Source organism: Streptomyces sp. NPDC012835, from assembly GCF_042900885.1.
GTDB lineage: Bacteria > Actinomycetota > Actinomycetes > Streptomycetales > Streptomycetaceae > Streptomyces.
Genome location: NZ_JBIBBW010000007.1, coordinates 254,118 through 310,971, shown reverse-complemented (window position 1 = coordinate 310,971; position 56,854 = coordinate 254,118). Strand labels below are relative to the sequence as shown.

Genomic DNA, 56,854 nt, shown 5'->3' with positions numbered 1-56,854 from the left:
GTGGCCGCCGCGCTGCTCCCCATCGTCCCGACCCCGCTGCCGGTACGGGACCGGCCGGACGTGCCGGCCTTCATCTCCCAGGGCATGTACCGGTCGTACGTGGCGAAGGGCGAGTCCGTCGTCCCCGTACCGCTGCCCGAGCCGGGCAGCGCGGAGGTGCTGCACTGGCAGTCCGCGAGCGGCTTCGGATTCTCCGTGCCCCGGGGGTACTTCAACGGCCCGTGGGGCGAGGAGCGGATGGGGATCTACGGCGCCCCGGCCCGCTACACCTCCAACCTGTTGCGTGATGTGCGTTACAGCGGGCAGGTCCCGGAGATCGGGGCCCAGTGGCGCGCGCAGGCGCGCTACGACCTCGACTTCTGGCGGGCGGGCGTGGTGATGCTGGCGCCGCAGCCCAACGACGGGGAGCTGTACGAGACGCTGGAAAAGCTGCTGGAGCGGCCGGGGAAGTGGATCGGCGGAGTCTGGATCTGGGATCTGGGCCGGGATCAGGGCCCCGCCGGTACCCCCGCCCGCACACCGGCCGCCGGGGCCACGGGCGGGCCCGGCACGTGACCCGTCGGCGGCGGGGCGCGGCACCCGGCGGTCATGGCTCCGGCCGGTATCGGCCGGTATCGGCCCGTGCCGGGAGACGGCGGACGACCGGGCCTCTTCGCCGAACGTGTCCGCCGCATTACGCTGTCCCGACCATCGCGCGCACGCGTACGAACCCGTTGGAGAGCGAGCCTCCCTTGGCCTGTGACCTGTGGTTGGTCCCCCTCGTCGATGTGCTGTGCCACAGCCCCGACAATCCCTTCGCGGAAGAGATCGCCGTCTACGACAAGGCGCTCGGCGCCGCCGGGCTGCCGTCCGTTCCCGTCTTCGCCTATATGCCCGGCCTGTCGGGGGACGTCGCCCCGGTCGCCGGCTTCGACTACGACGCGCTGCACTTCCTGCGGCGCGCGTATCTGCTCCAGCTCTGCGGGCTGGCGGTGACGCCGGTCGGCGAACTGGGCGGTGACTACGAGCAGTTGCTGGAGATGTTCGAGTCGACGGCCCAGGAGTCGCATCTGGTCTGGCACTACGACCACGCGGGCGCCTATGTCCCCGTGGACTTCGACGGGCCCCTCTCGAACGAGGAACTCCTCGCGGGCGGCGGCCCCTTGGGCTCCACCCAGGGGCTGCTGCGCGAGCTGGAGATCGTCGCCCCGGCGATCGGGATCGACCCTGCCAACCCCCCGGCCGCCCCGGCTCCGCCGCAGGGACCCACGTCCCTGGAGGAACCGGCGACCTCGGTCCCGTACGACGACAGCCCCTTCGCCCGCGAGCGGCACGTCTGGCTGGGCCTGCACGCGGCGGCGACCCGGAGTCTGGCCCAGGGCTCGATGATCATCTTCAGCTGAGGCCGGCCCCTCGGGTACGGGGGGCCGGTACGGAGTGCCGGGGGCACGGGGGCCGGTACGCAGTGCCGGGGATACGGGGTGCCGGGTACGGGGTGCCGGGTACGGGGTGCCGGGGGTACGGGAGCGAGGAATGCCGCGCCCGTACCGCCCGTAACCCCGTACCGCCCGTCACTCCGTACCGCCCGTAACCCCGTAACCCCGTACCCCCGGGTCCCCGGTACCGCCAGCGCCCTACCGCGTCTCCGGCGGTCGCTGCCGGGGCATGTTCGGCCGGGCGCCCGGCGGGAGCGGGAAGCGGCCCGTGGGCTGCACGTGCCCCTCGCTCCGGGTCCCGGCCAGCGGCAGCGACTGCATCATCAGCGGCGCCGGGCCCGAGCGGAATTCGACCATCCAGTCGGCCGTCTCCACCCGCGTCAGCTCCGTCACGTCCTCGGTGAACCGCCTGAGCACCGTCAGGCACCGTTCAGCGGCCTCGCTCGCCGTGCCCTCCGTCGGGCCGAGCACCTCCCGTACGCACTCCGAGGCCCAGTCGAACTGGAGCGTCTGCAAGCGCCGCTGCACCGCCTGCGCCGTCGCCACCGCCCGCATCCAGCCGGACGACAGCCCGCAGTACCGGTCGCACGCCACGCAGGCCGCGCCCAGGATCAGCGACAGATACCCCCAGCCGGCGGCCCCCGCCAGCGCGCCCGTCAGGTCCAGCAGCGGCAGCGCGGCGCCCACCGTCGCGGCGACGGCCGTCGTGGCCCGTAAGGTGCGGGCGAGGCGGCGTTTGCGTAACCGGTCGGTCAGGTACCAGTCGACGGTGCGCAGCGCCCCCGTCTCGACCCAGCGGTACAGCTCGTCCAGCCGCTCCGCCGGTTCGCCCCAGTCGCCGAGCGGGAAGGGGCCCACGGTCAGGTCGCCGTACACGGCGCCGCCCTCCGTCTCGACGGCCTCCCCGGCGCCCTCCGGGCCCTCCGCGCCCCCGGCGCTCTCGCCGGGCCCCTCCCCGTACCTGGCACCGGACGAGGGGCCCTCCTCCCGGGCAGGGCCTCCGGGCTGCATCTCCGGCTGGCTCACCTGGGCACTCCTCTACGGTCTGGGTGTAATGGCGCGGGAACGGTGCGTGTCGGGCGACCGGTGCGAGACGTGTCGGACGACGGGTGCGGTACGAGTCGGGAAGCCGTGCGGGACGAGTGGTGCATGACGAGTGGTGCATGACGAGTGGTACATACGGCCGCCTGCACGTCCTCAACCACTTCCTACCGCCAAATGGTGGGCGGTGTGATCGAAATCTCGGCATTTCACCCCAGCTGAGGGCCGTGATCAGGTGGAGGAGCCGAGAACCCTCACCCGAAAGAGTTCGTCCCGGTGGGGTAGGGCGCGCCGCGCGGGGACCACGTAGGCTCGGCTTACAGGTAAATCGTCGTCTGAACGCTCAGGAGCGATCGTGATTCCCGGTGGTGGCCAGCCCAATATGCAGGATCTGCTCCAGCAGGCCCAGAAGATGCAGCAGGACCTGGCGCGAGCCCAGGAGGAGCTGGCCGCGACCGAGGTCGAGGGCCAGGCGGGCGGTGGCCTCGTGAAGGCCACGGTCAACGGCTCGGGCGAGCTGCGCGGCCTGGTGATCGACCCGAAGGCGGTGGACCCCGACGACACGGAGACCCTCGCGGATCTGGTGCTCGCCGCCGTCCACGCGGCCAATGACAACGCGCAGCAGCTTCAGCAGGAGAAGCTCGGCCCGCTGGCCCAGGGACTGGGCGGCATGCCGGGTCTGCCCTTCTGAGGAAGGCGGACACCAACTAGCGTACGCAGGAAGCCGACTTCACCGCGTCGGCGCGGCGACAGCGCCGCGGCAGCGGCAGCAGGCAGGCAGTAGTACAGGCAGTAGCAGCGGTAACGGGCAGTAGCGGCAGCAGCAGCATCAGGAAGGCAATCCGTTGTACGAAGGCGTGGTCCAGGACCTCATCGACGAACTGGGCAGGCTGCCCGGCGTCGGTCCCAAGAGCGCGCAGCGGATCGCCTTCCACATCCTCCAGGCCGAGCCGACCGACGTCCGCCGCCTCGCGCACTCCCTCCTTGAGGTCAAGGACAAGGTCCGGTTCTGCGCCGTGTGCGGCAATGTCGCGCAGGAGGAGCGCTGCGGGATCTGCCGCGACGCGCGCCGCGACGTGTCGGTGATCTGTGTGGTGGAGGAACCGAAGGACGTCGTCGCCATCGAGCGGACCCGCGAGTTCCGCGGGAAGTACCACGTGCTCGGCGGCGCGATCAGCCCCATCGAGGGCGTCGGCCCGGACGATCTGCGCATCCGTGAGCTGCTCGCCCGTCTCGCCGACGGTACGGTCACCGAGCTGATCCTGGCGACCGACCCCAACCTGGAGGGCGAGGCCACGGCAACCTACCTCGCCCGCATGATCAAGCCGATGGGGCTGCGGGTCACCCGACTCGCCAGCGGCCTGCCCGTCGGTGGCGACCTGGAATATGCCGATGAGGTCACGCTCGGGCGGGCCTTCGAGGGGAGACGACTTCTCGATGTCTGACGCAACGCTGCACGCCGTCAACCAGGATCCGGACGACTTCGCCGTCCAGATCGCCGACCAGATCGAAAGCTTCATCGTCGCCGTCACGGAAGTGGCGAAGGGCGACGAGCCGGACAGCGCGGTCCCGTTCCTGCTGCTGGAGTTCTCCCAGCTCATGCTGGCCGGTGGCCGGCTGGGCGCGCACGAGGACATCCTTCCCGACGAGCGGTACGAGCCCGATCTCGGCCCCGAGCCCGACGTGGACGACCTGCGCGAGCGCTTCGCCGTGATCCTTGAGCCGATCGACGTCTACTCCGAGGTCTTCGACCCGTACGAGCCCCGCAAGGCCCCCGTCCCCTCCCGTATCTCCGACGACATCGCGGGCGTCGTCACGGACCTGCGCCACGGCATGGCCCACTACCGGGCGGGCCGTACGACCGAGGCGCTGTGGTGGTGGCAGTTCTCCTACTTCTCCAGCTGGGGCTCCACCGCCTCCGCCACCCTCCGCGCCCTCCAGTCCCTGGTGGCCCACGTCCGCCTCGACCAGCCGCTCCCGGCGCTCGACGGCCTGGACACGGACCAGGACCTGACGGAGGACGCCGAGGCCATCCTCGCGGAGGAGGCGGGCGCGGTCATGGCCGAGGAGATCGCGGGCCCGCTGGGGCTGCGGACGGTACGGACGGCGCGTTAGCGCCACCGCTCCCGGCCACCCGTGTCCGCGTACGCGGACACGGGTTCATCGCTCACGGTCCACCTCGAACCACACGAACTTCCCGAACGGTCGCTCCCCCGCACCCCACCGCGACGCGAGCGCCTCCACCAACAGCAGCCCCCGCCCGCCCTGGTCGTCATCGGCGGGATGCCGCACGCGCGGACGCCGGCGGTTCGCGTCATGGCATTCGACGCGTACGCGCTCCTCGTCGAACACGATCCGCAACAGGAACGCCCCGCCCACGGGCACACCGTGCCGCAGGGCGTTGGTCGCCAACTCCGAGACGCAGAGGAGGAGGTTGTCCAGGTCACAGCGGTCGAGCCGGGCGTCGCGCAGGACACCCCGGGTGAAGGAACGGGCGGACGGTACGGAAGCGGCGGTGCGGGCGAACCGCATGACGACGGTGGTGGGCATGGCGGAGGTCACCACTCACCCCCAGGGGGGCGGATTCCTGTGTTCATGGTCACAGCGTGGAACGGGGTCGCTACGCTCGGAAGCGACCGAAGTGGTACTTGCGGGATGTAGCAGGGGTGTGAGCTGCCTTGTTCGACAGCGTGAACGCACAGACGCCGGTTGCATGGCGATACGCGGGCGACCAGATCAAACGGTGGCGTATCCGGGCCGGTTTGAGCCGCGAGGAGTTGGCGGCAGTGGCCAACTACTCGCCCGACACGCTCAAATCGATGGAGCAAGGTGTACGGATGCCGACGCCGAGACTGCTGGAGGCGGCGGACGACGCGTGCCGGGCGGAAGGGCTGTTGCTCGCCGGAAAGCAGTACCTGCGTAAGGAGCGGTTTCCGCTTCGGGCGCAGGAATTCCTGGATGCCGAGGCCGAGGCAGTGAGTTTGTGGTGGTACGAAGTGGCCTTGGTGCCAGGGCTCTTGCAGACGAAGGAGTATGCCCAGGCGCTTTTCAATGACTACTGTCCGTCAGTTTCCGACGACGTGGTGGAGGAGCGTCTCCGGGGACGTCTGGAGAGGCAGGCGATCCTTACCCGGACGCCACCGGTGAGCTTCAGCTTTGTTCTCTACGAGGCCGTTCTGCGCTCTCCGGTCGGTGGGTCGGATGTGCAGCGAGACCAGCTGGTTCACCTTGTGGAGTTGGCGCAGCTGCGCAATGTCTCGTTGCAGGTGCTGCCGTTTCAGCGCTTCGTGTCCGCTGCACTTGACGGCCCCATGATGTTGTTGGCGAACGCGGCGCACGAACGCTACGGATATGTCACAGGGCAGTCGCTCAGTGAGTTCATGCCTCTGCAAGAGCAAGTAGGCAAACTGACGGAGCGCTATGGCAGGCTTCGCATGGAGGCGCTCGGCGCCGAGGAGTCCAAAAACTTCATCACGCGAATGGTGGATCAGCTGTGAACAGTACGGGTCAGTGGCTCAAGTCCAGTTACAGCGACAGCGAAGGCGACGCCTGCATCGAGGTGGCGATGCGCCCCGCCACCACCCACGTCCGCGACTCCAAGCTCACCGCCGGTCCCCAACTCGCCGTCCCCGCCCCGGCGTGGTCCGCCTTCATCGCGTACGCGAGGTCGGACGCCGGGGCGACGCGCGCCGAGTAGCCGTATCTCGTGATCGCCCGTCAGCCGTGGGCGGTGTCGATCACGCAGAAGCGGTTGCCCTCGGTGTCGGCGAGTACGACGAAGTCGGGGTCGTCCGGATAGAGATCCCAGTCGACGCGTTCGGCGCCCAGGGAGATCAGCCGTGCGACTTCGGCCTCCTGATCGGCCGCGTCGCCCGCGTAGAGGTCGAGGTGGACTCTCGGGTGTTCCCGCACGGGCGTTGTGCTGAGGCCGAGGGCCAGGGCCGGGCCGGTGCCGTTGGCCGGGACCAGCACCACCCAGTCGTCCTGCACTTCGCCGTCGCGGGGGACGTAATCCAGCGCCCGGCCCCAGAACTCGGCGGCCCGCCGTACGTCGGCGGCCCCCATCACGGTCGTACCGATGCTCAGCATCCGGCGAGGCTCGCGGTTCGTCGCTTCAGGGCGTCGGCCTCCGCGTAGATGGTGTCGTCCGCGAAACCGGTCATGGGGCCACCCGTCTGTTGTGGGGCTGAGCCCCGGGTTCCGGGCTCCGGGCTTCGAGCCCCGGGTTCCGAGCCCTTTCCAAGGAAAGGGTGGTTGAGGGAAACCCTCCCTCCCCTCCGGTTCCGGAGACCTGCCCTGAGCTGACGATATGACAATCCGTGACTGACTTGCCACATAACGCGGTCAACGCTTAGCGTTCGCATCACTTGCCGCATAAAGCGGCCCCGGCGGTGCGCCAACACCAACTCCGGGGCCTGACCAAAGAATCGAAGAGCACTCGATCATGGCTTCCACGAATTTTAGTCCTCTCCCTGCTGTCTCCGCCCACCCCCACGCCAAACCGGGGTACGGAAAACGCTCGGCCCCCGACCAAGCCCCGCGCGGCAGCGCGGACTTCGTACATCTGCGCCCCAGGGAAGCGGCGATCGCCGCGTACATCGACCGGCTGCCCGAGGGCGCCGCGATCGGGTACAAGCCGCTCGCCGCGAACCTCGCCGACTACGGGCAGCAGGCGTGCGGCAAGGCGCTGAGGTTTCTCTCGGACGCCGGTCATCTGCGCCGGGTCAAGGAACATCTGGTGCTGGAGGACAACAGCTACCGGTGGGTCACGCGCACGTACTTCTCCCGTACGGCGCGGGACGACGACTGGTGGAAGGCGTACGTGGGCGGGCTGCGCGGGATCGATCTGACCGAGCTGGAGCGGCGGTCGAGGGCGGAAACGCGACCGGACGCGGACGGGACCGGGACCGGGAACGGGACCGAGAACGGGACCGGGATCGGGATCGAAGACGGGCGCCCGAACCCCCAGCGGACCAGCACAGCCCCCGAGCCGCTCACGGCCCCCGTGGCCTCCACCGCGCCCGCCTGCACCGCGCCCGCCACCCCTGAGCCCGCCACCCCTGAGCCCTCCACCGCCTACCGCGTCCTCGCCCGGCTCGGCCGTACCGAGCCCCGGATGACCCTGTCCGCCGCAGACTGCTCCGCCCTCGAAGCGCTCGCCGCCGAGTGGTTGGCGCGGGGCGCGACGCCGGACCACATCACCCGATCCCTGACCACCGGGCTGCCGCAGCCCATGCACAGCCCCGGCGCGATCGCCCGGGTCCGACTGGAGAACCACATGCCGCCCCTGCCCAGCAGCGCGAGCCAGCCCGCATACATCAGCCGCGCCGTACTGACCTGCATCTCCTGCGACAACGACGAGACGACGACGCTCCTGCTGCGGGGCGTGTGCGTCGACTGCCGGGAGGAGATGGAGGCGTACGACGCGGCGGAGGAGGCGGGGGAGATCATCGACGCCGTCCCCGACACCTTCCGCGCCGTCCCCGCCAAGGCGGAGGTGGCCCGCCGCGCCGACCAGCTGCGCGCCCTGGCCGGCCTGAAGTCCCGCCCGATCCCGGAACCGGTGCACAGCGAAGCCGTACGGGCCCACGCGACGGCGACGACGGCGACGACAGCGACGACAGCGACGACGGCGCCCGTCACGCCCGTACGGCTTCCACGAGGGACGGAGGCCGAATGAGCGCGCAAGAGACGCTGGTCAGGGCACCATGGAGGGAAGGAGGCGACACCATGACCCCCAGTCGGTCACGTTGGAGACGGCGGCACCGGGCCGTCTCCAACGGAGACCACCGCGGACGCCGGGCCGGCGAACCCGCCCTGCGCCGCGACTTGAACGGGGTGGTTACCGCCAAGGGCAGCGTGGCAGTCCCGGAAAGGGATCCTCAGATGTCCACACGAAGTTGGCGGGGACGTTGCCCCACCCCTGTACGGCCGGGAGCTGAACAATCTCGTCGCCCTGTGTGTAGTACCAGACGTTGTTGCCACCAGGGTGCGGGTCTCCCAGCGTCCAGCATACGAACCAGCTGGTCGTGGACTTGAGACGGCCGGTCAGCGGGGCGGAGGAGGTCGCACGACCGTAGAGATCGGCGGGGACGTTCTCGCAGTAGAGATCTTTGGTGAAGGCATTCCCGAGAGTGTCCGTGTGCGGGGTGTTCTCGCGGATGTGGCAGGTTCGCGCCGCCGGCGTCGCCGTCGCCGCGACCGCGCCGGAAGCGGTGGGAACGCACATCGCGGCCGCGAGTGTCAGGACCAGGAGCGCGGCGGGGCCTTGGCGCGGGCGCTTTTTCACCGGTCTCCTCGCACGTTGTCCGGGGTGCAGGCGGGCAGTCCCGGGAACGGGTCCGTCGTGGTGGTGAGCCGGTAGGCGGGGACGTAGCCCCAGCCCTTGCGCAGCGGCCAGTTGAGGATCTTGTCGCCCTGTGTGTAGTACCAGATGCGATTGCCCCCGGTATGAAGCTCGCCCGTCTCCCAGCAGACGAACCAGCTCAGCGTGCTGGTGAGCTTGGCATTGACGGTGGCGTAGTTCTCCGACTTGACGTATACGTCGGCGGTGACGTTCTCGCAGTAAAGGTCTTTGGTGAATGTCTTGTTGACGTGATCGGTGTGCGATACGCCGGTTCTGATCTGACAGATGCCTTGGGCGTCCTGTCCGCCGACGGCCACCGCCGACGGTGCTGTGACCGTCATCGCCGTGACGACGCTGACGAGTAACGAGAGCGCTGTACGGACTGCGACGCTCCATCCGATCGGTTTCATGGTGTCAGCCCTTCTTCCTCATCCGGCTTTCTCATCTGGTTTATGCCCACGAGCACTTCGGCAGCCCGGGAACGGGGTGGGAGTCCGACTTCAGCATGCTGGCGGGCAGATAGCCCCATGCCGCGGTGGACGGCCGGGAGACGACTTCGTCGCCCTGCGTGTAGTACCAGAAATTGTTGCTTTCGGAAGCACCGTCTCCGGTCTTCCAACACACGAACCAGCTTCGGGTGGAGTTAATCCTCCCGACTACCGGGCTGTTCACGAAGGATTGCAGCCTGACGTCGCCGGTGGAGTTGTCGCAGACCACGTCGTGGTCGAACCACATGCCGGTCCAGTCGACGTGCTCGGACCCTTCGCGTGTCTGGCAGGCGGCTGCGGCTCGGGGCGCGCCACGCCCCGTCCAGTCGGTCTTCGCCGGGTCCGGGGCATCTGACTCCGCACGTCGCGGCGTGGTCGATGTGTTCCCCGGTGGCGTATCGCACCGGACTCCGTGGTCCGGTCCGACCTGGCCGACCGGGCAGGAAGCGGACGTACGCGCGGTGGTTTCGGTGCCCGCGCTCGCCGTGGCGGCGGAGGCGGCCGTACCCGCCAGGACCGCGACAGCGGCCGGAATGGTGATCAGGCGTCGATTCCATGACGTCGGCATGGGGCGTCCTTTCGGTCTCCGTCGACCGGTTGGGGTGAATCAGTACCCGCCCGTCCTCGTCCGAACCTTCTCCGTCATTCTCAGGAGATCAGCCCGTGACGCATCGGAGCTGAATCGGTGTGCAAAGGGGAAGCCGCTTCACGATAGGGCCGGAGCAGGCCGACTTCGTGATAGCGCGGGCCACGCTCGGCGCGGTAGAGGCGCGTGAGCTGCCGGGCGATCAAGGAGGGGCTGATGTGGTGAGAGGCCAGTACGTGCCGCGCGAGCCGGTCCAGCTCCGCGCCTCCGTCATGGGTCCCCATCCCTTTGTGATGCGGTGCGAACAGAAGTCCAAAATAGAATCCCTGTACGGCTTGTTGAGTGAAGAGAAACTCAGATCCCGAAAACGGGGGGGCAGGGCGCTGAAGACGAGTACGGAATATAGCGCAGCGCGGAACGCGATGAAAGCCGCTTCGAGCAGGCGCCGCTCGGCCTTTCGGCGGGCAATGAGCCCCACCGTGTTCTTCCGCCTCGTGAAGAACACTTGTCACAGCAGATCGAAGATCGCTGTGCGCCGGCCGGCATTCGAGGCCAGGTCGGGCAGGTTCGGTTGCGCGTGATGTCAGTGCGGTGGTTGATACTCGCTCACATGACCAAGGTCCGTGTGCAGAACTTCCACGTCTCCCTCGACGGCTACAGCGCGGGCGAGACGATCACGATCGACAGACCCATCGGGGGCGCCGAGCGGCTGCTCGCGCGCTTCGACGGGCGGGTCATCCACGGTGTGGACGCCGTGGACGACCCGATCACCATCGATCGCGCGCTCACGAGCCTCTGGGGTCAGGGCATCGGGGCCGAGATCATGGGCCGGGGCAAATTCGGTCCGCAGACCGGCGCGTGGGCCGACGACGACTGGCGCGGCTGGTGGGGCGACGAGCCTCCCTTCCGTACGCCCGTGGTGGTGCTCACCCACCACCGGCGTGACCCCATCCACTTCGACAACGGGACGAGCTTCCACTTCCTCGACGCCACACCCGAGGACGCACTCGCATACGCCCGGGACCTCGCGGACGGCCGGGACGTCCGCATCGGCGGCGGCCCCTCCACCGTCCGGCAGTTCCTGGCGGCCGACCTCATCGACTTCATGCACCTGGTCACCGTGCCCATCACCCTCGGCGCCGGGGTCTCGATGTGGGGCGGGCCGGCCGGAGTCCAGGACCGCTTCACCATCGAGTCGGCGACCTCGGCAAGCGGCCTCACGCACCACTTCTGGAATCGGATCACCGCCGGCTAGGGGGCCTGCGGGACGTCGCGGCGATCCCGCTCCGCCCGGCCTCCGGCTCCGGCCTCCGGCTCCGGCCTCCGGCCTCCGGCGGCACCGGTGGTCGGGTGGGGCTCAGGGGTGGAGGACGATCTTTCCCACGTGCCCCCTGCGGGAGAGTTCCTCCTGCGCCCGAGCGGCCTGCTCCAGAGGGTAGGCCGCCGCGACGACGGGCTGGATCTCCGCCCGGCGGGCCAGGTCCATGAGGAGGTCGAAGTGCGTGGGCGTGTGCATCGCGGACCCGATGACCTGCGCGTTGTGCAGGTAGAGCCGGCGTACGTCAAAGCTCACGCCGTAGCCGCCGAGGGCGCCGGCGATGACCCACCGGCCCCCTTCGCGCAGCAGCGGCAGCCCCTCGCTCACCAGCTCGCCGGCCACGACGTCGAGGGCGACGTCGATGCCCTCCGGGGCGGCGGCGCGGATCTGCTCGGCGATGTCTCCCGCGCGGTCGACGACTTCGTGCGCGCCCGCTGCGCGTACCGCGTCGATCTTGGATCCGCTGCTCACGGCGATGACCCTCGCGCCGCGCGCCCGGGCGATCTGCACCAGCGCGAGGCCGACGCCGCCCGACGCCCCCGAGACCAGGGCCGTTTCGCCCTTCCGCAGCCGGCCCCGCTCGATCATGCCCAGCGCCGTGCCGTAGGCGGTCGGCAACGTCGCGAGCTGGTCGTCCGTGAGCGGTGACTCCGTCACGTCGTGCACACGCTCCACCGGCGCTGTCACGTACTCGGCGTAGCCGCCGTCGCGTTCGCTCCCCATCAGGCCCACCGGGTTGGCGTCCGGCCCCTCGGCGTCGTAGATCGCGGGATCGACGACCACCCGGCGCCCGACCAGGCTCTCCTCCGCTCCGGCTCCGACGGCCACCACCCGGCCCGCCACATCGGCGCCCTGGATGCGCGGGAAGTCGATCGGGCCGCGCCAGCCCGACTTCGCCGTCGGGTCCCCCGGACGGCCGTAGGCGCCCTCCCGGGTCCACAGATCGGTGTTGTTCAGCGCCACCGCACTGACCTGGACCAGCACCTCTCCCACCCGCGGGGCGGGGACGGCGACCTCCGCCGACTCAAGGACCTCCGGACCTCCGTGCCTCGTGATGCGCGCCGCTCGCATGAACGGGGACCCACTCATCGCTGAACCTCCTGACGGGTATACTGATCGGTGAACATCCCCCACCGTACACCGATCAGTGAAGGGCGGTACGTGGTGCAGGAAGCGCGGCCCATGACCCCGGCCGGCCGCCGCGTCGTGGCGGCCGCCGAGGAGTTGTTCTACAACCGCGGGATAACGGCGGTCGGCGTGGATCTGATCGCCGAGCACTCGGGGGTGACCAAGCGGACGCTGTACAACCGGTTCGGTTCGAAGGACCACCTCGTGGCGGCCTACCTCACGGGCCGCGACCAGCGCTGGCGGTCACTTGTCCGTGCCGCCGTCGACGCCGCCGGGACCCCCGTCGAGGCCGTCACCGCGCCCTTCGAGGCGCTGCGGACCTGGAGCGGGACCAACACCCGCGGCTGCGCCTTCATCAACGCGCTGGCCGAACTCCCGGACCCCGCCCATCCCGCCCACCGCATCGCCGCCGACCAGAAGCTGTGGCTGCTGAACCTGTTCGAGGAACTCGCCGCCGCCGCGGGCTGCTCGCGCCCGGCCGCCCTCGCCACCCGGCTCCTCCTGCTGCACGAGGGCGCTCTGGCCACGCAGCCCCTCTCGCTCGACACCCTTCCGGAGAGCGTCGACCTGGCACGGGCCCTGGTCCGGGCCGACGTGCCTGCGTGTTCGTGACGTGGGCCACGTTTCCGCGTGCTCGTGCTCATCGGGGGCATGCATCCCCACCGAGCGGGCGTGTTCGACGGTGCTGCTCACGGAGTGAGCGGGACATCTCATGATGTGATATCACCAGGTCGAACGGCGGTCGCTCGTTAAAATGAGCCGACAGTGACTATGGACTGAGCGAGGAGCGCACGTGGGCCTTGTCGTGCAGAAGTACGGAGGCTCCTCCGTAGCCGATGCCGAGGGCATCAAGCGGGTCGCCAAGCGGATCGTCGATGCCAAGAAGAACGGCCACCAGGTGGTCGTCGTGGTGTCGGCGATGGGTGACACGACGGATGAGCTGATCGATCTCGCCGGGCAGGTGTCCCCGATTCCCGCCGGGCGCGAGTTCGACATGCTGCTGACCGCCGGAGAGCGGATCTCCATGGCCCTGCTGGCGATGGCGATCAAAAACCTGGGGCACAACGCCCAGTCGTTCACCGGCAGCCAGGCGGGCGTCATCACCGACTCGGTCCACAACAAAGCGCGCATCATCGATGTCACGCCGGGCCGGATCCGTACCGCCCTCGACGAGGGCAACATCGCCATCGTCGCCGGGTTCCAGGGGGTGTCCCAGGACAAGAAGGACATCACCACCCTGGGCCGAGGCGGTTCGGACACCACCGCGGTCGCGCTCGCGGCCGCGCTGGACGCCGAGGTCTGTGAGATCTACACCGATGTGGACGGTGTCTTCACCGCCGACCCCCGGGTCGTGACGAAGGCCCGGAAGATCGACTGGATCTCCTCCGGTGACATGCTGGAGCTGGCCAGCTCCGGCTCCAAGGTGCTGCTGCACCGGTGCGTGGAGTACGCACGCCGATACAACATTCCGATCCATGTACGGTCCTCCTTCTCGGGGCTTCCCGGCACATGGGTCAGCAACGAACCGCAAGGGGACCGCAAGGTGGAGCAGGCCATCATCTCCGGTGTCGCCCATGACACCTCCGAGGCGAAGATCACGGTCGTCGGGGTCCCCGACAAGCCCGGCGAGGCCGCGACGATCTTCCGTTCCATCGCGGACAACGAGATCAACATCGACATGATCGTGCAGAACGTGTCCGCCGCGTCGACCGGTCTCACCGACATCTCCTTCACTCTCCCGAAGACCGAGGGCCGCAAGGCGATCGACGCACTGGAGAAGCTGAAGTCGAAGATCAACTTCCACTCGCTCAGGTACGACGACCAGATCGCCAAGATCTCGCTGGTCGGCGCGGGTATGAAGACCAACCCGGGCGTGACCGCCGGCTTCTTCGAGGCGCTGTCGAACGCGGGGGTGAACATCGAGCTGATCTCGACGTCCGAGATCCGTATCTCGGTGGTCACGCGCGCGGACGAGGTCAACGAGGCGGTGTGCGCGGTGCACACCGCGTTCGGCCTGGACAGTGACTCCGACGAGGCCGTGGTGTACGGCGGCACCGGGCGGTAAAGCCCGTAGCCCCTGGCGAGAAGCCCGTAGGCGGGAGTACGCGATGGACGGCATGCCGACGCTCGCGGTCGTAGGCGCGACCGGGGACGTCGGCACCGTCATGCTCCAGATCCTGTCGCAGCACGCGGACGTCTGGGGCGAGATCCGGCTGATCGACCCGCCGCGCGCGGGCGCGGCGGCGGGCCCCGGCCGTTTCGGCCCTCCCGGTCGCGCGGGTCTCGCGGGCGGGGGCGGCGGTGCGGGCGGGGGCCCCGAAGGGCGTGCGCTGCTGGTACGCGGCGAGCCGACCGAGGTCGTCGCGCTCTCCGAGGCCGCTTTCGACGGCGTCGACGTCGCGCTGTTCCTCGTACCGGACGAGACGGCCGCCCGGTGGGCGCCCGTCGCCGCCGCCAGGGGCGCGGTCGTCATCGACCGGTCGGCCGCCTTCCGGCTCGACCCGGACGTGCCGCTGGTGGTGCCCGAGGTGAACCCGCACGCCGTACGCGCCCGGCCGCGCGGCATCGTCGCGAGCCCCGGCTGCGCCACGCTGTCGATGATCGTGGCGGTGGGCGCGCTGCACGCCGAGTTCGGGGTGAGCGAGCTGGTCGTCTCGTCGTACCAGGCCGTGAGCGCGGCGGGCCGGGACGGCGTCGGCGCGCTGCGCGAGCAGCTCTCCCTGGTCGCGGGGACGAAACTGGGCACGCACCCGGGCGATGTGCGCCGGGCCGTGGGCGACAGCACGGGGCCCTTCCCCGCGCCACTGGCGCTCAACGTGGTGCCGTGGACGGGAGCGCCGGCGGCGGACGGCTGGTCAGCGGAGGAGCTGGCGATCCGCGAGGAGACGCGCAAGGTCCTCGACCTGCCGCGGCTGCGGGTGGTGGCGACCTGCGTACAGGTGCCGGTGATCACCGGGCACTCCATGTCCGTGCACGCGCGTTTCGAGCACGAGGTCACCGTCGAGCGGGCGCACGAGATCCTGGCGACCTCGCCGGGCGTCGTGCTGTTCGACAACCCGGGGACGGCCGACTTCCCCACACCGGCCGACGTGGTGGGCACCGATCCGACCTGGGTGGGGCGGGTGCGGCGGTCGCCGGACGACCCCAGGGCGCTGGAACTGTTCGTGTGCGGTGACAACCTCCGCAAGGGTGCCGCTCTGAACGCCGTGCAGATCGCCGAGGCCGTCGCCGTCGAGCTCGCGGCCAGGTCATAATTCCACCCAAAGTCGGTAACTCCCTTCCGTGGAAGGGAAGTCGGCGGAAATCGGAAGCCTTCGAAGCTTGAACCTTTGTAATATCCCTGTGTGCGTCCTGTGAGCAAGGCAGCTGTCCATGCCGCTTGAACTGGGACGTTGTCTTGTTCGACGATGCGTGTGCGCTTTTCTGTGACTGCACTGCAACCGCCGGCCGACCGGGAAGCGTCTCTGCGGTCGCCTCTGTGCGGTGCCGCACAAGTGGGGCATATGGGGAGATCGGTTACGCATGAGGGTATTTAGTGCAGCGTCAAACGGGGTGGCGTGCGCGTACAACCCTGGCGGGGGGAAGCGTGTCCAACTGGCGTGGCAGAGGTTCTCGAAATCACAGCGATCGGCCCCGTGCGCGGCCCGGCGGTACGCCCCGTGCGGCGGCCCCGTACGCCGGGCGGTGGTATGCCGGTGATCGCGCCCATGCCCGCTGCCCGGCCCGCCCGAATACCGTCCCAGCGCGAGGGCGTTGAGGACACGGTGGCGGCGGGGACCACCGTCGATCACCTCACCGAGACCTACCGGGCGCACTACCGCTCACTGCTGGGTCTCGCCGCGCTGCTGCTGGACGACACGGCCTCCTGCGAGGACGTCGTCCAGGAGGCGTTCATCCGGGTGCACTCCGCGCGCAATCGCGTGCGTGAGCCGGAGAAGACGCTCGCCTATCTGCGGCAGACGGTGGTGAACCTCTCCCGCTCCGCGCTGCGCCGCCGGATTCTCGGGCTGAAGCTGCTCTCGAAGCCGATGCCCGACATGGCGAGTGCCGAGGAGGGCGCGTACGACCTGCTGGAGCGGGACGCGCTGATCAAGGCGATGCGGGGATTGCAGCGGCGGCAGCGAGAGGTGCTGTCGCTGCGGTACTTCGCCGACATGACCGAGGCACAGGTGGCCGAGACGCTGGGGATATCCCTGGGCTCGGTGAAGGCGTACGGCTCGCGCGGTATCGCGGCGCTGCGCGTCGCCATGGAGGCCACGGCATGAGCAGCGGGACCGGCGACCACCGCGAGAAGGAACATGACGGTCCGGATACCGGGCCGTTGCGTGACGTGACTGGGAACGGAACTGTGGACAACGGGCCGGAGAACGAGCTGAACGGCCGCGGTGCCACCGGAGCCGACGGCGCCGGCGAGCGCGCGAGCGGCGGCGCCGGAGGCGGCGAGGGTGGCGGCGCCGGACGTGGCGAGGGTGGCGGCGGCGAGGGTGGCGCGGAGGACTCCGTCGTCACCCGGGCCTTTCCGAGCATCGGTGCGGGTGCGGGTGCGGGTGCGGGTGCGGATGACGCGGATGACGCGCACGACGACCTGAACGGCCTGCTGGACGGCGACGAGTTGGCGCTGCGCCGACTGATGCACGGTGCCGTGGGCGAGCTGAAGCCCGCCGAGGGAGCCCTCGACCATCTGCGCAGAGCGGTACCGACCAGGAGGGCCAGGAAGCGCCAGGCCGTCGTGGGCATGGCCGCCGCCGCGCTGCTGTTCGGTACGGCGATCCCCGCCTTCGTCCATGTCGCGAACTCGACCAGCACCGACGGGCCCAGTCCCGTCGCCGCCGGGCACGACGAGGAGGCGCGGGCGGGCGAGGACGCCGACAAGGAGTCCGGCGACAGCAAGAAGGACAAGGACCACCCCTCGGACAGGGTGTCCGAGGCCGAGCGCGACCGCGAGCGGTCGGAGAAGCCCGCCACCGCCTCGGCCGGAGCCACGGAGGGCGGCAAGAACGGCGGCGCGTCCAGCCGGGACGACGCCGCGAGCGACCTCAGGGCGATCGCGAACAGCTGTGCCGCGGGTCAGCTGGCCGTCACCGCCCAGGCGGCGGGGGCCCCGGACGCGTCGGGCAAGGTGTACGGGACGTTCCGTGTCACCAATGTCTCCGGCTCCGTCTGCACGGTCACCGGCGGCGGCACGGTCGGTATCGGTACCGGCGGCGCCGCCGACGCCGCCCGGATCGGCGTCGTGACGCACATGGCGGGCGACGAGGCCGGCGGGCTCCCCGACCCGTCGCTGTCGGTGGCGTCGCTGGCGCTGGGGCCGAACACCTCGTACGAGGTGCGGTTCGCCTGGGTGCCCTCGGACACCTGCCCCACCTCCGGCGCCTCGCCCGACCCCTCGCCCTCGGAGGAGACCTCGGGGGGCGCCTCCGGCGGTGGCGAGGTCGACAACGGTGCGGACGGCGGCGGCGCCGGGTCCGACGCCCAGCTCGGTGGCGACGAGGGTACGCAGGACGGCAGCGTCTACGTCTCGCACACCGCGCCGGGGGGCGCGCCGACCGCGTCGGCGACGATTCCGGGCGCCTGCGCGGGCACCGTCTACCGGACCGGGCTGCTCAGCGCTTCGTAGCGTCCGGCCCGCCGCTCCCGTCCGCCCGCCGCACCCGTCCGGCCCGCCGCACCCGCACGCCCGGCGGGCCGGACGAGAACGGCGGGCCGGATACGGCACGGCCCGCCGCGGTCTTCGCCGGCTGCGTCTTTCGGACCGGCGGTCCTACGCCGCCGTCTCCAGGCCGAGCGCCCGGTCCTTGAGCGTCTCCGCCTCGCGCCTGACCAGCCGGAACCACATGAAGCCCACGAACCCGGCGAAGACGAACCACTCACCGGTGTAGCCGAGGTTCTGGAACGCCTTGAGGTCCAGCCCGCTGTTCTGCGGCGCCGCTGCCGGCACGGCCCGCAGCCCGTCGGGCGCGTCCGTCACAGTGACCCAGGCGTTGTACACGTCGTACGGCACGACGTTGAGCAGCGACGCCGCGCTGATCATGGCGAGCTGCCCCTGCGGCAGACCGCCCCCAGCCGTCACCCCGCTGGACCCGGTGGACTCGGACGCCTGGAGCGATCCGGTGACGGTCACCTCGCCCTCGGGGGGCGCGGGCGCCGTCCCGCCCGTGGCGAGCCAGCCCCGTACGACGGGCAGCGCCTTGCCGTCGTCGGTACGCAGCATGGTCAGGACGTACGAGCCGCTCGCGCCGTCCAGCTTCCGGTCGGGCACCAGGAACTGGTCCTCGTACCGTCCGCTCGCCGTGACATGGCGCCCCGACGTCTCCTGGTCGACGGGGAGCAGCGTCGTGAGCGGGGCGGCCGGCCGGTCCCCGGGATCGGGCCGTGTCTTGGCCGCCTCGTGGCTCGCGACACGGGCCTCGAAACGTCCGAGCTGCCATGTCCCCATGAAGATGCAGAAGGGGATCGCCAGCAGGACGAAGAGGTTGATCCCCAACCAGCGCGGAGTCACCAGGAACCGGTACACCCCTCCACGGTACGGAACGCCGCCCCGTCGACCGGCCCCGGGGCCACCCTTATGCCCCGGGACCTCCCGCACCGGCCTCGGTCGAACCGCCGGTACAGCCGGTTGACGCTGAGAACGATCATGGCCGGGGAGAGGATTCTCGACCGCGCGCCGATGGAACTGATGACCGGTGAGCGGAGTCCCCGATCGTAGGATGATCCGAAGCCTTGAGCCGGGCAAGTCTGGCACGACACCGGTCGGTTACCACGTCGTGCCCTCGCGTGCCGCGGCTTCAGGCATGGTTACGACATAGGGAAGTTCATGCGATTCCGTAAGACGATCCCCACGATTGCTCTCGGCGTGGCGTCACTGACGGTGCCCCTCGCCGCCGCGGGTACCAGCACGGCGGCGACGGCGATCGAGACGTCGGCAGCGAATTCCTCCCAGGTCGAAGAGGCCACTCTCACCGACAGCGACGGCAAGCCCTCCGGCGCCCTGTCGGTGAAGGCCGCGTCGCGGGCCAGGACGGTGTTCTCCACCGGCGAGATCACCGGGGAGCACTTCTCGTCGCTCGGCCTCAGCTGGAAGAAGGAGTCCGCCGTCGACAGCGGGCTGACCGCCGAGACGCGTATCCACCGCGACGGTGCCTGGGGATCGTGGCGGGAGGTACCCCTGGAGCTGGACGAGGGTGTGTCCGAGGAGGCGAAGCGGGCCGGCGCGCCCGCCTTCTACACGGACGACGCGGACGGGGCGGAGGTCCGCTTCACGTCTCCGCAGGGCAGACTGCCGCAGGACCTGCGGCTCGCGTTCATCGACCCGGTCCAGAGCCAGGCCGCCTCCTCCTCGGCCCGGCAGTCGCGGGCCGCGCAGGCCGGTCAGGCCGCGCAGGTCGGGCAGTCCGCGCAGGCCGGTCAGCCGGACGTGAAGCTGCGGAAGGACTGGGGCGCGGACGAGGGGCTGGCCGATCCCGGGTACAAGACCCAGCCCTCCATCAAGGCGGCCTTCGTCCATCACACCGTGACGGGCAACAACTCCTATACCCAGGAGCAGGTGCCGGCCATCATCAACGGCATCTACGTCCAGCACATCGTGCTTCTCGGCTACGGCGACTTCCCCTACCACTTCATCGTCGACCGCTTCGGCGGCATCTGGGAGGGCCGCAAGGGCTCCATCGAGATGCGGCCGGGCACCGCGATCCCCGCCATCCTCGGCGGCCACGCGTCCGGCTTCAACACCAACACCTTCGGTGTCGCGATGCTCGGCAACTTCGAGCCGAACAACAGCGAGGGCGGCGAGGACACCGGCCCCGACCCGAAGCCCAGCGACGCCATGGTCAAGAGCCTGGTCGACCTGCTCGCCTGGAAGGGCGGCCAGTACCAGCTGAACCCGGAAGGCGCCACGCAGCTCGTCTCGGCCGGCGGAGGCGGCACCAACCCGCACCCGACGGGCACGGTGCTCGACGTACCGGTCATCGCCAGCCACCGGGACGTGAACGAGACGGCCTGCCCGGGCGGCAAGCTCTACGACATGCTGCCCGAGCTGCGCGAGCAGGTCGCCGACCGGCTCGGCTGAGCGGGCCGACCGGCCCGGCCGAGCAGGGGCCGACCGGCCCGGCCGAGCAGGCGAGAAGGTGAAGCGCCGGTGGCGCCCGTGTCCCTCCGGACACGGGCGCCCGCCCCGTTCACCGGTCCAGACCGAGGTGCTTCCTCGCGAAGTCCAGCTCCAGCCGGACCTGCTTGATGCGCTCCTCCACCACCAGCGAGCCGTGTCCCGCGTCGTACCGGTAGACCTCATGGACCGCGTCCCTCGCCGCGAGCCGGTCCACGTAGTTCTCCACCTGGCGGATCGGGCAGCGGGGGTCGTTCACCCCCGCCGAGATGTAGACCGGCGCCTTCACCGCGTCGACGTACGTCAGCGGGGACGACGCGGCGAAGCGCTCGGGCACCTCCTCGGGCGTGCCGCCCAGCAGCGTGCGGTCCATCGCCTTCAGCGCTTCCATCTCGTCGTGGTACGCCGTCACATAGTCGGCGACCGGGACGGCGGCGAGCCCCACCGCCCAGCTGTCCGGCTGCGTACCGAGGCCGAGGAGGGTGAGGTAGCCGCCCCACGAGCCGCCCGCCAGGACGAGCTTCGACGGATCGGCCAGCCCGGAGTCGACCGCCCAGTCGCGTACCGCCGCGATGTCCTCCAGCTCGATCAGCCCGACCCGGTGCTTGAGCGCGTCCGTCCACTCCCGGCCGTAGCCCGTCGAACCCCGGTAGTTGACCCGGACGACCGCGAAACCGTGGTCGACCCAGGCGGCGGGGCCCGCGGCGAACGCGTCGCTGTCGTGCCAGGTCGGGCCGCCGTGGATCTCGAAGACCGTGGGGAACGGGCCCTCGCCCGCCGGCCGCTGCACCAGCGCGTGCACCCGCCCGCCGGGGCCCTCGGCCCAGGCGTCCTCCACCGGCACCGAGGCGGGCGCCCGCATACCCGGCGGGTCGAGCACCACCCCGCCCGCCGTGGACCGCACCTCCGGCGGCCTGGCCGCCGACGACCACAGATACTCGACGCTGCCGTCCGGCCGGGCGGTCGCCCCGGACACCGTCCCCGGCGGGGTCTCCACCTGGATCAGCGCGCTCTTGGCGAAGTCGTAGCGCCACAGCTCGGCACGGGCCTCGTAACTGTGCGAGACGAGCAGTCCCGATCCGTCCGGATACCACTCGGCGTTGACATCGCCGGGCAGCTCGATCGCGAGATCGGTCTCCTCGCCGGTCAGCGGATTCCAGACGGAGGGCTCCCAGCGGCCCCGGCGCTGATGGCCGATGAGCAGCCTGCCGTCCCCGTCCACCGGAGCGAAGCCGAGCACCTCCAGGCCCAGCTCGCGGGTGCCGCCCTCGGTGTCGTCCAGCTCGCCCACCACCGAGCCGTCCAGCCGCACCACCCGCAGGGCCGAGTGCATCGCGTCGCCGTGCTCCGTGTGCTCGATCGCGAGGAGGGTGCCGTCATGGGAGAGATCCCCGACCCCGGCCGACTCCCGGTGCCGGTAGATCTCGACCGGCGGCTGTCCGGGCCGGACGACATGCACCGTCGAGCCGTCCTCGTCGGTGGACCGCCCGACGACCGCCGTGCCGTCCCGGCCCAGGGCGAGTCCGGCCGGATAGGAGGGATCGAGCCCCGGCGTCGCTGGCTCGTCCCGGTCGGGGCCGGTGTCCTTCGTGGTCTCGCCCCGCGCCCCGGCCTGCGCTCCGGCCTGCGGCCCGGCCTGCGCTCCGGCCCGCGCCCCGGTCAGGAAGGGCTGGCGCATCCAGACGCCGAACTCGTCCCCGTCCTTGTCCGAGAACCACCAGATCCACTCACCGTCCGGAGTGAGCGCGCCGTCCGTCGTCCCGTTCGGCCGGTCGGTCACCTGGCGCTGCTCGCCGGTCGCGCGGTCCCACGCGTACAGCTCGTACGTCCCTGTCGCGTTGGACACGAACAGGCTGCGGTCGGGGGCGTCCTCCGCCCAGTCGGGCAGCGAGACGCGAGGTGCTCGGAAGCGCTTCTCCCAGTCAGGCATGGCTGCATCAGTCGTCATGCCCCTATTCAACCTGATGACGCGACCTGCCAAGAACGGGTTTCGGAAACGCTAACCCCCGTGTTCTTTCCCGTATTTTGATCGCTAGGTCGCAAGCATAGAACGGGCTGGAATCCAAGTAATGCCCGAGAATATTCATGTAGTCGGCTGCGGCCGACAGTCGGTCACCCGTACAGAAGACGAGAACTCCCTTTCCGTCAGCGCTCAGAAGCACGACCTCCAATACTGGGCGGATACGCCCGGCCGAAATCGCATCGTTATCGGGTGGGCACTGGACACGAACACCTCCGGAACGACGAAACCTTTCGCCCGTCCGCAGCTCGCCCGTGGATAACCGAGCGCATGGATGAATGGGACGTGCTGGCGTTCCCGCGAATCGACCGGATATCCCGGAAGGTCCGCTGCTTATCCGAACTCGTCGCGCGCCCGCCGGGCATGACGGGACAGCCCTTAGCCGTGGCCCGCGCCCGGCACGCCAAGGGCGAGAGCGTCACAGCCATCGCCACGGGCCCGGGAGTCCACCGGGCCACCTTGACCGGCACCTGGGAGAGAGCGCCTGAGACAGGCGCACAGCCGTTCTGACAAGCCCCTGGCGTACGCGTCGGGGGCATCGTCATATCCGTCCGGACAGGGTCAGGGAGCTACCGCACGAACGAGCATCGTGCCTACGGTTTTGCCTTCCGGCGGGACGATGACGGATGCGGAAACACCGGTGAATCCGTGGCCGGTGAGGAGACGCTCCCATTCGCTTGGGCTGTGGTCGTATCGCATACCCGCCCTGCCCGGTCGCGGACTCTGACTTCCAGCAGGCAGGTGCGAGAACGCCAGGATGCCGCCCGCTGCCATGCGCGCCCGGATCAACGGAAGCAGAATCTCCGGATCAACGAACCAGACGGCACCGAAGATCGAGAGCACGACATCGAATGTCTGGTCCGTCCCGCTCAGGAACGCCGTCGCCTCCGCCGTGCGGAATTCAAGTCCCGGCAAATCGCTCCAGCGCTCCCGTGCCACAACCTCACGGGCGGGGGCAATGTCCACCCCGAGACCGGACGCGCCGAGGGTCGCCAGGTGTGCCAAGTTGCTTCCGCTTCCCGAGCCGAGTTCCAACACTCGGCGTCCGGCGACGGTACCTAGAAGACCCTCGTCCGGCCCGTGATCGGCGTACTGAGTCCAGTTCAGCCAGGTCGTGTCTCCGTTGGCGTTCCTGTCCCTACGGGGCGTGCTCCCGACTGCGTACCTGTCCCAGGACTCAGCCGATGACATGCAGTGTTCCTCTCCGGGAGCGGGGCTCGCCCCCAACGTACGGGGATGAGCCCCAACTCATGTGCTGTTCGGCTCTACTTGGGCGAGTCGTGGCATCCGGCGTGGCACTGGTTGCAGTCGGCCGCGCTGTCCATGCCCCACAGGTCGGGGTCGATCTCGAACCCGGCCGCCGTGATGGCGTTGATCGTCCGCTCCAGGACCAGAGGACCGCCGTCCTGCGAGTCTCGCCCGTCCCCCAGCTCGGGAACGTGGTGGATGTACCGGCCGAAGTGCCGGTCCGTGAAGTGGTGGTACGGGATCGAGTCCAGCATGAACGAGTGCCACGCCTCGTCCACCTGCTTCGACGGACCCATGAGCAGGTCCGGGTTCTCGCCGCACGTGACCAGGTAGGCGACGGCCTGCCCGAACTTGGCCTCTGCCAGTTCCCGGGTGTTGTCCGGGTTCCGGAGAAGGAGCGTCACCTCCCGCTCCCACACGTCCGGCGTGACGTACGCCTTCGGGTCGCGGATCACTACTGCCGTACTCATGCTGGCCGGCCTCCACGCAATCGGGGGTTGGATGTGCTCCGGTCCTGCCGTCCGCCTCGGCACTGGAGCATGAGCACGGGGGCATTGAGCCAGTAGCGAGGGGTTCCCCGCCCTCCCCTCATAGAGGGTCTGCGGCTCGGTCTGCGTACCGTCTGCTCTCACCTTGCAGGTGCTGATGCGGATGGACATGACGACCATGCTCCGGATCGGCCATGCCCATTGCGGCGACGTTCCCGGCGTCGCTCGGGCGTCATGTCGGCGTCGCGCCGAAGGCGTCAAACCGGTGTCATCGAAAGCGCGGCGTGGCTAGCCTCAGATCATGACGACCACGGCCGAGCGTGAGCGAATCCCTAACGACGTGCTGACCTCGGTACGCAAGTCGATGAACCTCAGCCAAGACGAGTTTGCCCAGGGACTACGCGGAGCGGGTGAGGAGCTGGGCGAACCCAACGACGCCTCCAAGCGACTCGTGCAACGCTGGGAGTCCGGGGAGACCAGGACATGCCGTCCGCTGTACGCGCGGGCGCTGAAGCGGTTCACGGGCCGCGCCCCTGAGTCGCTGGGGTTCGCCATTCCCATGACCCGCGTCCACTCGGACGGCGCAGGAGGCCACGACATGGAAGCAGGGGAACTCGGTACCACCGGTGCCGTCGCAAGCCCGGAGGAAGAAGCTGAGGAAGAAGCTGAGGGCGAGTACGCGGGTATCTGGCTGTCGCGGTATGAGTTCTACTCGTCCAGCCGTGACGAGACGTTCGACTGCAAGCACCATGTCGTGATCGTCCAGCACGGTAACCGGCTGACAGCTCAGAGCTTGCCCGGCGCCTCGACCAACCCGGACAGCCCCCTGTCTCTGGATCTCACCGTGGACCGGAACGTCATCACGGGCACCTGGACCGAACAGACTGCGGCCGATGGCTACTACCAGGGAGCCCGCTATCACGGGGCCATTCAGATGCTGATCGAGCCGACAGGCCGCCGCATGGCGGGCAAGTGGGTGGGGTTCGGCAAGGACTTCGACGTGAACACCGGGCCGTGGGAGCTGCGCCTACTCGACCGGTCGAGCGCTCGCGCAAGCATCGAGCGGTACTCAACCACTCCGGGCTGAGGCCGGGACAGAGCCCTCGGGCGGTCCCGCTCCCGGGCGGCCCGTACGAGGTGTGAGCCGAGCGCCCACCGGGCATCTCAGAAGAAGAAAGGTGCCCTGTCCCGGAGCGCTTTCGCCGCCTCGTGCCCGTACCGCACGGGAAGAAGGGACATGATGGCTGTTTCACCCGTGCTCAAGGCCGAACGCTCCCGGATGTACGAGGAGCTGGTGGCCGAACACACCCTCATGCGCCGGGGTGCCGCCCTGGTCGTCACCGCGTTCGACCGTCTCGCCGACGGGCAGCCCGTCGACGTGCGCACACTGATCACCACCGCCCGCTGGCTGATCGACTTCGTCGGTGGCCAGCGCAGAAGCGAGATCGAGCAGCTCTGGCCGGTGCTGCGCGAACTGTTCCCCGGACCCGTCGCCGGACTCGACAAGTCGGCGGCCGAGCGCGACGCGCTCGAAGCCGAGCTGCACGCGCTCGACCGGTCGGTCGACGCGATGGCCGCCCGCCAGGTCACCGGCGGGCGGACCGAGGCGCTGGTGGTCATCAGCCAGGCGACGATGTCGGGGCTGCCCTCCGCCCAGCGGTTGCAGACCCTGCTGAACAGGCACTTCGACGAGGAGGAGCCGGTTCTGCTGGAGCTGGTCCCGAGGGTGCCGGACCGCGATGTGGCGCGGCTGCGCCACGCCATCACCCAGAGCGCTCCGCGCACCGGCCCGCACCTGGTGTTCGGGCTGATGGAGGACCCGAACCGGCTGCCCGGCCACACGGCCCTGATGAGCGGCTTCCCGGCATCCGTGCGGTGGCTGCGTCCGGTGATGCTGGCGCGTTACCGATCCGTCAAGAGGGCGCTGGGCGTCGCCGAGCTGGAAGGGACGCGGTAGGCACCGGCTCTGTGACAGGCTTCCGGCCGGGACGCCCGGCCGGAAGCGGGCTTGTTGGCCGACGGGTCGTGCGGGATACTTCTACAGCCCTGTAGATATACGGCCCTGTAAGCACAGATATCAAGGGATATCGAGGGGTATGGCCCGGTGCTTCCGCATCGGGTCCCCGTCCGTTACCGGGAGAGAGCAGACCGATGTTCGGCTTCAGTGAGCTGGCCCTGATTCTTCTCGTCATCTTCGTGATCGTCGGGGTGAAGAAGCTGCCCGAGCTGACCCGCTCGGCGGGCAAGGCCGCGCGCATCCTCAAGAGCGAGAAGGCCGCGCTCAAGGAGGACGGGAAGACCGCGGACATCCCGGCGGCCTCAGCGCGGCCGGGCGAGCCGCAGGCCGGGCGCCGCGTCGTCACCGGCACGATCGTCGACCGGGACCAGCCGCCCACCCGCTCCTGACCTCCCCGAACGGCTTCCTCTGCCGAGGCCGACCCTCCGGGCTCCCGAAGCCCGCGCTCCCCGGGGAGCCGCCGCCTTCCGGCACCCGCCGTGGCCGAGCGCGCGGCCTCCGGCACACAGCGTGCCCCTAGACTGAATCGCCGGGTCAGCAGGGTTCAGGAGTTCGGGCCGACGGTCCGCGTGGGAACGGGAGTGCGATGTGACGGCAGATGTCGGCGGCTTCGGGGATCCCCCCGCCGAGGTGCTGGCGGACGCGGCTGCCGCGTTCGGGCTGCTCGCGTCGTCCGCGCGGCTGCACATCGTCTGGGTGCTGGCGCAGGGCGAGAGCGATGTGACCGGGCTCGCCGAGCGGGTCGGCGGTGCGCTGCCCGCGGTGAGCCAGCATCTGACCAAGCTCAAGCTCGCCGGCCTCGTCCGCTCCCGGCGCGAGGGCCGCCGGCAGGTCTACTTCGTGGACGACTCCGATGTCGTGACCGTCGTCCGGCTGATGGTCGGGCAGCTCACCGACCGCGCCGCGCACACCCCGGGCCCGCGCCGCGTCAGCGACGTCGGCGCGTGAGTCCGTCGTGTCCGAGTCCGCCGTGCCCGACCCCGTGGTGCCGGGACCCGGCGCGTCGCCACCCGGCGCCCCCGGCGGTACGGACGACCGGCGGGCGTGGCCCCGCAGCCCCGACGGCACACCGGACCTGACCGGACTCACCGCACTTCAGGTGCTGCGGCACCTCGACAGCGGCCCGCGCGGTCTCACCGAGGCGCAGGCCGAGGAGCGGCTGGGGCGGTACGGCGAGAACGCGGTGCCCGAGTGGCGTACGGCGTCCTGGCCGCGCCGGTTCCTGTGGAGCCTGCGGGACCCGTTCACCGCCGTCCTGCTCTGCCTCGGTCTGGTGTCCGCCACCGTCGCCGCCTGGGGCACGGCCCTGGTCATCCTGTCGCTGGTCGCGGTCAGCTGCCTGCTGCGCTCGGCGGGCGAGCACCGTGCCGACCGCTCCATGGCGGGGCTGCGCGAGCTGGTGGCGACGACGGCGACCGTGACACGACGCGACGCGCCCCGTGACCTACCCGTCGACCAGCTCGTACCCGGCGATGTGATCCGCCTGGGGCCCGGTGATCTCGTACCCGCCGACGTACGGCTGCTGCGCGCGAGCGGCCTGACCGTCCATCAGGCACCGCTCACGGGGGAGTCGGCCCCGGTCGCCAAGTACGCCGTGGACGCGCCGGGGCCGGTGGGCGAGTACGGCGTGGGTCCGCCGGGAGCCGTGGGAGCGTACGCCGTGGGTCCGGCGCAGCCGGCGGGAGGGGCCGCCGCGGGGCCGGTCGAACAGGTCGCTCCGGCGCCCTCCTCCGCCTTCGCCGGGGTGTTCGCCCAGCCGCAACTGTGTTTCCAGGGCAGCAGCGTGGCGTCGGGCAGCGGCACCGCGGTCGTGTTCGCCACCGGAGCGCACACCCGGTTCGGCGCCGCGCGCCGGCGGCCGGGGCGGCGCGCGCCCAGCGCGTTCGACCGGTCGGTGAACGGGATCTCCTGGGTCCTCATCCGCTTCATGCTGCTGACCCCGCCGCTCGTCCTCATGGCCAACGCCGCCCTGCGCGGTCGCGGCCTGGAGACGCTGCCGTTCGCGGTGGCGGTCGCCGTCGGGCTGACCCCCGAGATGCTGCCCGTCATCGTCACCACCGCCCTGGCCCGTGGCGCGGCCGGTCTCGCCCGCGCCCACAGCGTCATCGTCAAGCGCCTGCCCGCGCTGCACGATCTGGGCGCGGTCGACGTGCTGTTCCTCGACAAGACGGGCACGCTCACCCAGGACCGGCCCGTGGTCGACCGCGCGCTGGACGCGCGGGGCGAGCCCGACCCGGAGGTGCTGCGCTGGGCCGCCGTCAACGCCTGGTGGACGTTGCAACTGGCCGACCTTCCCGCACCCGACGCCCTGGACGGCGCGATCCTCGCCGCCGTGGGCGAGGACACCGCCGCCGAGGCGGCCGAGGGCGTCGCCGCGCTCCCCTTCGATCCGCAGCGGCGGCTGTCCACCGCCGTCGTCCGGCACCCCGGCCGCCTCGGTGTTCACACCCTGGTCGTCAAGGGCGCGGTCGCCGACGTACTCCAGCGGTGCGCGCTCGACGACGAGGAACGCGCCCGGCTCACCGCGCTCGCCGTGCGCGAGGCGGACAGCGGACTGCGGCTGCTCGCCGTCGCGGTCGCCGAGCGGCCCGCCCGCCACCGCGACTACACCCCGGCCGACGAACGCGGTCTCGACTTCCTCGGCTTCGTCGCCCTCCACGACGCCCTCGCCCCCACCGCGGCCGACGCGCTGAAGGTCTTCGACGAGCGCGGGGTGAGCGTCAAGATCCTCACCGGTGACCACCCCGGCACGGCGGCCCGCGCCTGTCTCGACCTCGGCCTGGGGCCCGGCGAGGTCGTCACCGCCGACCGTATCGACGCGCTCACCGACACCGAGTTGGCCGGCCTCGCCCGGCGCACCACCGTCTTCGCGCGCTGCACCCCCGAGCACAAGGCCCGTATCGTCGCCGCGGTGCGCGCCGCCGGTCACACCACCGGATTCCTCGGTGACGGTGTCAACGATCTGCCCGCGCTGTACGCCGCCGATGTGGGGATCTGCCCGCGCGACGCCGTCGACGTCGTCCGCGAGTCGACCGATGTGGTCCTCGCGAAGAAGGACCTCACCGCGATCGACCACGCGATCACCGCCGGACGCCACTCCAGCGGCAACATCGCCACCTATCTGCGGATAACGCTCTCCTCGAACCTCGGCAACGTCATAGCGATGCTCGTCGCCGGGCTGCTGCTGCCCTTCCTGCCGATGCTCCCGGTCCAGGTGCTCGTACAGAACCTGTGCTTCGACGCCGCGCAGCTCGCTTTCGCCTACGACCGGCCCACGCCGGAGACCCTGCGCCGGCCGAGCGAGCTGCGTTCGCGCGCCTTCCTGCGCTTCATCACCCGCTTCGGTCTGATCAACGCCACCGCCGACATGGCGACGTTCGCGGTGCTCGCGCTGGCGCTGTACACGGCGGCCGGGTCCGGGATCGACAGCCAGGCGGCCTTGCACTCCGGCTGGTTCACCGAGAACCTGCTCACCCAGGCGCTGGTGATGCTGCTGCTGCGGACGGGGGTGCGGCGTACGGTGACCGGCCGCCCGCGCGAGGGTGCCGAGCGGCGCCGGGCGCCGAGTCCGGTGCGCTGGGCCGCCGCCGGGCTCGCGGTGACCGGGGTCCTGCTGCCACTGTCACCGTTCGGCCCGGCGCTCGGCATGCCCGCGCTGCCCGCCGTGTACTACGTACTGCTGGCCGCCGTGCTCGGGCTGTACGCGGTCGGGCTGGTCGTCGCCAAGGGGCGCCACGAACGCCGCCACGCGGCCCGGGAGGCGGCCGAGGCGGCCGGGGGGCCCGGGGCCGCCGGGGTGCCCGGGGCGGCTGTGCGGGGCGCCGCTGCCGGCCCGGCGTCCTCCGCGTCCGCCTCCCCTTCGGCGGCCCCCTCCGCCTCCGCTCAGCCGTAGGACAGGTTCGAGCACGGGTCGTCGTCCGCCGAACGCGCGTCGTCCGCCACGCCCGAGGGCACGGAGGCGCTCTCGCTCGGGTCCGGCTCGGCGGCGGCGGGGCCGGCCGTCGGGTCGTCGGCGAACGCCGAACCGACGATGACGTTGATGCCGGGCGCCGTCGCCTGCTGGAGCTTCGCGCCGGAGAAGAGCCGGGCCGTGGTCTTGGCCTGCGCGTCCTCGCCCGGACCGTACTCGATCACGGTGGCGCCGTAGTCCTGGGTGCTCGCGGTCGCGGTGCCGGTGAGCGTGAAGCCGTGGTCCATCAGGACCCGGCCGCCGCGCGCCGCCAGTCCGGTGACCTCCGTGCCGTTGTACACGGCGACCGCGATGCCCTCGCCCGACACCTCTTCGGACACGGTCGGCGAGGGGGTGGGCTCGGTGGTCTTCTTCGCCTTCCCGCCCTTGCCGCTGGCGTCCGTCCCGTCGACGGTACGGTCCGCCTTGAGCGCCGCCCAGAGCTGTGAGGCGTCCGGCTCGACGATGGCGACGCGCGCGCCCTGGTAGCGCCAGGGGATGGTGACGAACTTCGTGTTGTGCAGATCGATGTTCTTCAGCCCCATCATGAAGCCGAGCAGCTTGTCGGCGGAGCCGAGCCCCGGGTCGACGGTCATGGACTCGGTGGCGGCGTTCGCCAGCGGCAGCAGCTTGGTCGGGGTGAGCCCGTCGCTCTTGACCTGCTTGATCAGGCTTCCCACGAACGCCTGCTGGCGCTTGATCCGGCCGATGTCGGAGCCGTCCCCGATGCCGTGCCTGATGCGTACGTAGTCCAGCGCCTTCACGCCCGAGACGTCCTGGACGCCCTTCTCGAAGATGAGGTCACCGCGCGTGGCGCGGTTGGGGTTCAGGTCGCGCTGGTAGATGTCCTGCGGCAGGCAGACCTGCACCCCGCCGACGACCTCGGTGATCTTCGCGAAGCCCTTGAAGTCGACGACGATCGTGTGGTCGACGCGGAGCCCGGTGAGCTTCTCGATGGTGTTCTGGGTACAGGCCGGATTGCCCTTGGCCGTCTGCCCCACCGAGAACGCCGAGTTGAACATGGTGTTGGTCTGTTCCTTCGTCCAGCTGCCGTCCGGCAGCTGGCAGGGCGGTATGTCCAGCAGCGTGTCGCGCGGTATGGACACGGCGACCGCGTGCTTTCCATCCGCGTAGACGTGCAGCAGGAAAGCCGTGTCGGAGCGGCCCACGTCCTCCTTGTCGCCGCCGCCGAGCGCGCTGTTCCCGCTGGTGCGCGCGTCCGAGCCGATGACGAGGACGTTCTGCCCCTTCGTCGTGGCATCGGGCCGGTCGTCGGAGAGGCCGTTGGCGCTGAACGTCTCGATGTTGCCCGTGAGCTTGAAGTAGAGCCAGCCGGCCCCCGCCGAGACGAGGACGAGGAGGGACAGGGCTATCGCGAGGGTCAGCCGCAGCTTTCCGCGCTTCTTCCGTCTGCGCGAGGCCGTGGAACGGGCGTTGGCGCGGCGCGCGGCGGCGCGACCGGTGTCGTCCCGGCGCGCGGATGCCGTGTCCTGGCGGCTGCCTGCCATATGTACGCCCTCATCCCTCCGACCGACCCCATGGTTGTACAGTTGCGCAATGTAGCAACCTTATGTAGCAACCTTATTGACGGGTTCGGTCCCCGGGTCGGTTGCCTCCGGGTGTCGACGGAACGAGAAGAAGGCGAGGCGAGAGATGTTGCGTAACGGGTTGGAGCCTTGGCACCTGCTGGTCGTGGCGGTCGTGATCATCGTCCTGTTCGGCTCGAAGAAGCTCCCCGACACCGCCCGTGCGCTGGGCAAGTCCATGCGCATCCTCAAGAGCGAGACGACGGCGATGAAGGAGGAGGCCGCCGCCGGGACCGCCCCGGCTCCCGCTGCCCCGGCTCCCGCCGCTTCGGCCGCTTCGCACGGTCCTGCCGCCCCTCCCGCCCCCGCCCCCGCCCCCGCCCCCGCCCCCGCTGCCGCCGCCTCCGCCGAGGCGCCGGTGACTCCGGTGTACCCCGTGACGCCCGAGACGGCCGTGGCGACCGACGCTCCTGCCGCACCGGGCGCGCCGCGCTGAGACCGCGCGCCCGGTCCGGCGGTGTGCCTCAAGGGCTGGCCGGATCGACCCCGTACCGCAGTGGTTCGCCCTTCACGCGCAGATCGCGCCGGTAGACGAAGAGCGCGTCCACCTGTGCGCCGCCCGCCGGTCCGTCCAGCTCGCAGGGGTACGTCACCTGTACTACGGACGGCCGGTCGGCGACCCGCATCCGTACCCCGTCCGCGGGGCCGCCGTCGAGTACGGCGATCTCCCACGCGGTCTCCGTCGTCGTTCCCGACGATCCGTGTGTCTGCTGCCCTTGCGTCGTGTGCGCCCTGGCTTCATATCCCATGGCCATACTTTAAAGGTTGCGCAATCCTTGAACTATAGCTCTTTCAGATCGTTCACCAGCGGTTCGAGGGTGGCTTCCTCGTGGAGCGCGACCCCGAGCGCGGACATCGCCGGGGCCAGGCCGGGGTCCCACTCCGCGGCCACCGAAGGCCCGGCGAGCGGCAGCGGCGGGATGCCCCGCTCGGCGGCACGGGCCGCCAGGAGCCGGTAGTCCCCGGCGAGCAGCCGCCAGGGCCGGGCGTCGTACCGTCGCATGATCCGGTTGGCCAGCGCGATGCCCGGCCAGTCGAAGTCGCCGTGGTACGCGAAGCGGCAGCCGGCGGCAGCCAGTGCGTCGAGCAGCGTGAGAACGGCCGTCGAGGCGCTGCCGGAGGTGCAGACGAGCGGCCGGGCGCAACCGGCGTCGGCGGCGGCCTCCACCACCCGCGGGTTCTCGCAGACGTGGACCGGGGTGCCTGCCGGCAGCGACAGCCGCAGCGTGCGCAGCTCGCGCAGGGTGAGGTGGGTCTCCGCGTGGTGGTCGGCCCTTTCGCGCAGCGCCCTTTCGCGCCAGCCGCCGCCCTCGGGACGCAGCCCGTACGTGAGCACGGTGCTGGATATCTCGTCCGGCGCGACCCCCGCCAGGCGCCACAGCGCGCGCCGCTCGGCCGCGCTGTCGGGGAGCGCGGCGCCATGGGCGAGGGCGATCCCGCGCTGGACGAGCCGGGAGAGCCAGCTGCCGTCGTCCAGACCGTGCGCGGATCCCGTGACCTCGGCGGCGAGTTCACCACGGCCCCGGTGGACGCCGGGGGCCGGAACGCACCGGCCGCCGGCGTCCACCGGGGCCGTGGGCCCGGCCGGCTCCGGGGCCGCTGCCGCCGGGGCGAGCAGCACGGTCAGCAGCAGGACCGCCTGCTGGAGCGTGCGGGTCGCGGTGTCCGGCGCGACGCCCGCCGGCACGCCCGCGCGGCGCAGCCCCTCGTACCACTCCCGCGCCCACGCCTCACCGGCCAGCGGCGAGGCGTCCAGGGCCGAGGCCACCGGCGACCAGATCCGCGCCCGGCGGGCGTCGGTGTCCGCGCGGGCGGCCCGGCGGTCGGTGAGCGGCGGGCCGAGCGCGCCCAGGGTCTCCGCCAGCCCGAGCCCGGCGGCCGAGGCGCGCAGCCGGGTGTCGAGCGCGGCGAGGGCGACGGTGGCTGTCGTACCGGTGAGGGCCTTGCCGACCAGGTGCGACAGGGCCGTTCTCTCCTCGGCCCGCAGGCCGGTCAGACGCAGCGAGCCGGTGGCGCGCAGGCCGTTGCGCTCCAGGCGGGCGCGGGTGGCCTCCCAGAGACGGGCGAGGCCGGGGCCCGCCAGCCAGGCGCGGGTCTCGGCGGGCAGGGCGGGGAGAGGTGGGGGTGGCGGCGGGGGCCCGCCGGGCGGATTTCGCCCGTCCGCCGCGCTCTCGGCCGCCGCGCTCCCGGCCGTCGTGGTCATGTCCGCCGCGCTCCCGGCCGCCGGGCCCGGGTCCGCCGTGGTCATGTCCGCCGCGGTGCCGTCTGCCGTAGTGCTGTCCGCCGCGCCCCCGGTCGCCGGGCCCCTGTCCGCCGGGCCCCTGGCCGCCGGGCCCGGGTCCGCCGTGGTCATGTCCGCCGCGGTGCCGTCTGCCGTAGTGCTGTCCGCCGCGCCCCCGGTCGCCGGGCCCCCGGCCGTCGTGGTCATGGCGACACCAGGTGCCGCCGGTGGCCGTTCCACGTGTAGTGCAGCGTGGCCACCCCGCGTACATGCGGGTCGCGCAGGCACTCGTAGATGTGCAGGGAGGGCACCTGCGGCCAGTTGCCCATCAGCCGCTCGCTCGTCAGCACGAAGTCCAGATCAAGATCGACCAGGATGCGGCCGAGTCTGCCGTGGGTGGGCTCGTCCACCTTGGCGAACGCGTCGTCCAGCAGGATCAGCCGTGGCGCGTGCGGCGCCGACTCGCCGAGGGTGGTGAAGTGCGCCGCGGCGGCGGCGAAGAGCACCAGGTAGGACAGCACACGCTGTTCGCCCTGGCTGAGCCCGGTGCGCCCGGTGAGCCGGCGCCTGCGCCGGGGGGCCGCGTCCTCGACCACGAAGGTGTGGAAGCGGAACCAGTCCCGGTAGTCCAGCGCGGTCCGCAGATGCGCGGCGTAACCGGCCGACGGATCGGCCCTGCGCACCTCCTCGATCCGGCGTTGCAGCACCTCGCGCAGCTGCTCGGTCTGCTCCCGCGTCCGCAGCCCCGAGGGGCTGCTCAGCAGTCCGACCGCCGCGCGTACGTCGGCGTCGGCGTCCTCGTCCAGCTTCCAGCGCAGCTCCACCCCCAGGCCGTGCGACGTCCGTACGGTCCGCAGGGTGTCGTTGAGCGCGGCGACCAGCTGGGCGGCGGCGATGACCTGTGTCGACAGATGGTCGCCGAGTTCACCGGTGAGGAAGCGCCGGAAGACCTCGCGCTCGCGGTCGGTGAGCCGTCCGCGCGCCTCGGCGGCCCGGTCGGCGATCAGCGTCCCGACCAGGGCCACGTCGTGGTGACCGTGGTCGTCCACCAGCCGGCAGATCTTGATGCCGTCCTGCTCGTCGAGCTGTGCGTCGTAGCCGCCCGCCAGCTGATCGCGCAGCTCGGTGTGCCGGTTGAGCAGGGTGCTGTCCGACACCTCGTGCCTCGGTGGCGTCAGCCGCTCCCGTACGGCGTCGGCCAGCTCACGCAGGGCCCGTACGCGGCTGCGGACATCGGAGCCCGGAGCGCCGCCCGCCGACTCCGGCCCGCCCGGCGTTTCTTCCGGCCCGCCCGCCGCCTCCGCCCCCGTGCCGTCGACCGGACCGGGACCGGCGCCGCGCACCGCTTCGAGTCCCGTGCCGTGCGGCGTCTCAAGTCCCGCGCCGCGCACCACCTCCGGGCGGGCGAGGGCGCCGCGCAGCCGGCCGCCCGCCGCGATGACGGCGGCCTCCTGGCCCACCAGCACCTCGCGGCAGCGCTTCTCGCTCTCCTCCGCGCGCACCCGCTCCGCGCGCAGCTCGTCCAGCGTGGCGCGGGCCACCGGCAGGGCGCGGGCGGCGGACGCGATCCGGCGCTCGGTGCGCTCCTCGCGGGCCAGGATCTCGTCCTTGGCCGAGCCGATGGTCTCTTCGAGCGTACGGAGCGCCTGCCGGGCCGGGCGCAGCTCGTCGAGACGGGCCCGGTACTCGGCCTCGGTCTCCGAACGGTCCGCGCGGGCCCGTTCGTACCCGGCCTGCTCGGTCCTGCTGCCTCCGAGGCCCTCGGCCGTGCCCCCGACGGACCGGCCCAGCTGGTCGAGTCCGCCGGCCAGCGCGGTCAGCGCGGTCCCCACGCGCGCGAGGCCGTCGGGATCGGTCGGCAGGCCGTGGGCGCTGGCCGTGGCCTCCGCCTCGCCGCGCGCCGCGACCGCCCGGGTGCGCGCCTCCTCGGCGGCGCGGGCGGCGCGTCCCGTCCTGCCGGTCAGCTCCCGTACGGTGCTCTCGTCGCCCTCCGCCCTGGTCCAGGCGGTGTCCAGCCGGCGGGTACGAGGGAACTCCCGCCACGCGTGCGCCAGTTCGCGGCGCCGCCGCTCGCTGTCGGCCAGCCGCTCCCGGGCGGCAGCCAACTGCCCTTCCACCTCGGCGAGGCGCCGCGCCAGCTCCGCGAGCGCGCGGTGGCGGGTCTCGGCGCGCACGGCGGCGCCCACATACTGCGCGGCGTCCTTCATATGGCGGCCGCGCAGCGCGCCCAGCCGCCAACTGCCGTCGTAATAGGCGGTGCTCGTCGCGGTCGTCGCCCTCGCGGTGTCCTCCGCCGGGACCAGCGCGACGGCCGCCAGCACCCGGGCCACCCGCTCCGCGCTGACGCCGCTGTCCGGATGGGGGGCCGGCCGCAGCGCCTCGGCCAGCGTCGGCCCCTCCGACTCGGGGACGCCGGGCTGGAGCAGCGTGTGCCGGATCAGGGTGTCGCAGGTCAGCGGGTCGATGAGCGCGCCGTCCGCCGGAATCCAGGCGTCCAGGAGTCCGCTCGCCTCCAACGCGGCCTCCAGCCCCGCCTGGGTGGAGGGGGAGAGGCCCTCGGCGAAGTCCACCAGCCGGTACAGCGGCGCTCCGTCGCCCGCCGCGCGCCGGGCGGCGCGGTGGTACGGAACGGGCGGCTCCGGATCGGTCCGCCGCTCCCACGCGGCCCGCTCCCCGGCCAGCCTGTCCCGCTCCTCCTCGTACCGGCCGACGCCGACGGCGAGCGTGTCCCGACCGGCCGTCAGCTCCTCGCCGTACGGGTCCAGCGCACCCCGGGCGGTCGCCTCCACCGCTGTGTCGGTCCCGGCGGGCAGCACCCGCTCCGCGAACGGCGCGTACGGGGAGGTCTCATGGGCCACGGCGGCGAGGACGTCCTCCAGAGGAGGGCAGCCGGGGCCGGCCGCCTCCGCCGTGCGCCGCACCCAGGCCGCCGTCTCCCGCGCGTAGCGGCGGCTCTCCTCGGCGACCGCCTCGCGGCTCTCGGCGAGGCGGCCGGCGGCCCCTTCCGTCTCCTCCTCCAGCCGTTCGCGCTCGGCGTCAGCGCGGGCCGCCTCCGCCCGCGCCTCGCGCGCCAGCGCGGCGAGAGCGGCGACGTCCCGGACCGTCCTGCTCCGGTTGCGCGCCACGGTCCTGGCGCCCTCCAGCCGCTGCCGCCAGGCGCGCAGCGCCTCCTCGGCGGCGGACGCGTCCACCCCGCTCACCGGCCCGTGCCGGACGGTCCTGGTGTCCCCTTCGGGGCCGGTCAGCTCCTCGCGCGAGCCGCCCGCGAGATCCGTACGCGTCAGGGCGACCGGCTCGCCCAGGTGGGCGACGGGCAGCCCTGCCCGCTCGGCCTGGGCCAGCAGCGCCCGGTGTTCGGTGGCCAGCTCACCGAGCCGGCCGCCCAGCCGCCGCGCGCCCTGCGCCAGCCGGTCCGCCGCGTCCTCCTCGGCGCTGTGCGCCCTGACCAGGGCGGCGAACGCGCTACCGGCGGCGGAGCCCAGCGCCGTGACCGTGCTCCGGCGCTCCGACAACTCCTCGATGCCCCGGTATCCCTCGCTCGCGCGCAGGGCGGCGAGTTCGGCGGTGGCGGCCCGCCGCTCCTCCCGCAGCGACAGCAGCCGCTCGTCCGCCTCGGCCTCCCGGATGCGCAGCCCGGCCGTGCGCTTCGCGGCGTCCCCGGCCTCGCGGCGGCGCCGTACCAGGGTGTCCAGCTCCTGGCGCACGCCCTCGGCACCACGCAGCAGAACGCCCGCCAGATAGCCCCGGTACGTGGTGAGGAAGGTGCGCAGCGCGGTGTCGGTCCGCTCCAGGCGGCCCAGCTCCTCCCGTACGGCGTCCAGGTCGTGCAGATTGCGCGCCACCTTCTCCACGACCTCGTCGTCCAGCCCCGGCAGCGTCTCGCTGAGCAGAGAGACGAGCCCGCCGGACTCGATGCGGTCGCCCACGGTGGGGCGCCGCAGCCGGTGCAGCAGCTGGGTGAGGTTGCGGTAGCGGGCGGTGTCGGTGATGCCGAACAACTCGCGGGCCACCCGGGAGCGGTGCTCGACGGCGCGGTCCGTGACGTTCTGCGCGCCGACGGCCTCTTTGAGACGGTCCAGGGGCAACGGCCTTCCGCCGTCGACCAGATGCAGGTCGGCGCCGACCCGCAGCGGGGTGACGAAGAAGGACGGCACGGCCCTCTTGGTCGACTGCGAGGCCCGGATGGCGGCGCCGAGCGTGAGATAACGGGCGCCGCCGCCGGCCGTCGCCCTGCGGAACTCGACCCAGAGGTAGCCCATCCGGTTCGTCCGCTCGAATCCGTCGAGCATCAGCCAGGCGAGCGTGGTCCGGCCCGTGCCGGTGGCGTCCAGGGCCCGGGAATCGCCGTCCAGCAGGTAGGGGAGCAGCATCTCCAGCGCCTTGGACTTGCCCGCGCCGTTCTTGCCGCGCAGCAGCAGCCGCCCGTCGCCGAAGGCGAACTCCTGCTCGTCGTACTGCCAGACGTTGCGGATACCGGCGCGGTGCAGCCTGAAGCGAGCGGGAGCGGCGGCGGCCGGACCGGCGCCGGTCGAGCGCTGCGCGGGGATGGGAGGCGGCGGCGTGTGCGCGGGCGGCGGGGCCTGTGTCATGACGTCAGCTCCTGTGGTACGGCGGCGTCCGGTCCCGTCCCGGTCGCCCTCTTACGGACGGTGACACGCGGCGCGTAACGGGCCGCCGCCGCGAGCAGCACCCAGCCGGCGTCGGCGGCTCCCCCGACGCCCTCCGGACGGGCGCCGAGCACCTCCATGACGGAACGGCCCTCGGGGAGCGTGCCCTCGTACCCCTCCGGCAGACCTCGGCCGCCGGCCCTGAGCGACTCCGGGGGACCGGCGCGGGCCATCAGCCGCATACGGACCAGGAGATCGAGGACGGCCTCCCGCAGCGCGGACGGGTCCTCCAGATAGCCGCGCTGCCAGCCGCCGCCCCGGCCGTACTCCGCGACGACCTCGGCGAGCAGAGCCTCCACCAGGCCGTCGGGGACCGCCACCCCCACGGTGAGCCGCCCGCCGGTGGCCGGGTGCCCCGGCTCGTGCGGACGCGTCCGCTCCACCAGCCGCTCGACCAGGAGGAGGGCGGCCTGCGCGACCGTGCCGGTGCCCGGCAGCCGCAGATCGGTCAGCTCCTCCTCCGGGTCCACCAGCGCCACACCCTCGCCGCGGATCTCCGCTTCGAGCCCGAGAAGCTCGGAGAACGCCTGCGCCTCGCGCCGCTGCCGGGTCCGCAGCCAGTCCCGCTCGGCGTCGGTCAGCTCGTCCAGATAGACGACGGGCGTCTCCACCAGCATCCGGCGTACGTAGGTGCGCGGGCCGCCGAAGCCCGGATCGGCGGCCCGGCGCACCAGATCGGCGCCGTCCCGGCTCCGGTTGAGCGGGCCCGCGACGATGGCGCGGGCGATCTCCCGGTCCACCGTGATCAGCGCCTCGCCGCCGCCTTCCAGCGCGACCGCGCCCACAGTGCCCTCGGTCTCCGTGAGCACGCCCCAGTCGACCAGCCGGCGCAGCGCGGCGGCCAGGGTCCGCTTCTCCGCCGCCCGGCCGGTGCCCTCCAGCTCCACCCCGGCGTCGGCCGCCGCCGCTTTGACGTCGGCGACGAGCCGGGACAGCAGCAACTGCTCGGGCGCGGTCACCAGGACGGAGAGGGCGAGCGCGAGGCAGGCGTAGGTGCGCGGCGTGAAGGGCGTCCCGGTGGAGCGCTCCAGGCGGTGCCCGGAGCCGGGGCCGAGCCCGGCCTTGAACAGCCGGGCGTACGAGGTGTCCACCAGCAGCCGGTATCCGAGCACCTGCTGGAAGCGTCCGGTCAGCCAGTCGGCGTGCCTGCGGATCAGCGGGAACAGCTCGGCGTACGGCCCGTCGGCCGTCACCAGCGGGTGGGCGAGGAGCAGCCGCCCGGCGCTGCGGCGCTCGGCGGCGAGGGCGACGTCGTGCGCCGAGGGGAGCGTCATGGGGAAGCCTCCTCGGCCGGCCCGTCGGGCGTGCTCTCGACGCTCAGCTCCAGCTCGTCCAGGATCAGTTCGCCGTCGACCGAGCGCAGCGCCGTACGCGCGTCCGGGACCCGGCGGACCGTGAGCCGTACGCCGAGCGCCGCGTCCTCGCTGACGGCCGCCTCCAGGGCGAAGCCGTCCGCGTAGCCCCCTTCCGCTCCGTCCTGCGGCGCCTCACGGGCAGGGCGCGCCCCGGCGGTCCAGCCGTCCCCGGATGCCTCGCGTGTGCCGTCTGCGCCATCTCCGCCGCGTGCGCCGTGGAGCCGCGCGTTGCCCAGCGCCGTCGCCAGCAGTTCCAGCAGCAGCGCCAGAGCGGCCGATGTCAGCTCCACGTCACCGAACCGGCCCGAGGCGCTGCGCAGTTCGTCGGCCGCAGCCCGCCGGTCCGCCGCCTCGGCGCGGGCGGCCCGCTGGAGGCGGTCCTTCTGCGCCGAGTGGTCCTCCACCGCCGACGCCCGGCCCCGCTGCGCGCGGCTGCCGCGCTCCCGGAGCGCCACCGGCACCTCGACCACCGGCCCCGTCCACCAACTCGTGTACGCGGGCAGCGCCTCGTCCGGCGCCGGGGGTACCCCCAGATGCCGGGCGCCGTACATCCCGAAGGCCGCCACCGCGATGTCGTGCGCCTCGTCCGGCGCCGCCGCGTCGAACCATTGGGCCAGCCGCAGCAGGTCCTTGCGCCGTGACATCTCGCCCGAGGCGGACCGCAGCATCCGCTTCGCGTTGGCGAGCAGCGACTGCAACGCGCGCAGGGTCGCGTCCCGCAACTGGTCGACCTGACTGCCCATTCCGTCCTGATCGGTGAACCAGCCGCGCAGCCCCTCCCAGTCGGCCGGCTCCCGCCCGCGACTGCGCAGCACCCGCGTCTCGGTCCCGCCGGCGAACATCCCGTCGGCGAGCGCCCCGCCTCCCGGCGCCACCCCCGTCAGCCCCCCGGCGTGCTCGTCCAGGCGCTTCAACAGGCCGGGCAGCTCCGGCCACAGCAGCTCCAGGACCGCCGCGATCCGGGGCGCGCGGAACGACACGTCCTCCGTGATCGCCTCGACGTAGTCGAGCAGAAGCTCCTTGAAGCCCTGGTACTCCGCGCTGTCCAGGTCGTAGCGGGCGAGCACCTGACCGAGGTACGCGTAGAAGTCCCGCACCGAGTCGGCGAACCCGGTGAACTGCACGAAGACCGTACTGACCCGCTCCAGCGCGTCCTGCGGCTCCACCCCCTGCGGCCCCCGCACCAGCTCCGCCAGCTCCCGCAGCCCGCGCTCGACCAGCGCCAGCAGCTCGCTGCTCACCTCACGCGCCGCGTCGGCCCCCGCCAGGACCTCGTCCGCGTCCCGCTGGACGCGCTCGCCGAGCTTCGACAACTGGTAGCGGGAGCGGGCCCGCTGGTAGTCGGTGATGCTCGACGCCTTCACCGTGTGGCTGCCGCGCAGCAGGTTCCCCCAGCGCACGAGCTGCTCCAGCCGGGCGGTGAGCGTGTCGGCCCCCAGCTCCCGCCCCGGTCCCGGAGCGCCGCCCGCCAGCTTCGCCAGCACGTCCGGCACGGCCAGGTCGGCCAGCAGCGTGGAACAGAAGACGCGCATGACCGCCACGTACTCCAGCCGCTCCGGAGCACTGAGATACGTGTACGCGGTCAGGCGCTCCCACGAGCCGTCGCCGTCCACCACCAGGGCCTCCCCTCCGGTTCCCGCCGAGCCGCGGGGCCCGGCCCGATCCCGGCGAACGGCCCTGGTCCCCACATGACCAAGAGGCTACGCAGTGCCACTGACAGTCGCGAACAGTTCCCTCATCACCCACCCCCGCGAGCACGCGCACCCCGTTCCGCGACCGTATGACGATCTCACCGCTTCCGGTCGGCTCACCCGGGGTTCGCGGATTGCGGGACGTACGGAGTGCCCCTGCCGCTGCCGGAGACGACGGCGAGGGCCGTGGTGCTGCCGGAGCCGTCGATCTCGATGATGGGAATGGCCTTGTCCCGGGGGCTGCCGTTGTTCTTCATGGATATCCACCCGCTCGCCCCGGCCACGGCGTTGGCGTCGTACAGAAGGGACAGGTTCTGCATGACGTCCTTGCGCTCGATCTTCTGGTTCGAGTTCTCCAGGGGGACGGCCTTCCGGATCGCCTTGACGGCGGTGCGGACCGCGTCGTAGGCCATGATGGCCTGGCCGTCGTCCAGTTTGTCGTCGCGGAAGGCGGTCCTGAAGGTGCCGCCGGTCAGGAACGGGCCGATCGCGTTGGCGTCGAAGAACCGGGGCGCCTTCGTCCACGCTCCGGGGTGCGCGAGACCGGTGTAGACGAGCTTGATGTTCCCCTTCAGCAGCGACTGCTTGACCTCGTTGAAGCCGTCCGCCTGCAACACCTGTGAGGTGTCGTCACCGGAGAGCACCGTCAGCTCGGACCGGCTGCACTGACGCTCGGAGAGCGGCGCCAGGAAGTCGGGCAGATCGCGGCCGCGGCCCGCGAAGTAGACGACATCGGGCTGCTCCAGGCAGAGATTCGCCATCTGGTTGCTGAAATAGGTGGCGAGCTGCGTCTTGGACGAGTCGTACTGCATCGGCTCCACGGCCGCCAGCCTGCCCTTCGGGAACCCGGCGCCGAACTTCTCCGCGAGCGTCCTCGTATAGAGGTCGTCCTTGTTGGAGTCCTTGACGATGAGCACCTTGGCCTCGGCGTACGCCCCGGTCCCCAGGAACTGGACGGCCGCCGCCGCCTCGTCGGCGTTGGGCGGCGCCACCCGTACCAGACCGTCGGACCTCTCCAGCGCGTCGGCGGTGATCACGGAGCCGAAGGACGCGATGTCCCAGCTGTTCAGCCGCGCGACCATGTCCCGGGTGTCGGTGAGGCTGGTGCCGAGCCCCGCGACCGCGACGATCCGGTCCCGGTCCAGCCGCGCCCGGACCTGCCCCAGGGTGTAGGCGCTCTGCTCGGGCAGGTTCCCGATGTCGGCCAGCAGCAGCTTGATGCGGGGCGTGTCGCCCTGGGCGCGCCGGGCGTTCGCCTCGTGCTGCGCCGTGTACGCCCCCTCCAGCTCATGGCGTACGGACTCGGTGTTCTTGCTGTCGCCGGGACCGGGGCTCATGCCCATCAGATAAACGACGCTCACGTACGGCGTGCCGCCCGACGCGGCCTCCTCGTCGACCTCCCGGTTCTCCTGCTCGACCAGCCGGAACAGAACGCGCAGGTCCTCGGTGAACGGATACGCGCCGTCCGTCAGCCCGACGCAGCGCGTGGCGTCGCCGGCCTCGACCCGCTTCACGCCCTCGGCGCAGTCGGTGGACTCCGGCCGCAGGAGCCACCCGGCACCCGCGCCGACGAGCAGGAGGAGGGCGATCCCGATGGCGACATAACGCCATCGGGGAATGGGCGGGTAGGCATCGGGCAGATCGTCTGCGAGCGGCGTGGTCATGGCGCTGCTGCTTTCTCTCGGCGTGCTGCTCTCTGTCGGCGTGCTGCTCACTGTCGGTCGGGGCGGGGTGCGGTCGTCGCCGGAGTGCGGGGTCGGGGGGCAGCCGTCGCCGTGGCTGTGGCTGTGGCTGTGGTTTCGGTCATGGCCGCGGCTCGTACCTCTCGGCCTCCCGGAGGAGACCCGCGGCGCCGCTGTGGGGCAGGGCGGCCAGCCGGTGGAACATCGCCGCGATGGTGGAATTGAGTTCGGGGGCGGAGTGAGCGACACGATTACGGGGATCGGCGGCCAGCCACAGCGCGGTGACCAGCATGGTGAGCGACCAGTGCTCGTCGAGGGAGGCGGGCGCCAGCTGCCGGGCCAGCTCCCGCACGCGGTCGGAGGGCGAGGGCCCGTGCCGGCCGGGTCCCGCGGGCGCGACCGGGACGCGCATGGGGGCGGCGGTCACGGCGTACAGCTCGTAGAGCCACTGATCGGTGGACGGAAGCTCGCCGAACCGCTCGGCGAGATAGGCGACGGTGCGGTCCAGCTCGTTCAGGGCGAGGGAGTGGTAGCGGGCGTCCAGCAGATGTCTTCGCGGCCACTGTTCGCGCTGGTGCCAGCTCCGCAGCGACTCGTGGGTGGTGACCCAGCCGGACGGGTCGTCGGGCGGCTCGTGGGAGAGGGCCTGGAGCAGTACGAGCCGCAGCCAGGGCTGGAGCACGACCGCCGGTCTGCTCTCCTCCCGGCAGTGCTCCAGATAGCCGCTGCCCCGCCCGCCGCGCGTGCCGGCGTCCTCGGGCACCGGCGGCACCAGCCAGAGCCGGGCATCGATGTCCCGGCGCAGGGTGTCCTTGGTGAGCTGGTCGAACTCCTCCAGCACCCCGGCGTCCAGCGCCGAGTCGAAGGCCCGCGCCGCGGCGCAGACCTGGAGCGCCGCCCGCTGCCCCTCGGACAGATCGCGCAGCAGATAGCGGCGGGCCGCCGCGTCCAGCGGCATCGGGTCCTCCGGCGGCCCCGGCACCGGCGCGGGGGAGTCCAGGATGTGACGCAGCTCCGCCGAGCCGCCGTCGCGCTCGACGACGATCGCGTACGCGGCGTCGAGCAGGACGCGCGCGCTCCAGGGATGCCCGTACGAGAGCCGGTGGACCAGTTGGGTGGTGTGGACGAGCGCGGCCCCCGTCCGTTCGGCCAGGGTGGTCACCTCGGGTTCGGTGAGATCGCGCAACCGCACCGGATACCAATGCCACTTGGAGGTCGACACGGGTCGCGGAATGCTCCGCCTCCAGTCCTCGTACGAGACCTGCTCCGGATCGCGGACGCGCAGCTCGGCCGGCAGATCGGGAGCGTAGGGCCCCGGCACACCGCGCGCGTTGGCGGCGGTGGCCACGACGAGCAGCGGGTCGTGGCCCCGGCCCTGTGCGGCGTCCCCCTCCCGGACACGGACCAGCAGGTCGAGGAACTCACGGCCCCTCGGCGCGTCGATGTTGTCCAGCAGCGCGACACACTCCTTGTCGCGCGGGTGCCGGGCGAAGTTGGCGCGCAGATCCTCCACGAAGGCGCCGACCAGCACCCGGTCGACCTGCTCGGCGTCCTCCGGCGCCTCGCTGCGGGCCAGTTCGTTGAGCCGCATCAGCGCGTCGACCGGCCGGTGGGGGCCGTCGGCGTACCAGCTCAGCCCGGTCCGCCACATCACGGTGACGGGCAGCCTCGGCAGGCCGAACTGGACGAGTTTCAGCACCAGATTGAGGCCCGGCAGCGGTACGAGGTTGAGGTCCTGGAGCACGCCGAACGCCTCGACGGCCCCATGACCCCTCTCGTACGCCTCGGTGCTCTCCTTGGCCTGCCGCAGCGCCCGCTTCAGCTCCGCCCGTACGGTCCTGGCGTCCGCGCCGTTGAGGTTGATCGCGGTGTGGGCGACGAGCAGCCCGAGCGCCAGCCGGGGAAAGAGCACGGCTGGCTGCCGCGGAAAGCGGTACGAGAGCCCGAGCGCGAGCCGCGCCGCCACCTCGTGCGGTCGCTTGGCCGGTGCCGAGGCGAAGTCGTAGAGGGCGTTGGGCCGGTTGGACGCCAGATAGCCGAGCCATCGCAGTGTGGTGGTCTTGCCGCTGCCCCGCCTGCCGAGCAGGGCGATGATCGGAAGCTCCCGGCCCCCGCCCCGGTCCCCGCCCGTGCGCGTACGGCACTCGTTGAACAGCCGGACCACGGACCTGACGCCCTGTGGCCGTTCCGTCGGCATGGTCACCATGCCGCCCTCCCCCCGTATTTTCTGTTGTGCGCGCGCTTCCACCATGGTTGAGCAGAGTCGCGTGTGGCTAGGGCCTGTCTTCAAAGTAGCGCCGTCCGCCCGCAGGGCAGGCGCGACTTTGAAGACAGGCCCGAGGGGGAGGGTGACCTGATCGTAGTGAATTCCTTACGTTCAGTGGTGAGGAAGGTGCCGGAGTGACGCGCGGGTCACTCCGGCCCGAATGCCGTCAGAGCGTGCGCTCTAGCCGGTCCGCCATCAGCTTGATGAAGCGCGCCGGATCGCTCAGCTCCCCGCCGTCCGCCAGCAGGGCCATGCCGTAGAGGAGTTCGGCGGCCTCGGACAGCCCGGCGTCGACCGGGGCCCCGCCCTCGCTCTCGCCCTCGGCGGCCGAGGCGTCAGCCCCGGCGGGTGCCGCCTGCGCCGCGTGGGCCTGGCGCAACCCGCTGACCAGCCCGTGCGAGGGGTTGAGTTCGAGGATGCGCTTGATCTTGGGCACTTCCTGGCCCATCGCGCGGTACATGTTCTCCAGCGCGGGCGTCACATCGTGGGTGTCCCCGACGATGCAGGCCGGCGAGACGGTGAGCCGGGACGAGAGCCGTACCTCCTTGACGTCCTCACCCAGCTCCTTCGTCATCCAGGCCAGCAGACCGGCGTACTCCTGCTGCCGCTTCTCGCGCTCGGCCTCGACCTCCTTCTTCTCCTCCTCGGTGTCGAGGTCCACCTCGCCCTTGGCGATCGAGAGCAACTGCTTCCCCTCGAACTCCGGCACGGACTGCACCCACACCTCGTCCACCGGATCGGTCAGCAGCAGCACCTCGATCCCCTTGGCCCGGAACGCCTCCATGTGCGGCGAACTCTCGATGGCCGACCGCGACTCACCGGTCATGTAGAAGATGTGCTGCTGCCCCTCCTTCATGCGCTCCACGTACTCGCGCAGAGTGGTCGGCTTCTCGGCGTCCTGCGTGGTTCCGAACGACGAGATTCCGAGGATCGCGTCCCGGTTCTCGAAGTCGCTGAGGAGCCCCTCCTTGACGACCCGGCCGAACTCGTTCCAGAACGTCAGATAGCGGTCCGGGTGAGCGGACATCATGTCCTTCACCGTGGACAGCACCTTCTTCACCAGCCGGCGGTGCATCAACTGGATCTGGCGGTCCTGCTGAAGGATCTCCCGCGACACATTCAGCGAAAGGTCCTGCGCGTCGACCACTCCCTTGACGAAGCGCAGGTATTCCGGCATGAGCGCTTCGCACTCGTCCATGATGAATACGCGCTTGACATAGAGCTGCACCCCGCGCTTGTGCCCCTGCATGAACAGGTCCTGCGGCGCGTGCGACGGGAGGAACAGCAGCGCCTGATATTCGAAGGTACCCTCCGCCTGCATACGGATGGTTTCCAGCGGGTCGGTCCAGTCGTGACTGATGTGCTTGTACAGCTCGTTGTACTCGGCATCGGTCACCTCGCTCCTGGACCGCGCCCACAGCGCCTTCATCGAGTTGATGGTCTCGTCTTCGCGGGGCGTCCCGTCGACGCTCTCGTCGCCGGTGGACTCGGCGGCCATACGGATGGGCCAGGTGATGAAGTCCGAGTACCGCTTGACGATCTCCCGGATCTTCCAGCCGGACGTGTAGTCGAACAGCTGGTCCTCGGTGTCCTCCGGCTTGAGCCGCAGCGTCACCGCCGTACCCTGCGGCGCGTCGTCCACCGACTCGACCGTATAGGTCCCCTCGCCGTTCGACACCCAGCGCGTCCCCTGGCCCTCGCCGGCACGCCGGGTCAGCAGGGTCACCTCGTCGGCCACCATGAAGCTCGAATAGAAACCGACACCGAACTGCCCGATGAGTTCCTCGGAAGCCCCGGCGTCCTGGCTCTCCTTCAGCTCCTTCAAGAACTTCGCGGTCCCGGAATTCGCGATCGTCCCGATGAGCTGCACCACATCGGCGTGCGACATTCCGATGCCATTGTCGCGCACGGTCAGCGTGCGCTCCTTCTTGTCGACCTCGATGGCGATATGGAGATCCGACGTGTCCTCCCGCAGCGCGTCGTCCCGCAGGACTTCCAGACGGAGCTTGTCCAGCGCGTCGGAGGCATTGGAGATCAGCTCCCGGAGGAAGACATCCTTGTTCGAGTAGATCGAATGGATCATCATCTGGAGGAGTTGACGAGCTTCTACCTGAAACTCGAATGTCTCGGTCGACATGTGCAGGAACACCTTTCCTCGCGGCTGAAGTCATTGTCGAGCGGCATCCCGAATCCGGTGAGCCACCCCACATCGTATCCAGCCTCCCCGGCGGGGATCGGGGATACGCACGCACGTGCGAGCGGTCGGAATCCGGGAGGAGCGAGGGGACCGACGGTGTCGCGGGTACTCCGGCACCGGACAGCGGCCCGCCGGCTCGGGGCGAACCACCCGGAGGCCCGACCCGCGACGCGGATCAGGCCCCCGAACCGGAGTGTCGACTTCTGCGCTCCGTCCGTTCCCACGCTTCGCCCGTCGGCGGTTACGCCGGGTCGACGCGGGAGATGCTGCCGGCGATGTCGAGCACGTACAGCTCGCCCTCACCGTCCTCCACGAACGAGATGACCTGGCCGCCGCTGACCCCGAGGTCGCTCTCGCCGGTCACCTCGCCGTTCTCCATCTCCAGGGCGCGGAGGGTGCCGTCGCAGTAGTCGCTGAACAGGTACTGCCCCGTCAGGTCCGGGATCGCCCCGCCGCGGTAGACGTATCCGCCGGTCACCGAGCAGCCCAGCCCGCTGCGGTCGTACTCGTGGATCGGCGGCACGTGGTTCGCGGGCTCCGTGCCGCCCCGGAAGGGATGGTTGCCCTCCATCTGGGACCAGCCGTAGTTCTCGCCGCCCGCGCTGTCCCCCGGCGCCCAGTCGATCTCCTCCCAGTCGCTCTGGCCGACGTCACCGATCAGCAGGTCGCCCGTGCCGGCGTCGAAGGAGAACCGCCACGGGTTGCGCAGCCCGTACGCCCAGATCTCGTCCTTCGCGTTCGGGTCGTCCACGAAGGGGTTGTCCGGCGGGATCGCGTAGGGCTCGCCGCCGCCGGGGTCGATGCGCAGCAGCTTGCCGAGCAGTGTGCCGAGGTTCTGCCCGTTGCCGTGCGGGTCACCGCCCGAACCGCCGTCGCCGAACGCGATGTAGAGGTAGCCGTCGGGCCCGAACCTGATGTCGCCGCCGTTGTGGTTGGAGTACGGCTGCGCCTGGGTGAGGACGGTGCGCCGGGTGTCCGGCTGAATCCTGCCGTCCGCCACGGCGAACTCGTCGACGGTGCTGGTGCCCTCCAGGTCCGTGAACGAGACGTAGAAGTGCGCGAACCCTTCGTCGAACGCGATCCCCAGCAACCCGCGCTCGCCGTCGGTGGTGGTCTCGCCGGATAGGTCGAGGACGGGTTCGCCGAGCCCCTGGTCGTCCAGGACCCTTACCGTTCCGGCGCGTTCGGCTATCCAGACGGTGTCACCCGGCCCGGCGGCGCCGGCGGTCGGATTCTGGGCTCTGGCCACTTCCTTCAGCGTGACCTCCGCCGCCTGACGCGGCGGGGCGACGGCCTCGTCGGCCGACGCCGTGGCCAACGTGAGGGAAGCGACGAGACAGATGGTGCCGATGATCGCTGAGCTTCTGGTGCGAACTTTCACCGTGGCCCTCCTGGAGGCAGCGAATCGAGAGAAATCCCGGCTGCTTGTGCGGAGTTGTGCGGTCGTCGCCCGAGTCGGCACGCAACCGGGTGGGGCGATTGTGGGCCACTGGTCATGAATGAGTAAAGAGGGGCAGGGGTGGTTTGGCTTGGAACACCGCGCTGTCCGAGTCGCGTCCGGTTCACGCCCCACCGCAGTCGGGCCACTCCGGGGCCCGTGGCCCGGTCCGATCCGGAGCGGCGGGCGGGGACCGCCGCGTCCGTTCCGGCGCCCACGTTCGTTCCGGACGCCCGCGTGAGGGCGACGGCGGCTGTGGGTCAGGAACTCTGGAGCGGTGGCGGCAGCGGCGCGATCTCGCGATCGAAGAAGCCCGCGTAGTCCTCGCCCCGTGCGTAGAGCTGCTCGAAGCCCGCCGAGGTCTCCGCGATCAGCTCCGGGTCGGTGTAATGGTCGGCCCCCGCAGCGTTCCCGTCGCTGTCGTACCGCACCTCGAACATGGCCCGGTCCCCGAGGATCACCACCTCGGGAACCTGACGGTGCTGCTCGATGTCCATGATCGTTCCGGCGTCGAGCAGCCGAATCCGGTCTCCCACCTCGACCCGGAGGCGAAGCACGTGCAACTCCCACTGAACATAAGGCGTCACGGGAAATTCCACCACGCGGAGGCGACGTTGCAGAATGCCGAGACGGCCCGCTTCCTCGACCTGCTGGACGTAGGCATTACGCCTTTCCTCGATGAGTGAAAGCGCCTGGGTCCATTGCCCCTCCGCGAATGCCTCCCAGCTGGCGAAGCCGCGCTCCTTGAAATTCTGCCCCCGCTCCAGTTTATTAAGGTGATCAATCCCACTCTTGAGAGTGTTGTAATACTCCTTGTGATAGTGCGGCCGGTCCAGACGCGTCGAGATCCCATGAGGGAAAGAATCAAACATTGGGAATGTCCGGCTTCGCCGCGATGAGCATGTTCCTGGGGATCACGACGAGCCGCTCATCGGCGCCGATCGAAACCCCCGCCGGCAGCCTCGCGCCGAGAGAACTCGACAAGTCCCGCCCGATGACGGCGACATCGCCGTTGCTCAGCTCCCACATGTCGGGGCAGTCGGGGGTGTCGGAGGTGACCCCCAGTTCCTGTGGGGATTTTCCGATTCGCCGTAAGAATGTCGTCTCCGGATCCGCTTCCCAAGATCTTGTCACGGCGGCCTTCTTCTGTCTGGAGTCCGATTTTGATCAACGTTAGCACCGCGCGCGAACATCACGACAGAATTTCGCACGGACTTCGAAAAGAACAGGCCACCCGGCACATGGAGACGTCCTGCACTTCTCGCCTCTTTCCGTGCGCAGACTCCGGAACACCCCCTGGCCCCTGGTCTCTCGGAAGTGAGCCGGTAGCAGGCATGGAAAGGCGGCCCCTCGACGCCGGGGTCTCGCCTACCTAAAGTTGTTGCCGAGCCACCTGGTTCGAGAGGGGGGAGAGCCGTGGATTCAGAGATCATTTCGCTCGCTCAGGGCGGTGGAGCCACGCTGGTCGCGTTGATGGTGACCGACGCCTGGCAGGCGGCCCGTGAGGGGTTCGTGCAGCTGTGGCGACGTACGCAGCCGCAGCGGGCCGAGGCGGTCGCCGCCGAACTGGACGCGGGGCGGGCGGAAGTAATGGCAGCGGCTGCGGTTGACGACCAGGAAGTGCTCAACGAAGTGCGCGTGGAATGGCAGGGCAGACTGCGGCGGTTGCTCGTCGCGCAGCCGGCGGCGGCCGCGGAACTGCGCCGCCTGCTGGACGAGATCGCTCCACCGAGGCCGGCGGCGGACCCCGCCCCCGTGCAGCGTGCCACGGCCTCCGGACATGCCCGCGTCTATCAGGCCGGGCGGGACCAGCACATCACCGAACGATGAGCGGTGACATGGAGGGCCGGGCCGAGGACAACGGCCGCGTGTACCTGACGACAAGCGACCAGCACATCACCGAACACCATCATTACGCGGACGGCCACCGCGCCACCGTGGGCGGGCCCGACTCCGTTCGCCGGCCTACGGTGGGCCACACCCCTCTGGCCCTGCGCGACCGCAGCGAGGTGCTGGCACGCCTACGGGAAGGTCTCGCATCGGGCCGCGGATCCGAGGTGTATGTCCTGCACGGCATGGGTGGCTGCGGCAAGACCGCTGTCGCGCAGGCGGTCTTCGACATCGCCACCCTCGAGTACCGCCGAGTGGGCCTGTGGGTCAACGCCGCCGACCGGGCCGGTATCCGCGCCGGCATGCTCGCGGCCGCAGCCGACCGAGGCGCCCGTGACGGCGAACTGCTCGCCGCACACCAAGGACACCGCCCTGCGGCCGATCTCGTCTGGCACTACTTGGACGGGTCCGCCGAGCCCTGGCTTCTGGTGCTCGACAACGCCGACGACCCGGCGATCCTCCGCGACGGCAGCTGGCTCCGCGGCAGCCGACGCGGCACTGTTCTGGTCACCACCCGCCGAGCGGCGGCTCGCTGGTGGCCCGGGGCCGAGCTGCAGCACATCGGTGTGCTTCCACGTGAAGACGCGGCCCGAGTGCTCTGCGACCTCGCGCCCGACCGCGGCACGATGGCACAGGCGGCAGAGGTCGCTGACCGGCTGGGACGGCTGCCCCTGGCGCTCACTCTCGCGGGTGGTTTTCTGGCCCACCAGGTCATCGACCCCTGGACAATGGACCTCTACGGGCGACGGCTCGAAGAGGACGAAGCCGTGGAGCTCATCGACCAGGGAGCGGATATCTTGACGGAAGAGGACCCTCGGCATCTGGTGGGCCGGACCTGGCAGTTGACGCTCGATTCGTTCGAGGAGCGCGGGCTCCCACAGGCGGTGTCGCTGCTGAGGCTGCTCGCGCGGTGGGCACCCGAGCCATTACCCCTGTCCGTGCTCAATTCCCCCGATATCGCCACGGTCCTTCCCCTCGCCCGTATCGAGGGCGCGCTGACGGCACTGCTCGACCACTCGCTGACCCAACTCGTCGACCTCGAGGGCCTGCGGTGCGCGCACAGCCACGGGGTGCTTCTCGACACTGTCGCAGCGGCGACACCTCCGGCGGACCTGATCGCGCTCAACACGACCGCCGTCACGCTGCTGAGCGCGGCCGTACCGGCGCTCCCGACTGCCGGACCGCATGACCCCCGACTACGCCTGCTCGCGCCACATGTCCTCGCCCTGCTGCGCAGGACCGCCGAGCCTTCCGGCACCGCGGCCGCGCTCGGGGTCGCCACGCGCCTGGCCACGGCCCTCCACCGGACGGGGGACTACCTTTCCGCCTGGGAGACGGCGGGCGCGGCGGGTGACCTCGCGGCCAGGACGCTCGGCGATGAGCACCGGCTGGTGCTCGCCGCCCGAGCCAGGACCGGACGTTCGCTCTTCCGGCTCGGAAGGTACGAGGAGGCGGAGCCGTTGCTCCGCCGCGTCCGTTCCACCCAGCTCAGGCTGTTCGGTGCCGACGACCCCGACACTCTGGACAGTGGTCAGGGACTGCAACTCGTACTCGGCAACAACGGCAAACGCGAAGAAGCTGTCGAGCTCCTCCGATCGGTCGTGGCAGGTCGGGAGGGTGCGCTGGGTCCGTGGCATCCTGCGACCCTGCGGTCGCGGGTCAGCCTGCTGGCGATGCTCACCGCACCGCAGATCCGTGCCGAAGTCGAGTCCGACGAAACGCTCCTGTCCCTGCCGCGGACCTGTGCCCTGCACCTGGGGCCCGATCACGCGGTCACCTTGGGCGCGCGGCACAACCACGCCCGCGTCCAGTTCGTACTCGGCCACTACCAGTCGGCCGATGACGAGATCCGCCAGGTCGTCGAGGACTACCAACGGGTGCTGGGGCCCGGTTACCCCGCCGTCCTCGCGGCTCGGCAACTGCACGCCCAGACTCAAGCCTCACTCGGGCACACGGACGCCGGGGTCGCCCTGATGGCCGAGGTCGTCGCCGGACGAGAGCGCAGCCTGGGTACGGACCATCACTTCACAGCGGCAGGCCGTGACCTCCTGGAGGAGCTCGGATCAGGGCGCTGGCAACCGCCGCGACCGCCGGAGTGACGGTACGCCGACGGTCGGTCGGCTCAGGAAGCGGAAGCGATGTCTGTTCCGCGGCCGGCCTCGGGTACGTGCGCTCGCCGGCCCGGGCGATACCCATGGAGTCCCGGCACGGACGGAACCGGAGGACGTTGGTCCCGAATGTGCGGTGCGTACGGAGCCGTTCCTCGGATGCGTCGACGTGCACGTCCGAGACCCCCTGACCCCTCATGGAAAATCCCCGTGCGGCCTTCCACTTCCCGGCATCTCTGCCCGGCCGCGAATGCCGGCGGAGCGATTGCCTGCGCGTCTCCCGCGCCCGACCACAGCGCGATGAACAGTGCCGCGGTCGCTTCCAGGAGTTTCTCCGCCTTGTGGGCGTCTCGGCCTCCGATGGTCACCTCGTGCCCGGCACGCGCCCAGTACGCCGGTTCTCAATGCACCCCCACCCCGCAGCCCTCTCCTCCCACTCGCTAGACCGGCCAACGGGGAGAGCGCAGTTATCGCCGGCAGATCGGTGCGCATACGAGGGGGGAGACGGCTTCTTGGATGTCGTCGCGTACCTCCCAGCGGATGCGCAGGCAGCGCGCAACCCATGCAGGTGGGCGAACGCACGCTCCACGAGCCGGCGCCGGGTGCCCAGACCGGAGCAGCGCCCGGTACCGCGGCGAGCCATCAGCGGCCTCGGGGGCAGGGCCGCGCACCGGCGCGGTCCGCTCAGCCACGCGGTGCCGGCAGGTCATACCCGAACCGAACCCGAGTTCCTGCGGCAGACGCTCCCAGGAGATCCCGGTGCGCGGGACGAACAGGGTGCCCTGCAACAACAACCGGTCCCGATACCGCTTGCGTCCCGAGTGCCGCAGCCAACGCTCGACGGAGCGCTTTCTGCCGCGCCGGCTTTTGCCGGTTGTCAACCGGCGTACGCTCCCACCCGGTTCGTCAGGCATCCAGGACAGCCATGACCGAGGAGAACTACCGGAATCAGATCCGGCCTGCGATCCAGGCAGACCGGCACCGTCGTCATGGACCGGTTCTCGGGGCGGATCGACAGAAGCGTCAGGCGCTCACGAATCGGTCGCCACGCAGCAATGCCAGAAACTCTTACGGATTCGGGTAAGAGGTCTCTGCCCTGGTATTTCAGGCCGTCGGGGGGCGGGAATTGAACCCACGACCTCTTCGTCCCGAAGGAGGGTCGAGCAAGATCACTACCGGGCCTGGAGGGAATCCCCCCTGGTCGGAGGCTTGGGGTGGGGTGGTCTTGGTTGGCCTCGCTAGGTCCGTGGGAGAAGATCATCTCCCAGATTTCTCCCACGCTGGGCGGCGGTGGTGTCTGGACCGTGGTCGTGCGTCACGTTGCGTCAGCAAGTTTGCGCATGTGCGGCGGTACACGAGGTGCTGGAGCAGTGGATGCCCTCCGGCGAAGTGGGCCCGTCGCCGACTTGCGTCCAGCAGTGATCGTGAGGCTGGCCGGGGAGGGGGCGGAGCATGACCGAGCAGGAGGGGCTGGACGAAGTCGCGGAATGTCGGAGCGGGTGCTGGATCTGGCGCGGATCTGCTCTACGGAGTGGGAGGGGGAGAAGGCGCCTACGGGGGAATCAGCTGGGGTAGAGGAGTAGCGATGAGCTCTGTGGCCAGGCGGGATCCAAGAGTCTGAGCGCCGTGGCAGGTCCAGTACCTCGCCACGGCGCTACGCGGTCGATCCTCAGATCTGGCGGGCCTTCCACTTGCGGATCGCTTGATCGAGGTGTGCGCGCAACCGTGCTGCCGCTGGCGCGCCGGGCAGGAGCTGCTCGTACGCCTCGCTCCTACGGTGAGCTATGAGTGCCGCGAGGTTGGTGGAACTTCGTGACGGATACACCAGCGAGCAGTTGTCCTGCCCTAGTTCCTGGGCCAGGCCGAGGAAGCTGCGACCGACGCCCAGCCCCGGTGACGTGGCGTAATGCTTGGCCTCGATCGTGGCGACGAGCTTGTGGCTCCTGGGGTGCACCCCGGCCAGCCGACTACGTTCAGCCTCTCGCTGCTCAATGATCGCTACGTCGCACTCGTGCGCGACCTTTGATCGGCCGGCGACGTACACGCCCAGATGAATCTCGAGCCGCTTTTGGGTGCCGGGGAGGCTGATCAGGCCGTATGTAAAGGCGCCGGACCAGAGGTTGCCCGGCGACCTCCGGAAACGGAGCGCGGAGGCCGGGTTCGAGCCGTCCTGCGTGAGGAGTGTGGTTCCTCCCGCATCCTTCACGGCGTCAAGGCATAGCACCATCAGAGACGCCTCGTAAAGATCAGACTCGTCGGCGCTGTTGCGGTAGACCGGCTCCAAAGCACCGATCGCTTTCTCGATGGCCTGCACGAGGTTGGCTTTGCTCACTGAAGGGCCTCCGAGTACGTATCCTGGCCGTCCGCAAGCAGCTCGCGTACCGTCTGGAGTGCGGCCCACGCCTGCGCGGTCTCAGCCTGCAGATCAAGCTGAGACGGGACCTCCAGCTCTGGATCTCCAAATTCGATTCCCGAGCCCATTCCTCGTTCCCTGACGGTGTCCAGCACGGACTTTCGCGTGGCATACATCGTCTCGGCCAGAGTCAGCACGGCTTCGCGGACAAGTTGGAGACGTTCCTCACCCGTGTACGGGATAACAGCGATGTCGCCCTGCCCGAGGGCCGGCAGCTTGGTCGCAGCAAGACGGCTTGCCCGCTCGTAGTACTGCCCCTCCTCCTGAAGGTGGTCCTGCGCCGAGACAACGCGGCCATGCCGGACCTCCTCGTCCAGCTGATCTGCCAGGCCCGGGATCTCTTCCCTCAGCCGCGTCATGAGTGATTCGTATTGGTTGTGGCCGATGGCCATGCCTCCCCCTTAATCGCCAGTTTGGCGAGGACTTTACCCATCCCGGCTGACAAGGAACGCGGCGGCAGCTGGGTGGGCGGTTGCTTCCCGAGGCCAGGGGGCGGTGTGGCCTGGTTTGGTGGTGGGCCACGGGGCTCGGGGTTGGCGCCCGCGGGGGTCCGCTCCCTCACATGGCGCTACAGTCGTTTGCCGTTCCACTGCGTAGGGAGATTCGTGGCTACTGTCCCACCCACACGCCGGATCGAGCTTGCTGGGGTGAATGCCCTGCGGACGCTGCTGGAAGATCTCGATCATGTCGTGCACACAGTCGACGGCGGCGCCGACATGGGCGAGGACCTGATCGTTGACTTCACCCGCGGCCGGAAGCGGACCGGCCGCATGATCGCGGTGCAGGTGAAGACCGCTGGCGGACGGTCGAGTAAATACCGGCGGGCCAGCGGCTACGCGATTCCTGTGGGAAGCCACGCAGGCGACTGGTCCACTCGTCCGATCCCTGTTATCGGGGTCGTCTACGACATGGAGGCCGGACGGCTGTTCTGGGTGAATCTGACGAAGGTTCTGAGGGCAGCTCCTAAGCCGCCTCGCTATGTGAAGGTTCCCTTCGACGCTGAACTGTCAAAAGAGACGGTGGAGCAGTTCGTCGCTGAGATCGATGCCTATGCCCGCGTGATGGGTACTCCCGACGAGGAACGCACGCCGGCCGATAGCGATGGGCCGACGGTGAAGCCATCGAGGGCGCGGCGAGTGCGCCTGACGACCAGTTGGAAGAACCCCTCGTTCACAGACCAGGCACACCATCCCGT

49 protein-coding genes and 2 pseudogenes (2 of these 51 only partly in view) are annotated in these 56,854 nt (G+C 70.7%); 24 read left to right on the top strand and 27 right to left on the bottom strand.

Features of this window, described 5'->3' with window-relative positions:
• Together ACFY6S_RS27070 and ACFY6S_RS27065 are read left to right on the top strand one after the other, a co-directional pair.
• Positions 1-555, top strand: partial view of a glycosyltransferase gene (locus tag ACFY6S_RS27070; RefSeq protein ID WP_388826985.1) — the end only. It extends 2,484 nt beyond the left edge of the window; the window shows 555 of its 3,039 coding nt (coding positions 2,485-3,039); its start codon lies beyond the left edge, outside the window; its stop codon occupies positions 553-555.
• 176 nt (positions 556-731) lie between these two features.
• Entirely contained in the window at positions 732-1,382 is a 651-nt protein-coding gene (locus tag ACFY6S_RS27065; RefSeq protein ID WP_388826988.1) for a hypothetical protein, read from the top strand.
• 231 nt (positions 1,383-1,613) lie between these two features.
• On the opposite strand, the gene ACFY6S_RS27060 is transcribed toward ACFY6S_RS27065, so the two are convergent.
• On the bottom strand, positions 1,614-2,441 hold the full coding sequence (locus ACFY6S_RS27060; RefSeq protein WP_388826991.1) for an SLATT domain-containing protein: 828 nt from the start codon (positions 2,439-2,441) through the stop codon (positions 1,614-1,616).
• A 370-nt stretch (positions 2,442-2,811) separates the two neighbouring features.
• Here ACFY6S_RS27060 and ACFY6S_RS27055 point away from each other — a divergent pair, with 370 nt between their 5' ends.
• The 3 genes from ACFY6S_RS27055 to ACFY6S_RS27045 all read left to right on the top strand — a co-directional run bounded on the left by ACFY6S_RS27055 (position 2,812) and on the right by ACFY6S_RS27045 (position 4,571).
• Positions 2,812-3,147 (top strand): YbaB/EbfC family nucleoid-associated protein, encoded by a 336-nt coding sequence (locus ACFY6S_RS27055; protein ID WP_388826994.1) that lies wholly within the window; start codon positions 2,812-2,814, stop codon positions 3,145-3,147.
• Between the two features lie 154 nt (positions 3,148-3,301).
• Positions 3,302-3,901 (top strand): recombination mediator RecR, encoded by a 600-nt coding sequence (recR, locus tag ACFY6S_RS27050; protein ID WP_388826997.1) that lies wholly within the window; start codon positions 3,302-3,304, stop codon positions 3,899-3,901.
• Positions 3,894-4,571, top strand: coding sequence for a DUF5063 domain-containing protein (locus ACFY6S_RS27045; protein ID WP_388827000.1), 678 nt, complete (start codon positions 3,894-3,896; stop codon positions 4,569-4,571). The genes recR and ACFY6S_RS27045 overlap by 8 nt, the downstream gene beginning before the upstream one ends.
• 45 nt (positions 4,572-4,616) lie before the next feature.
• On the opposite strand, the gene ACFY6S_RS27040 is transcribed toward ACFY6S_RS27045, so the two are convergent.
• Positions 4,617-5,006 (bottom strand): ATP-binding protein, encoded by a 390-nt coding sequence (locus tag ACFY6S_RS27040; protein WP_388827003.1) that lies wholly within the window; start codon positions 5,004-5,006, stop codon positions 4,617-4,619.
• Positions 5,007-5,134: 128 nt separating this feature from the next.
• Here ACFY6S_RS27040 and ACFY6S_RS27035 point away from each other — a divergent pair, with 128 nt between their 5' ends.
• Together ACFY6S_RS27035 and ACFY6S_RS27030 are read left to right on the top strand one after the other, a co-directional pair.
• The gene (locus ACFY6S_RS27035; RefSeq protein WP_388827006.1) at positions 5,135-5,953 is read left to right on the top strand and encodes a helix-turn-helix domain-containing protein; all 819 of its coding nucleotides are present in this window, start codon (positions 5,135-5,137) and stop codon (positions 5,951-5,953) included.
• A complete protein-coding gene (locus tag ACFY6S_RS27030) occupies positions 5,950-6,153 on the top strand; it encodes a DUF397 domain-containing protein (protein WP_388827009.1) in 204 nt (67 codons plus the stop codon). Before ACFY6S_RS27035 ends, ACFY6S_RS27030 begins: the two co-directional genes overlap by 4 nt.
• Before the next feature lie 20 nt (positions 6,154-6,173).
• Here ACFY6S_RS27030 and ACFY6S_RS27025 read toward each other — a convergent pair whose 3' ends face one another.
• The gene (locus ACFY6S_RS27025; RefSeq protein WP_388827012.1) at positions 6,174-6,545 is read right to left on the bottom strand and encodes a VOC family protein; all 372 of its coding nucleotides are present in this window, start codon (positions 6,543-6,545) and stop codon (positions 6,174-6,176) included.
• Between the two features lie 355 nt (positions 6,546-6,900).
• Here ACFY6S_RS27025 and ACFY6S_RS27020 point away from each other — a divergent pair, with 355 nt between their 5' ends.
• Positions 6,901-8,136, top strand: coding sequence for a hypothetical protein (locus ACFY6S_RS27020; protein ID WP_388827015.1), 1,236 nt, complete (start codon positions 6,901-6,903; stop codon positions 8,134-8,136).
• 162 nt (positions 8,137-8,298) lie between these two features.
• Here ACFY6S_RS27020 and ACFY6S_RS27015 read toward each other — a convergent pair whose 3' ends face one another.
• Genes ACFY6S_RS27015 through ACFY6S_RS27005 form a run of 3 tightly spaced genes read right to left on the bottom strand, consistent with a single transcriptional unit; the run spans position 8,299 to position 9,858 of the window.
• Positions 8,299-8,745, bottom strand: coding sequence for a hypothetical protein (locus ACFY6S_RS27015; RefSeq protein ID WP_388827018.1), 447 nt, complete (start codon positions 8,743-8,745; stop codon positions 8,299-8,301).
• Positions 8,742-9,212 carry a hypothetical protein gene (locus ACFY6S_RS27010; RefSeq protein WP_388827021.1) on the bottom strand — a complete coding sequence of 157 codons (471 nt, stop codon included), beginning with the start codon at positions 9,210-9,212 and terminating at the stop codon, positions 8,742-8,744. The genes ACFY6S_RS27015 and ACFY6S_RS27010 overlap by 4 nt, the downstream gene beginning before the upstream one ends.
• Before the next feature lie 40 nt (positions 9,213-9,252).
• The gene (locus ACFY6S_RS27005) at positions 9,253-9,858 is read right to left on the bottom strand and encodes a hypothetical protein (protein WP_388827024.1); all 606 of its coding nucleotides are present in this window, start codon (positions 9,856-9,858) and stop codon (positions 9,253-9,255) included.
• Between the two features lie 628 nt (positions 9,859-10,486).
• Here ACFY6S_RS27005 and ACFY6S_RS27000 point away from each other — a divergent pair.
• Complete coding sequence (locus ACFY6S_RS27000; RefSeq protein WP_388827027.1) at positions 10,487-11,131, top strand: dihydrofolate reductase family protein; 645 nt, start codon at positions 10,487-10,489, stop codon at positions 11,129-11,131.
• Positions 11,132-11,233: 102 nt separating this feature from the next.
• Here the strand turns inward: ACFY6S_RS27000 and ACFY6S_RS26995 are convergent, their stop codons facing one another.
• Positions 11,234-12,283, bottom strand: coding sequence for a zinc-binding dehydrogenase (locus ACFY6S_RS26995; RefSeq protein ID WP_388827030.1), 1,050 nt, complete (start codon positions 12,281-12,283; stop codon positions 11,234-11,236).
• A gap of 93 nt (positions 12,284-12,376) precedes the next feature.
• Between ACFY6S_RS26995 and ACFY6S_RS26990 the strand changes: the two genes are divergently transcribed.
• The 5 genes from ACFY6S_RS26990 (at position 12,377) to ACFY6S_RS26970 (ending at position 17,939) form a co-directional block, all read left to right on the top strand.
• Positions 12,377-12,934: a TetR/AcrR family transcriptional regulator gene (locus tag ACFY6S_RS26990; RefSeq protein WP_388827033.1), complete on the top strand. Its 558-nt coding sequence runs from the start codon at positions 12,377-12,379 to the stop codon at positions 12,932-12,934.
• 181 nt (positions 12,935-13,115) lie between these two features.
• A complete protein-coding gene (locus ACFY6S_RS26985) occupies positions 13,116-14,387 on the top strand; it encodes an aspartate kinase (RefSeq protein ID WP_388827035.1) in 1,272 nt (423 codons plus the stop codon).
• Between the two features lie 43 nt (positions 14,388-14,430).
• Positions 14,431-15,576 carry an aspartate-semialdehyde dehydrogenase gene (locus ACFY6S_RS26980; RefSeq protein WP_388827038.1) on the top strand — a complete coding sequence of 382 codons (1,146 nt, stop codon included), beginning with the start codon at positions 14,431-14,433 and terminating at the stop codon, positions 15,574-15,576.
• Positions 15,577-16,011: 435 nt separating this feature from the next.
• Positions 16,012-16,587, top strand: coding sequence for a SigE family RNA polymerase sigma factor (locus tag ACFY6S_RS26975; protein ID WP_388827732.1), 576 nt, complete (start codon positions 16,012-16,014; stop codon positions 16,585-16,587).
• Positions 16,584-17,939, top strand: a complete 1,356-nt coding sequence (locus tag ACFY6S_RS26970; protein ID WP_388827041.1) for a hypothetical protein — start codon at positions 16,584-16,586, stop codon at positions 17,937-17,939. Before ACFY6S_RS26975 ends, ACFY6S_RS26970 begins: the two co-directional genes overlap by 4 nt.
• Positions 17,940-18,083: 144 nt before the next feature.
• Here the strand turns inward: ACFY6S_RS26970 and ACFY6S_RS26965 are convergent, their stop codons facing one another.
• Entirely contained in the window at positions 18,084-18,836 is a 753-nt protein-coding gene (locus tag ACFY6S_RS26965) for an SURF1 family protein (protein WP_388827044.1), read from the bottom strand.
• Positions 18,837-19,136: 300 nt separating this feature from the next.
• Here ACFY6S_RS26965 and ACFY6S_RS26960 point away from each other — a divergent pair, with 300 nt between their 5' ends.
• Positions 19,137-20,387, top strand: coding sequence for an N-acetylmuramoyl-L-alanine amidase (locus ACFY6S_RS26960; RefSeq protein WP_388827047.1), 1,251 nt, complete (start codon positions 19,137-19,139; stop codon positions 20,385-20,387).
• A 109-nt stretch (positions 20,388-20,496) separates the two neighbouring features.
• Here ACFY6S_RS26960 and ACFY6S_RS26955 read toward each other — a convergent pair whose 3' ends face one another.
• The 3 genes from ACFY6S_RS26955 to ACFY6S_RS26945 all read right to left on the bottom strand — a co-directional run bounded on the left by ACFY6S_RS26955 (position 20,497) and on the right by ACFY6S_RS26945 (position 24,161).
• Positions 20,497-22,371: a prolyl oligopeptidase family serine peptidase gene (locus tag ACFY6S_RS26955; RefSeq protein ID WP_388827050.1), complete on the bottom strand. Its 1,875-nt coding sequence runs from the start codon at positions 22,369-22,371 to the stop codon at positions 20,497-20,499.
• A 633-nt stretch (positions 22,372-23,004) separates the two neighbouring features.
• Complete coding sequence (locus ACFY6S_RS26950; RefSeq protein WP_388827053.1) at positions 23,005-23,634, bottom strand: class I SAM-dependent methyltransferase; 630 nt, start codon at positions 23,632-23,634, stop codon at positions 23,005-23,007.
• Between the two features lie 74 nt (positions 23,635-23,708).
• On the bottom strand, positions 23,709-24,161 hold the full coding sequence (locus ACFY6S_RS26945; protein ID WP_388827056.1) for a glycine-rich domain-containing protein: 453 nt from the start codon (positions 24,159-24,161) through the stop codon (positions 23,709-23,711).
• 319 nt (positions 24,162-24,480) lie between these two features.
• On the opposite strand from ACFY6S_RS26945, the gene ACFY6S_RS26940 reads away from it, so the two are divergent.
• The 5 genes from ACFY6S_RS26940 to mgtA all read left to right on the top strand — a co-directional run bounded on the left by ACFY6S_RS26940 (position 24,481) and on the right by mgtA (position 30,088).
• On the top strand, positions 24,481-25,266 hold the full coding sequence (locus tag ACFY6S_RS26940; RefSeq protein WP_388827059.1) for a helix-turn-helix domain-containing protein: 786 nt from the start codon (positions 24,481-24,483) through the stop codon (positions 25,264-25,266).
• A gap of 153 nt (positions 25,267-25,419) precedes the next feature.
• Positions 25,420-26,136 carry a hemerythrin domain-containing protein gene (locus ACFY6S_RS26935; protein WP_388827062.1) on the top strand — a complete coding sequence of 239 codons (717 nt, stop codon included), beginning with the start codon at positions 25,420-25,422 and terminating at the stop codon, positions 26,134-26,136.
• A 194-nt stretch (positions 26,137-26,330) separates the two neighbouring features.
• Complete coding sequence (locus tag ACFY6S_RS26930; RefSeq protein ID WP_388827064.1) at positions 26,331-26,585, top strand: twin-arginine translocase TatA/TatE family subunit; 255 nt, start codon at positions 26,331-26,333, stop codon at positions 26,583-26,585.
• Positions 26,586-26,784: 199 nt separating this feature from the next.
• Positions 26,785-27,144 carry an ArsR/SmtB family transcription factor gene (locus ACFY6S_RS26925; RefSeq protein ID WP_388827067.1) on the top strand — a complete coding sequence of 120 codons (360 nt, stop codon included), beginning with the start codon at positions 26,785-26,787 and terminating at the stop codon, positions 27,142-27,144.
• Between the two features lie 7 nt (positions 27,145-27,151).
• The gene (gene mgtA / locus ACFY6S_RS26920; protein WP_388827070.1) at positions 27,152-30,088 is read left to right on the top strand and encodes a magnesium-translocating P-type ATPase; all 2,937 of its coding nucleotides are present in this window, start codon (positions 27,152-27,154) and stop codon (positions 30,086-30,088) included.
• Here the strand turns inward: mgtA and ACFY6S_RS26915 are convergent.
• Positions 30,079-31,653: an LCP family protein gene (locus ACFY6S_RS26915; RefSeq protein ID WP_388827073.1), complete on the bottom strand. Its 1,575-nt coding sequence runs from the start codon at positions 31,651-31,653 to the stop codon at positions 30,079-30,081. The two genes, mgtA and ACFY6S_RS26915, sit on opposite strands and share 10 nt — an antisense overlap.
• 160 nt (positions 31,654-31,813) lie before the next feature.
• On the opposite strand from ACFY6S_RS26915, the gene tatA reads away from it, so the two are divergent.
• Positions 31,814-32,167 (top strand): Sec-independent protein translocase subunit TatA, encoded by a 354-nt coding sequence (gene tatA / locus ACFY6S_RS26910; protein ID WP_388827076.1) that lies wholly within the window; start codon positions 31,814-31,816, stop codon positions 32,165-32,167.
• 28 nt (positions 32,168-32,195) lie between these two features.
• Here tatA and ACFY6S_RS26905 read toward each other — a convergent pair whose 3' ends face one another.
• The 11 genes from ACFY6S_RS26905 to ACFY6S_RS26855 all read right to left on the bottom strand — a co-directional run bounded on the left by ACFY6S_RS26905 (position 32,196) and on the right by ACFY6S_RS26855 (position 50,382).
• Positions 32,196-32,480: a hypothetical protein gene (locus ACFY6S_RS26905; RefSeq protein WP_388827079.1), complete on the bottom strand. Its 285-nt coding sequence runs from the start codon at positions 32,478-32,480 to the stop codon at positions 32,196-32,198.
• A 32-nt stretch (positions 32,481-32,512) separates the two neighbouring features.
• Positions 32,513-34,159, bottom strand: coding sequence for a TIGR02679 family protein (locus tag ACFY6S_RS26900; RefSeq protein WP_388827082.1), 1,647 nt, complete (start codon positions 34,157-34,159; stop codon positions 32,513-32,515).
• Positions 34,156-38,541 (bottom strand): TIGR02680 family protein, encoded by a 4,386-nt coding sequence (locus tag ACFY6S_RS26895; RefSeq protein WP_388827085.1) that lies wholly within the window; start codon positions 38,539-38,541, stop codon positions 34,156-34,158. The genes ACFY6S_RS26900 and ACFY6S_RS26895 overlap by 4 nt, the downstream gene beginning before the upstream one ends.
• Positions 38,538-39,893 carry a TIGR02678 family protein gene (locus ACFY6S_RS26890; protein WP_388827088.1) on the bottom strand — a complete coding sequence of 452 codons (1,356 nt, stop codon included), beginning with the start codon at positions 39,891-39,893 and terminating at the stop codon, positions 38,538-38,540. The genes ACFY6S_RS26895 and ACFY6S_RS26890 overlap by 4 nt, the downstream gene beginning before the upstream one ends.
• Positions 39,890-41,590, bottom strand: coding sequence for a TIGR02677 family protein (locus tag ACFY6S_RS26885; protein WP_388827091.1), 1,701 nt, complete (start codon positions 41,588-41,590; stop codon positions 39,890-39,892). The genes ACFY6S_RS26890 and ACFY6S_RS26885 overlap by 4 nt, the downstream gene beginning before the upstream one ends.
• Before the next feature lie 191 nt (positions 41,591-41,781).
• Positions 41,782-43,329 (bottom strand): ABC transporter substrate-binding protein, encoded by a 1,548-nt coding sequence (locus ACFY6S_RS26880; protein ID WP_388827093.1) that lies wholly within the window; start codon positions 43,327-43,329, stop codon positions 41,782-41,784.
• A gap of 139 nt (positions 43,330-43,468) precedes the next feature.
• Complete coding sequence (locus ACFY6S_RS26875; protein WP_388827096.1) at positions 43,469-45,553, bottom strand: hypothetical protein; 2,085 nt, start codon at positions 45,551-45,553, stop codon at positions 43,469-43,471.
• Positions 45,554-45,779: 226 nt separating this feature from the next.
• Positions 45,780-47,750: a molecular chaperone HtpG gene (htpG, locus tag ACFY6S_RS26870; RefSeq protein WP_388827098.1), complete on the bottom strand. Its 1,971-nt coding sequence runs from the start codon at positions 47,748-47,750 to the stop codon at positions 45,780-45,782.
• A 301-nt stretch (positions 47,751-48,051) separates the two neighbouring features.
• A complete protein-coding gene (locus ACFY6S_RS26865; RefSeq protein ID WP_388827101.1) occupies positions 48,052-49,191 on the bottom strand; it encodes a PQQ-dependent sugar dehydrogenase in 1,140 nt (379 codons plus the stop codon).
• 317 nt (positions 49,192-49,508) lie between these two features.
• Complete coding sequence (locus ACFY6S_RS26860) at positions 49,509-50,120, bottom strand: DUF6879 family protein (RefSeq protein ID WP_388827104.1); 612 nt, start codon at positions 50,118-50,120, stop codon at positions 49,509-49,511.
• On the bottom strand, positions 50,113-50,382 hold the full coding sequence (locus ACFY6S_RS26855) for a hypothetical protein (protein WP_388827107.1): 270 nt from the start codon (positions 50,380-50,382) through the stop codon (positions 50,113-50,115). Before ACFY6S_RS26855 ends, ACFY6S_RS26860 begins: the two co-directional genes overlap by 8 nt.
• 282 nt (positions 50,383-50,664) lie before the next feature.
• On the opposite strand from ACFY6S_RS26855, the gene ACFY6S_RS26850 reads away from it, so the two are divergent.
• On the top strand, positions 50,665-51,078 hold the full coding sequence (locus ACFY6S_RS26850; protein WP_388827110.1) for a hypothetical protein: 414 nt from the start codon (positions 50,665-50,667) through the stop codon (positions 51,076-51,078).
• The gene (locus ACFY6S_RS26845; RefSeq protein ID WP_388827113.1) at positions 51,075-53,237 is read left to right on the top strand and encodes a tetratricopeptide repeat protein; all 2,163 of its coding nucleotides are present in this window, start codon (positions 51,075-51,077) and stop codon (positions 53,235-53,237) included. Before ACFY6S_RS26850 ends, ACFY6S_RS26845 begins: the two co-directional genes overlap by 4 nt.
• Before the next feature lie 248 nt (positions 53,238-53,485).
• Here ACFY6S_RS26845 and ACFY6S_RS26840 read toward each other — a convergent pair.
• From ACFY6S_RS26840 to ACFY6S_RS26825, 4 genes and pseudogenes are all read right to left on the bottom strand, one after another.
• Positions 53,486-53,575: pseudogene (locus tag ACFY6S_RS26840) on the bottom strand (NADP oxidoreductase); the annotation flags it as partial.
• Between the two features lie 354 nt (positions 53,576-53,929).
• Positions 53,930-54,127: pseudogene (locus ACFY6S_RS26835) on the bottom strand (transposase); the annotation flags it as partial.
• Between the two features lie 788 nt (positions 54,128-54,915).
• Positions 54,916-55,578, bottom strand: a complete 663-nt coding sequence (locus ACFY6S_RS26830; RefSeq protein WP_356826232.1) for a hypothetical protein — start codon at positions 55,576-55,578, stop codon at positions 54,916-54,918.
• The gene (locus ACFY6S_RS26825; protein ID WP_356826230.1) at positions 55,575-56,051 is read right to left on the bottom strand and encodes a hypothetical protein; all 477 of its coding nucleotides are present in this window, start codon (positions 56,049-56,051) and stop codon (positions 55,575-55,577) included. Before ACFY6S_RS26825 ends, ACFY6S_RS26830 begins: the two co-directional genes overlap by 4 nt.
• Positions 56,052-56,306: 255 nt before the next feature.
• On the opposite strand from ACFY6S_RS26825, the gene ACFY6S_RS26820 reads away from it, so the two are divergent.
• Positions 56,307-56,854: the beginning of a PQQ-binding-like beta-propeller repeat protein gene (locus ACFY6S_RS26820; RefSeq protein WP_388827118.1), read on the top strand. Its footprint extends 1,111 nt past the window's final position; the window shows 548 of its 1,659 coding nt (coding positions 1-548); it begins with the start codon at positions 56,307-56,309; the stop codon falls past the right edge of the window.

Excerpts from the sequence above, each read along its gene's own strand:
- ACFY6S_RS26880 (WP_388827093.1), bottom strand. The coding sequence starts at position 43,329 with ATGACCACGCCGCTCGCAGACGATCTGCCCGATGCCTACCCGCCCATT.
- ACFY6S_RS27040 (WP_388827003.1), bottom strand. The coding sequence starts at position 5,006 with ATGCCCACCACCGTCGTCATGCGGTTCGCCCGCACCGCCGCTTCCGTA.
- ACFY6S_RS26980 (WP_388827038.1), top strand. The coding sequence starts at position 14,431 with ATGGACGGCATGCCGACGCTCGCGGTCGTAGGCGCGACCGGGGACGTC.
- ACFY6S_RS26890 (WP_388827088.1), bottom strand. The coding sequence starts at position 39,893 with ATGACGCTCCCCTCGGCGCACGACGTCGCCCTCGCCGCCGAGCGCCGC.
- ACFY6S_RS26970 (WP_388827041.1), top strand. The coding sequence starts at position 16,584 with ATGAGCAGCGGGACCGGCGACCACCGCGAGAAGGAACATGACGGTCCG.
- ACFY6S_RS27020 (WP_388827015.1), top strand. The coding sequence starts at position 6,901 with ATGGCTTCCACGAATTTTAGTCCTCTCCCTGCTGTCTCCGCCCACCCC.
- ACFY6S_RS26990 (WP_388827033.1), top strand. The coding sequence starts at position 12,377 with ATGACCCCGGCCGGCCGCCGCGTCGTGGCGGCCGCCGAGGAGTTGTTC.
- ACFY6S_RS27000 (WP_388827027.1), top strand. The coding sequence starts at position 10,487 with ATGACCAAGGTCCGTGTGCAGAACTTCCACGTCTCCCTCGACGGCTAC.
- ACFY6S_RS26915 (WP_388827073.1), bottom strand. The coding sequence starts at position 31,653 with ATGGCAGGCAGCCGCCAGGACACGGCATCCGCGCGCCGGGACGACACC.
- ACFY6S_RS26930 (WP_388827064.1), top strand. The coding sequence starts at position 26,331 with ATGTTCGGCTTCAGTGAGCTGGCCCTGATTCTTCTCGTCATCTTCGTG.
- ACFY6S_RS26935 (WP_388827062.1), top strand. The coding sequence starts at position 25,420 with ATGGCTGTTTCACCCGTGCTCAAGGCCGAACGCTCCCGGATGTACGAG.
- ACFY6S_RS26845 (WP_388827113.1), top strand. The coding sequence starts at position 51,075 with ATGAGCGGTGACATGGAGGGCCGGGCCGAGGACAACGGCCGCGTGTAC.
- htpG (WP_388827098.1), bottom strand. The coding sequence starts at position 47,750 with ATGTCGACCGAGACATTCGAGTTTCAGGTAGAAGCTCGTCAACTCCTC.
- ACFY6S_RS26860 (WP_388827104.1), bottom strand. The coding sequence starts at position 50,120 with ATGTTTGATTCTTTCCCTCATGGGATCTCGACGCGTCTGGACCGGCCG.
- ACFY6S_RS26950 (WP_388827053.1), bottom strand. The coding sequence starts at position 23,634 with ATGTCATCGGCTGAGTCCTGGGACAGGTACGCAGTCGGGAGCACGCCC.
- ACFY6S_RS26960 (WP_388827047.1), top strand. The coding sequence starts at position 19,137 with ATGCGATTCCGTAAGACGATCCCCACGATTGCTCTCGGCGTGGCGTCA.
- ACFY6S_RS26995 (WP_388827030.1), bottom strand. The coding sequence starts at position 12,283 with ATGAGTGGGTCCCCGTTCATGCGAGCGGCGCGCATCACGAGGCACGGA.
- ACFY6S_RS26955 (WP_388827050.1), bottom strand. The coding sequence starts at position 22,371 with ATGACGACTGATGCAGCCATGCCTGACTGGGAGAAGCGCTTCCGAGCA.
- ACFY6S_RS27045 (WP_388827000.1), top strand. The coding sequence starts at position 3,894 with ATGTCTGACGCAACGCTGCACGCCGTCAACCAGGATCCGGACGACTTC.
- ACFY6S_RS26825 (WP_356826230.1), bottom strand. The coding sequence starts at position 56,051 with ATGGCCATCGGCCACAACCAATACGAATCACTCATGACGCGGCTGAGG.
- ACFY6S_RS27010 (WP_388827021.1), bottom strand. The coding sequence starts at position 9,212 with ATGAAACCGATCGGATGGAGCGTCGCAGTCCGTACAGCGCTCTCGTTA.
- ACFY6S_RS26905 (WP_388827079.1), bottom strand. The coding sequence starts at position 32,480 with ATGGGATATGAAGCCAGGGCGCACACGACGCAAGGGCAGCAGACACAC.
- ACFY6S_RS26895 (WP_388827085.1), bottom strand. The coding sequence starts at position 38,541 with ATGACACAGGCCCCGCCGCCCGCGCACACGCCGCCGCCTCCCATCCCC.
- ACFY6S_RS26900 (WP_388827082.1), bottom strand. The coding sequence starts at position 34,159 with ATGACCACGACGGCCGGGGGCCCGGCGACCGGGGGCGCGGCGGACAGC.
- ACFY6S_RS26945 (WP_388827056.1), bottom strand. The coding sequence starts at position 24,161 with ATGAGTACGGCAGTAGTGATCCGCGACCCGAAGGCGTACGTCACGCCG.
- ACFY6S_RS27005 (WP_388827024.1), bottom strand. The coding sequence starts at position 9,858 with ATGCCGACGTCATGGAATCGACGCCTGATCACCATTCCGGCCGCTGTC.
- ACFY6S_RS26875 (WP_388827096.1), bottom strand. The coding sequence starts at position 45,553 with ATGGTGACCATGCCGACGGAACGGCCACAGGGCGTCAGGTCCGTGGTC.
- ACFY6S_RS26940 (WP_388827059.1), top strand. The coding sequence starts at position 24,481 with ATGACGACCACGGCCGAGCGTGAGCGAATCCCTAACGACGTGCTGACC.
- ACFY6S_RS26975 (WP_388827732.1), top strand. The coding sequence starts at position 16,012 with ATGCCGGTGATCGCGCCCATGCCCGCTGCCCGGCCCGCCCGAATACCG.
- ACFY6S_RS27025 (WP_388827012.1), bottom strand. The coding sequence starts at position 6,545 with ATGCTGAGCATCGGTACGACCGTGATGGGGGCCGCCGACGTACGGCGG.